Source organism: Streptomyces sp. NPDC020958 (assembly GCF_055562175.1).
This window is the reverse complement of record NZ_JBVHFU010000016.1, coordinates 130,431-188,101: the sequence shown is the minus strand read 5'-3', so window position 1 is coordinate 188,101 and position 57,671 is coordinate 130,431. Positions and strand designations below refer to the sequence as shown.

At 71.3% G+C, this 57,671-nt stretch carries 45 protein-coding genes and 3 pseudogenes (1 of these 48 only partly in view); 36 read left to right on the top strand and 12 right to left on the bottom strand.

The features are described 5' to 3' along the window. The first annotated feature begins 469 nt into the window (after nucleotides 1-469). The 11 genes and pseudogenes from ACZ3KP_RS34350 to ACZ3KP_RS34300 form a co-directional block, all read left to right on the top strand. A complete protein-coding gene (locus tag ACZ3KP_RS34350; protein ID WP_467504340.1) occupies nucleotides 470-7,183 on the top strand; it encodes an RHS repeat-associated core domain-containing protein in 6,714 nt (2,237 codons plus the stop codon). A 620-nt stretch (nucleotides 7,184-7,803) separates the two neighbouring features. After that, nucleotides 7,804-8,292 (top strand): annotated as a pseudogene (locus ACZ3KP_RS34345) (winged helix-turn-helix domain-containing protein); the annotation flags it as partial. A gap of 625 nt (nucleotides 8,293-8,917) precedes the next feature. After that, nucleotides 8,918-10,387, top strand: a complete 1,470-nt coding sequence (gene ltrA / locus ACZ3KP_RS34340; protein WP_467504338.1) for a group II intron reverse transcriptase/maturase — start codon at nucleotides 8,918-8,920, stop codon at nucleotides 10,385-10,387. Further along, entirely contained in the window at nucleotides 10,270-11,052 is a 783-nt protein-coding gene (locus ACZ3KP_RS34335; RefSeq protein WP_467504336.1) for an IS630 family transposase, read from the top strand. Before ltrA ends, ACZ3KP_RS34335 begins: the two co-directional genes overlap by 118 nt. 97 nt (nucleotides 11,053-11,149) lie before the next feature. Further along, a pseudogene (locus tag ACZ3KP_RS34330) lies at nucleotides 11,150-11,245 on the top strand (helix-turn-helix domain-containing protein); the annotation flags it as partial. An 863-nt stretch (nucleotides 11,246-12,108) separates the two neighbouring features. Beyond that, nucleotides 12,109-13,206, top strand: coding sequence for an IS110 family RNA-guided transposase (locus ACZ3KP_RS34325; RefSeq protein ID WP_467504334.1), 1,098 nt, complete (start codon nucleotides 12,109-12,111; stop codon nucleotides 13,204-13,206). Nucleotides 13,207-13,238: 32 nt separating this feature from the next. After that, on the top strand, nucleotides 13,239-14,573 hold the full coding sequence (pcaDC, locus tag ACZ3KP_RS34320) for a bifunctional 3-oxoadipate enol-lactonase/4-carboxymuconolactone decarboxylase PcaDC (RefSeq protein WP_467504332.1): 1,335 nt from the start codon (nucleotides 13,239-13,241) through the stop codon (nucleotides 14,571-14,573). Between the two features lie 35 nt (nucleotides 14,574-14,608). Then, a complete protein-coding gene (locus ACZ3KP_RS34315) occupies nucleotides 14,609-15,244 on the top strand; it encodes an MBL fold metallo-hydrolase (RefSeq protein WP_467504330.1) in 636 nt (211 codons plus the stop codon). A 36-nt stretch (nucleotides 15,245-15,280) separates the two neighbouring features. Further along, the gene (locus ACZ3KP_RS34310; protein ID WP_467504328.1) at nucleotides 15,281-16,060 is read left to right on the top strand and encodes an exodeoxyribonuclease III; all 780 of its coding nucleotides are present in this window, start codon (nucleotides 15,281-15,283) and stop codon (nucleotides 16,058-16,060) included. 16 nt (nucleotides 16,061-16,076) lie between these two features. Further along, nucleotides 16,077-16,484, top strand: a complete 408-nt coding sequence (locus ACZ3KP_RS34305; RefSeq protein ID WP_358980109.1) for a DUF6278 family protein — start codon at nucleotides 16,077-16,079, stop codon at nucleotides 16,482-16,484. Nucleotides 16,485-16,639: 155 nt separating this feature from the next. After that, nucleotides 16,640-16,917 (top strand): annotated as a pseudogene (locus ACZ3KP_RS34300) (hypothetical protein); the annotation flags it as partial. On the opposite strand, the gene ACZ3KP_RS34295 reads toward ACZ3KP_RS34300, so the two are convergent. Then, entirely contained in the window at nucleotides 16,824-18,398 is a 1,575-nt protein-coding gene (locus ACZ3KP_RS34295; protein ID WP_467504326.1) for a CocE/NonD family hydrolase, read from the bottom strand. The pseudogene ACZ3KP_RS34300 and the gene ACZ3KP_RS34295 sit on opposite strands and share 94 nt — an antisense overlap. Nucleotides 18,399-18,514: 116 nt before the next feature. Then, nucleotides 18,515-19,282, bottom strand: a complete 768-nt coding sequence (locus tag ACZ3KP_RS34290) for a hypothetical protein (RefSeq protein ID WP_467504324.1) — start codon at nucleotides 19,280-19,282, stop codon at nucleotides 18,515-18,517. 141 nt (nucleotides 19,283-19,423) lie between these two features. Here ACZ3KP_RS34290 and ggt point away from each other — a divergent pair, with 141 nt between their 5' ends. Continuing rightward, nucleotides 19,424-21,220, top strand: coding sequence for a gamma-glutamyltransferase (gene ggt, locus ACZ3KP_RS34285; protein WP_467504322.1), 1,797 nt, complete (start codon nucleotides 19,424-19,426; stop codon nucleotides 21,218-21,220). Nucleotides 21,221-21,271: 51 nt separating this feature from the next. Here the strand turns inward: ggt and ACZ3KP_RS34280 are convergent, their stop codons facing one another. Together ACZ3KP_RS34280 and map are read right to left on the bottom strand one after the other, a co-directional pair. Beyond that, entirely contained in the window at nucleotides 21,272-23,821 is a 2,550-nt protein-coding gene (locus ACZ3KP_RS34280) for an ATP-dependent Clp protease ATP-binding subunit (RefSeq protein WP_467504321.1), read from the bottom strand. A gap of 357 nt (nucleotides 23,822-24,178) precedes the next feature. Then, entirely contained in the window at nucleotides 24,179-24,958 is a 780-nt protein-coding gene (map, locus tag ACZ3KP_RS34275) for a type I methionyl aminopeptidase (RefSeq protein ID WP_467504320.1), read from the bottom strand. 44 nt (nucleotides 24,959-25,002) lie between these two features. On the opposite strand from map, the gene ACZ3KP_RS34270 reads away from it, so the two are divergent. The 9 genes from ACZ3KP_RS34270 (at nucleotide 25,003) to ACZ3KP_RS34230 (ending at nucleotide 36,081) form a co-directional block, all read left to right on the top strand. After that, on the top strand, nucleotides 25,003-25,254 hold the full coding sequence (locus tag ACZ3KP_RS34270) for a helix-turn-helix domain-containing protein (protein ID WP_132893144.1): 252 nt from the start codon (nucleotides 25,003-25,005) through the stop codon (nucleotides 25,252-25,254). Nucleotides 25,255-25,380: 126 nt separating this feature from the next. Then, entirely contained in the window at nucleotides 25,381-26,877 is a 1,497-nt protein-coding gene (locus ACZ3KP_RS34265; protein WP_467504318.1) for a hypothetical protein, read from the top strand. 143 nt (nucleotides 26,878-27,020) lie between these two features. Then, on the top strand, nucleotides 27,021-27,863 hold the full coding sequence (locus ACZ3KP_RS34260) for a nitrilase-related carbon-nitrogen hydrolase (RefSeq protein WP_467504316.1): 843 nt from the start codon (nucleotides 27,021-27,023) through the stop codon (nucleotides 27,861-27,863). Then, a complete protein-coding gene (locus ACZ3KP_RS34255) occupies nucleotides 27,860-29,143 on the top strand; it encodes an aspartate aminotransferase family protein (protein WP_358980092.1) in 1,284 nt (427 codons plus the stop codon). The genes ACZ3KP_RS34260 and ACZ3KP_RS34255 overlap by 4 nt, the downstream gene beginning before the upstream one ends. A gap of 174 nt (nucleotides 29,144-29,317) precedes the next feature. Next, nucleotides 29,318-30,898 (top strand): PucR family transcriptional regulator, encoded by a 1,581-nt coding sequence (locus ACZ3KP_RS34250; protein WP_467504314.1) that lies wholly within the window; start codon nucleotides 29,318-29,320, stop codon nucleotides 30,896-30,898. Nucleotides 30,899-31,066: 168 nt separating this feature from the next. Further along, complete coding sequence (locus ACZ3KP_RS34245) at nucleotides 31,067-31,909, top strand: nitrilase-related carbon-nitrogen hydrolase (RefSeq protein ID WP_467504312.1); 843 nt, start codon at nucleotides 31,067-31,069, stop codon at nucleotides 31,907-31,909. Between the two features lie 79 nt (nucleotides 31,910-31,988). Next, entirely contained in the window at nucleotides 31,989-33,395 is a 1,407-nt protein-coding gene (hydA, locus tag ACZ3KP_RS34240) for a dihydropyrimidinase (RefSeq protein WP_467504311.1), read from the top strand. Nucleotides 33,396-33,406: 11 nt separating this feature from the next. Next, nucleotides 33,407-34,429, top strand: coding sequence for a TIGR03842 family LLM class F420-dependent oxidoreductase (locus ACZ3KP_RS34235; protein WP_467504309.1), 1,023 nt, complete (start codon nucleotides 33,407-33,409; stop codon nucleotides 34,427-34,429). 131 nt (nucleotides 34,430-34,560) lie between these two features. Further along, complete coding sequence (locus ACZ3KP_RS34230; protein ID WP_467504307.1) at nucleotides 34,561-36,081, top strand: NCS1 family nucleobase:cation symporter-1; 1,521 nt, start codon at nucleotides 34,561-34,563, stop codon at nucleotides 36,079-36,081. A gap of 35 nt (nucleotides 36,082-36,116) precedes the next feature. On the opposite strand, the gene ACZ3KP_RS34225 is transcribed toward ACZ3KP_RS34230, so the two are convergent. Both ACZ3KP_RS34225 and ACZ3KP_RS34220 read right to left on the bottom strand, forming a co-directional pair. After that, nucleotides 36,117-36,800 (bottom strand): hypothetical protein, encoded by a 684-nt coding sequence (locus tag ACZ3KP_RS34225; RefSeq protein ID WP_467504305.1) that lies wholly within the window; start codon nucleotides 36,798-36,800, stop codon nucleotides 36,117-36,119. 233 nt (nucleotides 36,801-37,033) lie between these two features. Then, nucleotides 37,034-37,306 carry a GlsB/YeaQ/YmgE family stress response membrane protein gene (locus tag ACZ3KP_RS34220; RefSeq protein WP_132893162.1) on the bottom strand — a complete coding sequence of 91 codons (273 nt, stop codon included), beginning with the start codon at nucleotides 37,304-37,306 and terminating at the stop codon, nucleotides 37,034-37,036. A gap of 273 nt (nucleotides 37,307-37,579) precedes the next feature. Between ACZ3KP_RS34220 and ACZ3KP_RS34215 the strand changes: the two genes are divergently transcribed. The 6 genes from ACZ3KP_RS34215 to ACZ3KP_RS34190 all read left to right on the top strand — a co-directional run bounded on the left by ACZ3KP_RS34215 (nucleotide 37,580) and on the right by ACZ3KP_RS34190 (nucleotide 44,810). Further along, a complete protein-coding gene (locus ACZ3KP_RS34215) occupies nucleotides 37,580-37,945 on the top strand; it encodes an ArsR/SmtB family transcription factor (protein WP_467504303.1) in 366 nt (121 codons plus the stop codon). 227 nt (nucleotides 37,946-38,172) lie between these two features. Then, nucleotides 38,173-39,885 (top strand): LCP family protein, encoded by a 1,713-nt coding sequence (locus ACZ3KP_RS34210; RefSeq protein WP_358980075.1) that lies wholly within the window; start codon nucleotides 38,173-38,175, stop codon nucleotides 39,883-39,885. 159 nt (nucleotides 39,886-40,044) lie between these two features. Further along, on the top strand, nucleotides 40,045-41,850 hold the full coding sequence (locus tag ACZ3KP_RS34205) for a gamma-glutamyltransferase family protein (RefSeq protein WP_467504301.1): 1,806 nt from the start codon (nucleotides 40,045-40,047) through the stop codon (nucleotides 41,848-41,850). Nucleotides 41,851-41,961: 111 nt separating this feature from the next. Further along, nucleotides 41,962-42,810 (top strand): inositol monophosphatase family protein, encoded by an 849-nt coding sequence (locus ACZ3KP_RS34200; RefSeq protein WP_467504299.1) that lies wholly within the window; start codon nucleotides 41,962-41,964, stop codon nucleotides 42,808-42,810. A gap of 84 nt (nucleotides 42,811-42,894) precedes the next feature. Then, complete coding sequence (locus ACZ3KP_RS34195) at nucleotides 42,895-44,304, top strand: phytoene desaturase family protein (RefSeq protein ID WP_467504298.1); 1,410 nt, start codon at nucleotides 42,895-42,897, stop codon at nucleotides 44,302-44,304. Next, on the top strand, nucleotides 44,301-44,810 hold the full coding sequence (locus ACZ3KP_RS34190; protein ID WP_467504296.1) for an O-acetyl-ADP-ribose deacetylase: 510 nt from the start codon (nucleotides 44,301-44,303) through the stop codon (nucleotides 44,808-44,810). The genes ACZ3KP_RS34195 and ACZ3KP_RS34190 overlap by 4 nt, the downstream gene beginning before the upstream one ends. 13 nt (nucleotides 44,811-44,823) lie before the next feature. Here ACZ3KP_RS34190 and ACZ3KP_RS34185 read toward each other — a convergent pair whose 3' ends face one another. From ACZ3KP_RS34185 to ACZ3KP_RS34175, 3 genes are all read right to left on the bottom strand, one after another. Further along, nucleotides 44,824-45,096, bottom strand: coding sequence for an SHOCT domain-containing protein (locus tag ACZ3KP_RS34185; RefSeq protein ID WP_467504352.1), 273 nt, complete (start codon nucleotides 45,094-45,096; stop codon nucleotides 44,824-44,826). A 15-nt stretch (nucleotides 45,097-45,111) separates the two neighbouring features. Beyond that, nucleotides 45,112-45,540, bottom strand: a complete 429-nt coding sequence (locus ACZ3KP_RS34180) for a DUF6325 family protein (RefSeq protein WP_467504294.1) — start codon at nucleotides 45,538-45,540, stop codon at nucleotides 45,112-45,114. Between the two features lie 141 nt (nucleotides 45,541-45,681). Further along, entirely contained in the window at nucleotides 45,682-46,368 is a 687-nt protein-coding gene (locus ACZ3KP_RS34175; RefSeq protein WP_467504350.1) for a GAP family protein, read from the bottom strand. Between the two features lie 138 nt (nucleotides 46,369-46,506). On the opposite strand from ACZ3KP_RS34175, the gene ACZ3KP_RS34170 reads away from it, so the two are divergent. From ACZ3KP_RS34170 to ACZ3KP_RS34150, 5 genes are all read left to right on the top strand, one after another. Continuing rightward, on the top strand, nucleotides 46,507-47,472 hold the full coding sequence (locus ACZ3KP_RS34170; protein ID WP_467504292.1) for a YihY/virulence factor BrkB family protein: 966 nt from the start codon (nucleotides 46,507-46,509) through the stop codon (nucleotides 47,470-47,472). A 105-nt stretch (nucleotides 47,473-47,577) separates the two neighbouring features. Next, nucleotides 47,578-50,238, top strand: a complete 2,661-nt coding sequence (locus ACZ3KP_RS34165; RefSeq protein WP_467504291.1) for a winged helix-turn-helix domain-containing protein — start codon at nucleotides 47,578-47,580, stop codon at nucleotides 50,236-50,238. 127 nt (nucleotides 50,239-50,365) lie between these two features. After that, a complete protein-coding gene (locus tag ACZ3KP_RS34160; protein WP_046730104.1) occupies nucleotides 50,366-50,563 on the top strand; it encodes a hypothetical protein in 198 nt (65 codons plus the stop codon). A gap of 123 nt (nucleotides 50,564-50,686) precedes the next feature. Further along, a complete protein-coding gene (locus tag ACZ3KP_RS34155) occupies nucleotides 50,687-51,157 on the top strand; it encodes an SHOCT domain-containing protein (protein WP_467504289.1) in 471 nt (156 codons plus the stop codon). A gap of 49 nt (nucleotides 51,158-51,206) precedes the next feature. Next, nucleotides 51,207-51,635, top strand: coding sequence for a DUF7144 family membrane protein (locus ACZ3KP_RS34150; RefSeq protein ID WP_467504287.1), 429 nt, complete (start codon nucleotides 51,207-51,209; stop codon nucleotides 51,633-51,635). On the opposite strand, the gene ACZ3KP_RS34145 is transcribed toward ACZ3KP_RS34150, so the two are convergent. Beyond that, a complete protein-coding gene (locus ACZ3KP_RS34145; RefSeq protein ID WP_467504285.1) occupies nucleotides 51,539-52,579 on the bottom strand; it encodes a LysR family transcriptional regulator in 1,041 nt (346 codons plus the stop codon). The two genes, ACZ3KP_RS34150 and ACZ3KP_RS34145, sit on opposite strands and share 97 nt — an antisense overlap. Nucleotides 52,580-52,735: 156 nt before the next feature. On the opposite strand from ACZ3KP_RS34145, the gene ACZ3KP_RS34140 reads away from it, so the two are divergent. The 3 genes from ACZ3KP_RS34140 (at nucleotide 52,736) to ACZ3KP_RS34130 (ending at nucleotide 55,705) form a co-directional block, all read left to right on the top strand. Further along, the gene (locus tag ACZ3KP_RS34140; protein WP_467504283.1) at nucleotides 52,736-53,623 is read left to right on the top strand and encodes an SDR family oxidoreductase; all 888 of its coding nucleotides are present in this window, start codon (nucleotides 52,736-52,738) and stop codon (nucleotides 53,621-53,623) included. Between the two features lie 122 nt (nucleotides 53,624-53,745). Next, complete coding sequence (locus ACZ3KP_RS34135) at nucleotides 53,746-55,212, top strand: AlkA N-terminal domain-containing protein (RefSeq protein WP_358980222.1); 1,467 nt, start codon at nucleotides 53,746-53,748, stop codon at nucleotides 55,210-55,212. Nucleotides 55,213-55,222: 10 nt separating this feature from the next. Beyond that, the gene (locus ACZ3KP_RS34130) at nucleotides 55,223-55,705 is read left to right on the top strand and encodes a methylated-DNA--[protein]-cysteine S-methyltransferase (RefSeq protein WP_467504281.1); all 483 of its coding nucleotides are present in this window, start codon (nucleotides 55,223-55,225) and stop codon (nucleotides 55,703-55,705) included. A gap of 27 nt (nucleotides 55,706-55,732) precedes the next feature. Here ACZ3KP_RS34130 and ACZ3KP_RS34125 read toward each other — a convergent pair whose 3' ends face one another. Both ACZ3KP_RS34125 and ACZ3KP_RS34120 read right to left on the bottom strand, forming a co-directional pair. Further along, on the bottom strand, nucleotides 55,733-56,461 hold the full coding sequence (locus ACZ3KP_RS34125) for an SIR2 family NAD-dependent protein deacylase (protein ID WP_467504279.1): 729 nt from the start codon (nucleotides 56,459-56,461) through the stop codon (nucleotides 55,733-55,735). Nucleotides 56,462-56,537: 76 nt separating this feature from the next. Beyond that, entirely contained in the window at nucleotides 56,538-57,032 is a 495-nt protein-coding gene (locus ACZ3KP_RS34120) for an NUDIX domain-containing protein (RefSeq protein ID WP_132893188.1), read from the bottom strand. A 160-nt stretch (nucleotides 57,033-57,192) separates the two neighbouring features. Between ACZ3KP_RS34120 and ACZ3KP_RS34115 the strand changes: the two genes are divergently transcribed. After that, nucleotides 57,193-57,671, top strand: the 5' portion of a protein-coding gene (locus tag ACZ3KP_RS34115; protein WP_467504348.1) for a glycerate kinase. The gene runs 640 nt beyond the window's last position; the window shows 479 of its 1,119 coding nt (coding positions 1-479); it begins with the start codon at nucleotides 57,193-57,195; its stop codon lies beyond the right edge, outside the window.

The following is a 57,671-nucleotide window of genomic DNA, read 5'->3' as shown; positions in this document are numbered from 1 at the left end:
AAGGGACTCGCGGACGTGTAGATGAAGTGTGCAACTTTACCGCGTGACAACCCTGTTGAACACGTTGTTGAGTAATCGCCACTATTCGTAGCAAATTTGACTCATTTGACCTGGAAATTTAGTCGAACAGAGGTCGATGCATGGTGATCTCTATACCTTTTGAACATGCGGAGGGTCTGTGAGTGGCGTCGTTAATCTGATCGAATATCTCTTCGGCAGCCGTGCTGGAATGGGGGGGTCCACAGTGCGTCGGAATTCGCGTTGGCGGATGTACGGAAAGACTATGCGGATACGCAGGTTGCCCGCTTTATGGACTGTCGCGATCGGCGTGCTTGCCCTGCTCGTCGGGTTTCTCTCGCCGACGGACGCGCTCGCGTCCGGACAGCACGCGGATTACTTCGTAAAGGCGAAGAAAGAACCCTCGGTACCCGTCTCGCCGGTCAAAGGCAAGGCCGCCAAGGTTCCGCACATGCCGCGCTGGAACGCCGCCGAGGCGCACAGGACCTGGCCTGCCAAGGGGGCGGCCGACGTGGCGGTTCCCCCGCGCGGAGCCGCTGCCAAGCGGGCTGACGGTGTCCCGGTGATCGTCGCATCGGTGAAGGGTGCGCACGCGACGGAAGCGGGCACCCGTGTGCACGTGTCGCTGCCGGGGCAGACAGCCGCGCAGAAGCTCGGCGTCCGCGGCGTGGTTCTCACCGTCCAGCCGGACAGCACTGCGTCGGGCAGCACCGCTCAAGTGGGTCTGGACTACTCGGCGTTCAAGGATGCCTACGGCGGCGACTGGGCCGGCCGGCTGCGCCTGGTGCGCCTGCCTGCCTGTGCGCTGACCACTCCGCAAGCCGCTGCCTGCCGTAAGCAGACTCCGCTGATCTCGACCAACAACGCCAAGACCCAGACGGTATCGGCCGACGTCGCGCTGCCGAAGTCCACCACCGCGCAGCCGCTCGTCCTCGCGGCGGAGGCGACCGCCTCGGGCGGCGGCGGCAGCTATGCGGCCACCTCGCTGGCCCCGTCCGGCCAGTGGTCGGCAGGTGGTTCGGCCGGCGCGTTCAGCTACTCGTACCCCATCTCGGTGCCGGACGTGCCCGGCAGCCTGGTTCCGAGCGTGTCCCTGGGCTACAGCTCACAGGGCGTGGACGGGCGGACCTCCTCGACGAACGCGCAGTCGTCCTGGATCGGTGACGGCTGGGACTACTCGCCCGGCTTCGTCGAGCGCAGCTACGCCTCCTGCTCCGACGACACGGCGGGCGGGTCCCCCAAGACCGCTGACGAGTGCTGGTCCGACGACGTCGACACACTCACCCTGTCTTTGAACGGCTCGTCCAACACACTCGTCCACGACGACAAGTCGGGTACATGGCACCCGCAGGGCGACAGCGGCGAGAAGGTCGAGGTCAAGACCGACACCGTCAACGGCGACAACGACAACGAGTACTTCGTCGTCACCACCGCCGACGGCACGCAGTACTACTTCGGCAGGAACCGGCTGCCCGGCTGGACGACGGGCAACGCGACCACCAACTCGGTGTTCACCACGCCCGTCTACGGCAACGACACCGGCGAGCCGTGCCACGCCGCCACCTTCGCCGACTCCTGGTGCCAGCAGGGCTACCGCTGGAACCTCGACTACACCGTCGATCCGCACGGCAACGCGATCAGCTACTGGTACACGCCGGAGACCGGCTATTACGGCCGGGACAACTCCACCACCCCGACCACGTACGCCCGTAGCGGCTACCTTTCCAAGATCCAGTACGGGCAGTTGGCGGGCAAGGTCTACGACAGCACCGCCCCGGCCGCCGCCCAGGTGTTCTTCGACACCTCCGAGCGCTGTCTGGCCGACTCCAGCTTCGACTGCGCCACGTCGAAGATGACCGCGGCGAACGCGTCGCACTGGCCGGACGTTCCCGTCGACCAGACTTGCGCCTCCACGGGAACCTGCAACAACCACGGCCCGGCGTTCTTCACCACCAAGCGTCTGACGGGTATCCGTACCCAGGTCCTGGTCGGCTCGGCCTACCAGGACGTGGACGCCTGGACTCTTACCCAGACCTTCCCGCCGACTGGCGACACGACCACCCCGTCGCTGTGGCTGAGTCAGATCGTGCGCACCGGCAAGGACGGCGGAAGCCTCGATCTGCCGCCGGTGAAGTTCGACGGACAGGCACTTGCCAACCGTGTGGACGGCCTCGACGGCTATCAACCCATCACTCGTTACCGGATGACCAAGGTCACCACCGAGTCCGGCGAAGTGATCACCGTCAACTACACAGGGCCCCAGTGCCACCGCACGGGCACGGCGGTACTGCCGTCCAGCGAGGACAGCAACACCTACCGCTGCTATCCCCAGTACTGGACCCCGCCGGGGCAGACGTCCCCGCAGCTGGACTGGTTCAACAAGTTCCTCGTCAACTCCGTGACGACACAGGACTCCACCGGCGGCGGCCTCCCCGTCCAGACCTCCTACGCCTATATCGGCGATCCGGCCTGGCATTACAACGACGACCCGCTGACCCAGGCCAAGTACCGCACCTGGAACCAGTGGCGCGGCTACGGCACGGTCGAGACCCGCACCGGCACGTCCCCGGAGAAGATCACACTCTCCCGGGAGACGTACTTCCGGGGCATGGACGGCGACAAGACCTCCACCGGCACCCGCAGCGTCACGCTCAACGACACGGCCAAAGACGACTCGCAGAAGGACTCCGACTGGCTGGCAGGCCAGACCTTCGAGACGCAGTCGTTCAACGGAGACGGCGGCGCACTCCTGTCCGACGGCATCACCGACCCGTGGAGTTCACCGGCGACGGCCACTCAGACCCGTACGAAAGCGGGCCTGGACCCGCTGGTCGCGCGCCGCACGAACATCCAGCGGGCCCGCACCGTCACCACCAAGGCGGACGGCACCACGCGCACCACCGAGATCGACTACACCATCGATGGGGCCAGCGGTCTTCCCAAGGCCGTGGACGACCAGGGCGACACCTCGACGTCTACCGACGACAAGTGCACCCGCACCTGGTACGCGACGGACGCCGCCGGCAACCAGCTGCCCGTACCGCGCCGGGTCCAGGAGGTCGCCGTCTCCTGCACGGCCACGCCGAAGTACCCGCAGGACCTGCTCAGCGACGATCTCACCTTCTTCGACGGCTCCACTGACAACACCGCCACGCCCACCAAGGGCGATGTGACGATGGTCCAGAAGGCCGACTCGGTGGCGTCCGACGGCACCCCGCACTACATCACGGCGCTGAAGAACACCTACGACTCCTACGGCCGCGAACTCACCGAGACCGACGCCGACAACCGCGTCACGACCACCGCCTACACCCCCGCGACCGGTGCCTCCCCGACCTCCATCACGGTCACCCAACCGAAGGTCACCGGGCAGACCGCCGGTTTCGCCACCGCGACCACGCTGGACCCCGCCCGCGGCCTGGACCTGAAGACCACGGACGCAGCCGGCTACTCCACCACAAGCACCTACGACCCGCTGGGCCGCCTGACCGCGGTGTGGAGCCCGGGCTTCCCCACCGACAACAACCCCAACGTCAAGTACAGCTACAACCTCTCGCCGTCGGTGCCGTCCACGGTCACCACCCAGACCCTCGACGATGACAACGCCTACCGCACCTCCATCTCCCTCTACGACGCGATGCTGCGCCCGCGGGAGACGCAGACGGCGACCGTCGACGGCGGACGTACGATCACCGACACCGTCTACGACTCGCACGGCTGGGCGGTCAGCTCCTCCGACGCGTACTACAACAGCGGCGCCCCGTCCGGCACGCTGGTCGACGCGCCCGACAACAAGACCCCGTCCCAGACCGCCACGGTCTACGACGCCGCGGGCCGGGTCACGGCTTCGATCGCCTACCACTTCGCCTCCGAGACCTGGCGCACCACCACCGCCTACCCGGGCTCCGACCGCGTCGACGTCACCCCGTCCGCCGGCGCCACACCCTTCGGAGCCACCCCCACCACCACATACACGGACGCCCGTGGCCAGTTGGCCAAGCTGCTGCGCTACCACGGCACCACAGCCACCGGCGCCGCCGACACCGTCACCTACTCCTACGACGCGGCGGGCCACCAGACAGGCGAGGACGACGGGCAGGGCCACACCTGGTCCAGCGGCTACGACCTTCTGGGCCGCCGCACTTCTCAGACCGACCCCGACACCGGCTCCTCCAGCTCCACGTACGACAACGCCGGCCAGCTGCTGACCTCGACCGACAACCGCGGCAAGACCATCAGCTACACGTACGACGAGATGGGCCGCAAGAAGGCCGAGTACGACACCACGGACGGCGTAGCGCAGTCGACATCTAACGAGCTGGCCGCCTGGACATACGACACGCTGAAGAAGGGCAAGCCCACCGCGTCCATCCGCTACGTCGGCGGCACCGGCGGCTCTGCCTACACCGACAAGGTCCTCGGCTATGACAGCCACGGCTGGGTACAGGCCACCGAGCTCGTGATCCCTGCGGCCGAAGGCGCCCTGGCCGGCAACTACATCCATCAGAACACGTACAACCTCACCGGCACGCTGAGGAATTACACCGACCAGGACCCGACGGCCGTCAAGCTGCCGCAGGAGACCGTCTCCTACAACTACGACGCCTACGGCCGCCCCACGTCCGTCGGCGGCACCACGAACAGCTGGGACTACGTCGACAAGCTCAGCTACACGGAGTTCGACGAGCCGTACCAGTTGACCTACGGCACCACGGGTAACTTTGCGCAGCAGACCCTGAACTACGACGACCAGACCCACCGCCTGACGGACTCCACCACCGTCACCCAGTCAGGCGCCGCGATCGCCGACAAGACCAGCTACACCTACCAGCCCTCCGGCAACATCACGAAGATCACCGACAAGCTGGAGACCGGTTCGACCGACACCCAGTGCTTCGACTACGACTGGGCACAGCGTCTGCAAGACGCGTGGACAGCCACGGACGCCTGCTCGGCCACCCCGGCATCCGGCGCGTCGACGACCGTGGGCGGCCCGTCGCCGTACTGGCAGTCCTGGTCCTACGACGTCACAGGCGCCCGCTCCTCCCAAGTCGATCACGACACGACAGGCGACACGTCCCACGACGCGACGTCCTCCTACAACCCGTTCACGGCAGGCAAGGGCCCGGCCCACGCCGTGCAGACGGTGAAAACGGTCGTCCCGGGCGACCCGACAGCCAACACCACCAACGCCTACACCTACGACGAGGACGGCAACGTCCACACGCGCAGCACCCGCGCGGGCACCGACACCCTCAACTACGACGACGAGGGCCACCTCTCCGAACTGTCCTCGACGGGCTCGGCCGGTGACACGAAGTACCTCTACGACGCCGACGGCAGCCTGCTGATCCGCCACAGCCCCGCCGCCACCACCCTCTACACGGGCGACGAGGAGATCACCCTCAAGACCGGCGCCACCAGCGCCGACGGCGTGCGCTACATCTCGATCGCCGGCCAGACCGTCGCCACCCACTCCTCCGACGGCAAGTTCACCTACCTGATCCCCGACCGCCAGGGCACGGGCACCCTGGAGATCGACTCCCAGACCCAGCAGATCACCCGCCGCCAGTACAAGCCTTTCGGCGAGTCACGCGACCAGACCGGGGCATGGGTCGGGCAACGCGGCTACGTCGGAGGCACCCAGGACGACAACACCGGCCTGACCAACCTCGGCGCCCGCGAATACGACCCCACCATCGGTCGCTTCCTGAGCCCCGACCCCGTCCTGGACCCGGGCTCGCCACAGAGCTGGAACGCCTACGACTACGCCGACGACACCCCGGTCTCCAGCTCGGATCCCTCCGGCGGCTGCGCGGACATCGACTGCCCCACCCGTAACTGCCCCTACTGCATCAACGGCACCCCCACAGACCCGGACTCCATGCACCGGGCCATGAACGACCACCCTGGCTCAGGCAGCACCCCCAACAACACCAAGTCGTACGCCAAGAAGTACAAGGCCGACATCAGCAACAGCACCGCCAACGCCCAAGCGGAACAGCGAGCCCTGGAGCGGCAGAAAGCCACCGCTGACGCAGCGGCCGCCGCGGCCAAGAGACAGGCGTCGGGCTTCAAACACCGATTGCTCAGCCTGGTCGCGGATGTGCTGGGCGTGACCGACGCCTACAACTGCTTCACCAAGGGCGACGTCATGGGCTGCATCAGCACGGCCCTGACCTTCGTGCCCTGGGGCAAGGTCTTCAAAGCCATCAAGGTTGGCGTCGAAGCACTCAAGATCTGGCGCGCGCTGGACCGGGCCTACACCGCTGTGAAGGACACCGAGGAAGCCGCGAAGGTCGCCGAGGACGCGGTGAAGGCGGAACGGTTCGTGGCGGAGGCGGAGGGAGCCGGTGAGGACGTCGCTAGAGGATGCGGCGCGGTGCACAGCTTCGTCCCCAGTACCGAGGTCCGTCTGGCCGACGGCACATCAAGACCGATCAGCAAGCTCAAGGCCGGCGACACAGTCCTGGCCACCGACCCCCAGACGGGCGTCACAGCCCCGGAGGAGGTCCAGCGGGTCATCGTCACGAAGACCGACAAGGACTTCACGACCCTGACCCTGAACACGGCCCCGACCCGAGGCCCTCCGCAGCAGAAGTCCGAGAAGCAGACCCTCACCACCACCTGGCACCACCCCTTCTGGGACGCCACCCACCACCGCTGGACCGACGCCCACGATCTGACCTCGGGTACGAAGCTCCGCACTTCGGGCGGCAGGACCGTAACGGTTGCCGAGGTCCACAATTTCCACCAGCACGAGACGACTTACGACCTCACGGTCGGCACCCTGCACACGTACTATGTGCTGGCGGGCGAGACTCCGGTACTCGTTCACAATGCAACGCCAGGTCAGAAGTGCGATCTGACGCTGGGTGCTGGTCCGAATGCCCGAGAGGGAGTAGGCCTGGAGAACGGTGACATTGAGGCAGATGGCGTTCGAGATCTGATCAATGAATCCGGAAATGCGCACGGTTGCCACACTTGCGATGCCACGACCCCCGGCACCAAGGACGGGGACTGGATTCCAGATCACCAGCCGCCGTCGAGTCTCGTCGCTCCCGGATCTCCTCAGACGGCGTATCCTCACTGTCTGCCCTGCGCTAGGCGGCAGGGTGGGGTCGTCTCACAACTTTCACAAGGAAAGAGCAAGAAGGAATGGTAGCTAATAGCCCTGTGGTTGCATTCCTGGCAAAAATCGAGCACGGATGCCTGATCTTGCGGGATGCGGGAAGTGACGATGACGTCAGCGACTGGGACCCGGCGTCGAGCAGTTGGTATCGAGAGGGCAGTTCACTCATCTTCGGCGTTCAGGCCAGTGTCGACGGTCCTGTCGAATGCGAGGTATGGAAGTCGACTCCGCCTGTGGTGCTTCCTGTGAACCTCTTTGAGGTGTCGCTCCCGTGTCCGTCCGGGTGGCTCGTATTGCACGATCCGAACGAATACGCCCGAATGCAATTTGCGGGATTCCGTGGCTCTGTGATCTGTTCGGTAATGGTGGATGATCCGCAATTCCCGTCAAAGGTTCAGATCTTGCTGAGGGGAGAGGGCAAGTAGCTTCTTGACGCTCGCAGGAACGGGCGAGGCTCTATTCGAGGGTCTCGCCCGTTCCTCGCATGCGGCGTGAGGGCGTCGTTCCGCTGGGGGATGTCGACCTTCCCACGTCATTCCGAACTGCAAAGTTGAAGCCCCGTCAGGCGCGTCCTGACGGGGCTTCTGCATGGGGTGACGCTGAGGTTGAAAGGGTGGGGTGACAGCGGGCGTTGGCGGTGCTAGATCCTCGTCATGAGGTACGCGGATGGCGGCGGCCTGACCGCTGCGGGGCGGGCGAAGCGTGAGGCAGTGCGCTTCGAGGCCGCGGAGATGTTCGAGCGAGGCCTGCGGCCGCCGGAGGTGGCCCGCAGGTTACGGGTGTCGCGGAAGTCGGCGTACGCCTGGCACGCCGCCTGGCGCGAGGGCGGTAGCGGGGCTCTGGCCTCCAAGGGGCCCGGCGGCTTCCCGTGTCAGCTCAGCGATGCCCAGGCGGAACGACTGCAGGCCGAGCTGGAGGCGGGGCCGGCGGCGCACGGCTGGACAGAGGACCAGCGGTGGACCCTGGCGAGGGTCGCGGAGCTGATCCATCGCCTGCTCGGCTACCGGTACACCCCGCGTGGGGTGTCGTATCTGCTGCACCGACTGGGCTGGTCGCCGCAGGTCCCCGCGCACAGGGCCGTCGAGCGCGATGAGCGGGCAGTAGCCAGGTGGCGGACGGAGCAGTGGTCACGGGTAAGAGGATGGCCCAGCTCCTGGGCGCGTGGATCGTCTTCGAGTTGCGCCGTGAGGCGCTGTGTTTCGTGTGGAGGTGAGAGACCTTCGCCGCTGACCTGTCGTAGCAGGGAGGTGGAGCTGAGGGCAGCCTGATCCGGGTGATGCCGGGGAGGGCGGGAGCGGCCCTGACAAAGCCGGGACGTGCCAGTACTGCCAGATGGTACGGGTTCGGCGAGCGGGACGGAGAGGAGTACGCGAGGAACCGGCGTCTTTACGTCTCTTAACGATGCCACCGGCTCGAACCTGGCGGATCTGGGCCGGAAGCGGTGCGCACCCATTGCCGTTGGCGGTGGGGAACTTCCTGGCCGGTCTTTCGAAGCCGTCCAGAAGGCCACGAGGAAGGACTACGGCGTACTCGTGGCGATGCCGCAGGGACACAGTCGGGCTCCTACTTCGACGAGCGAAACACAGTGAACACGGGAACCATCCGGTCTCAACTCCCCGGCAGCGGACTGCCAGTTCGTCTGCGGGGATAGGTGCATCGACCGCTGAACGGGCCGGGTGGGGCGGAGCCGCCGTAGTACTCCGAGCCGGGGAAAGCCCGGAGCATGGGGAAGGGCGGCAGCGGGATCGAGAAGGGAAGGATGCTGCAATGCCGAAAGATGCACCGCTGAATGGCGGCGCTCTGCTGGAGGCGGTCCCGGTGGGGCCGATCCAGCGGGTATCGGAGATGCAGGCCAAGCTTCACCGTTGGGCGGTGGCTGACCCTGGCCGCCGGTTCGATGATCTGTTCAACTTCGTGCACGATCCGGCGACGCTGATGGTGGCGTTCGACTGGGTCGCCGGCAACCGGGGAGCCAACACTCCGGGCATCGACGGCCTGAGTGCTACCGATGTCGAGGAAAGGATTGGCATTCCCGGGTTCCTGGACGACTTGCGGGTCCAGCTCAGGCAGGGCTCGTTCCAGCCCCTGCCGGTGCGGGAGCGCACGATTCCCAAGCCGGGTGGGTCGGGAAAGGTGCGGCGGCTGGGGATTCCCGTGATCGCCGACCGGGTTGTCCAGGCCGCGCTGAAGCTGGTGCTGGAGCCGATCTTCGAGGCCGACTTCAAGCCGGTCTCTTACGGATTCCGGCCCAAGCGACGGGCCCAGGACGCGATTGCCGAGATCCATTTCTATGGCACCCACGGCTATCGCTGGGTGCTGGACGCGGACATCGCGGCGTGTTTCGACGAGATCGACCACGCCGCGCTGATGGACCGGGTCCGGATGAGGATCAAGGACAAGCAGGTCCTGGCGCTGGTGAAGGCGTTCTTGAAGGCCGGTCTCCTGACGGAGCTCGGTGAGTATCAGGACACCTTCACCGGCACGCCGCAAGGGGGCATACTCTCCCCGCTGCTGGCCAACATCGCCCTGTCGGTGCTCGATGAGTACCTGCACCGGGCGTGGGAAGCAGGCGGAGAGATGTCCACCGACTACCGGCGGGGCCGACGCCGGGCCGCCGGTCTGCCGTCGTGGCGGCTGGTCCGCTACGCGGACGACTTTGTCGTCCTGGTCGACGGGACCAGGCAGGACACTGAGGCACTGCACGAAGAGATCGCCCGGGTTCTTGCACCGATGGGGCTGCGGCTGTCACCAGCCAAGACTCAAGTGGTGCACCTGAGCGAGGGGTTCGACTTCCTGGGGTTCCACATCCAGTGGCGTCGCAAGCGCGGAACGAACAAGTGGTACGTCTACACCTTCATCGCCGACCGGCCTGTCCGGTCGGTGAAGGCGAAGATCCGTCACCTCACCCACAGAACGTCGCAGCAGGACCTCGCCGTGGTGCTGATCAATCTCAACCGGGTCACCCACGGCTGGGCCAACTACTTCAGGCATGCCGTCGCCAAGCACGTCTTCAGCAGGCTGGACGACCTCGTCTGGTGGAGGGTCATCCGGCTGCTGAGGACACGGCATCACTGGAGCTGGTCGGACGTCCGCAGACGGCTTACCACCGCGACGGGGCGGTGGCTTCCAGTCAGCGCGGACGGGATCGAATTGCGGAAGATCAGTGCGATCCCGGTCACCCGGTATCGCTACCGCGGCAACCAGATCCCCACCCCCTGGGGCCCTGCAACCACCTGACGGCAGAGACCGTGGAGAGCCCGTTGCCTAGTAATAGGCACGGCGGGTTCGGCGAGAGGTCCGGGGAAACGGACCGGGAGCAATCCCGACACCGCGCCCCGGGCCTACTCAGCGACGAGGCCGGGCAGGACCTGAAGCCCGGCAAGGGCCGCACGTGGTCAAGGCAGGGCAGGACGCCGCTGGTCAAAGTGGTGGGAAAGGGTTCGGGCCGGGTCTTGATGGCCGGGATGATCTGCGTCAGGCCGGGCCACGAGACCCGCCTGATCTACCGGACCCAGACGTACCGGGGCCGTACCGGCGAGAAGAAGGGCTTGCGGGCCCGCGAGTTCGCGGACCTGCTGACCGCTGCCCGTCGGCAGCTCGGCGATGTCCCGCTGACCGTGGTCTGGGACAACGCCAGCACCCACCACGCCAAGCCCTTGCGGGAGTTCTGCGAGCGCAACAGCGACTGGCTGACCATCGTCAAGCTCCCGCCCTACGCGCCAGACCTCCACCCCGTCGAAGGCGTCTGGGCCCACGTGAAGAAGTCCCTGGCCAACCTCGCACCCCGCACGATCGAAGACCTCACCCCGCTCGTGAAGAACCGTTTACGCGGCATCCAACGCCGACCCGAAGTACTCGACGGCTTCATCGCCGGGACCGGACTGGCACTGGAGCCTCCGTAACGCTGTCACCCCGCCCTTTCAACCTCAGCGGCAGTAGTTGACGCTGAGGTTGAAAGGGTGGGGTGACAGCTGGCGTTGGCGGTGCTGCATCCTCGTCATGAGGTACGCGGATGGCGGTGGTTTAACCGCCCTGGGGCGGGCGAAGCGTGAGGCCGCGCGCTTCGAGGCCGCGGAGATGTTCAGGCAAGGGGTGTGACGCCGGAAGTAGCCCATCGAGGCGTACGACCTGACCGAGACGGTCTGGTCGGCGGCCGCCCTCACGGGAAATGACCCGAAGACGGTCAAGCGGTACGTCGAGGCCCATTCCAGCGGGCGGAACCCGTTCGAGCGCGAGCCGCGACTGAAGATGATCGACGCGTTCTAGGAGAAGATCGAGGAGTGGGTCGAGCAGTCGAAAGCGACGATCCGTGCTGGCGTGGTCCACGACAAGCTGGTGAAGATGGGCTTCCGGGGCAGCGCGCGATCGACCTGGCGGGCGGTAACGCCTTGAGCCCGGGCGGTGGCTGCAGCTCGACTGGGGCGAGGGCCCGAAGATCGGCGGGTGGCGGACCTGGCTGTTCTCCGCGTGGCTGTCCTGGTCCCGGTTCCGGGTGGTGATCCCGGTCTGGGACTGCACCTTGGGCACCCTGGTCACCTGTCTGGACACCACGCTACGGCGGATCGGCGGGGCTACGTCCGGTTAGGGCGGGCACACAGGGCTGTCCGTCAATGCCGGTCACGAGTGCCCGAAGAGTCAACTCATTGTCAGCCCGTCCAGACCGGGTTGAGCGCTGGTTCGGACGAAGTCATCCGGCAGTGATCGAGTCACGCCGATGTACCGCGATCGATGGGACAGTTGTGCAGTGCCGTCCCGGACGGGGTCTGACTCGTGAGATCTATGACCAAAGTGTCCAGTCACAGACCTGTCGACTGCCGTTGCGGGATGCTGCCTGCCACCGAGCCACGGGGCGTGTCCCAATAGGGGCCTTGCCGAGTTCCGGCGCCATCACGGTTCAGACCGCCCGAGCAGGCCGGTGCCATTCACCCAGTACGTCACCACGCGGGAGGCGAACCACCATGACGACCCGACAGCGCAGCACCTCCTCGAGTACGGATCCGCCCGTTCGGCGCGAGGTCGTTCTGGGAGTGGACACGCACGGCGAGGTGCATGTTGCCGCCGTGATCTCCCAGCTCGGGAAGATCCTGGGAACCGAGTCGTTTCCGGCCACGGCGGTCGGCTATCGGCAGCTGCTCGTGTGGGCCCGCAAGCGGGGGACGGTGCGCCGGGCCGGTGTGGAGGGCACCGGCACCTTCGGCGCGGGCCTGTCCCGCTACCTGCTGGCCCAGCAGATCCAGGTGTTCGAGGTGAACCGCCCCGACCGCTCAGCCCGCCGGCTACTGGGGAAGTCGGACCCGCTCGACGCGCAGGCCGCCGCGCGGGCCGTGCTCAGTGGCCGCGCCCGGGCCCGGGCCAAGTCCGGCGACGGTCCGGTGCACAGCGCCCGGATCTACAAACTCGCCAAGGACTCCGCGGTCAAGGCCCGTACCCAGGCGATCAACCAGCTCAAAGCCGTCCTGGTAATCGCCGATCCCGCCCTGCGGGAACGGCTGTCCAGTCTGGGCAACCGCGAGCTGTTCCGCACCTGCGCACGCCTCGGCCTACCCGGCGGTGGGGGAGACGAGGACGCGGTGACCCAGGCCACCCACCTGACGTTGCGCATGCTCGCCGAGCGCGTTGAGCAGCTCACCGGGCAGATCGATGAGCTGAACCAGCGCCTGACCCGGCTCGTCGAACGCCACGCCCCACAGCTGCTCTTACCGATGGGCATCGGCCCGGACAGCGCCGTCACTCTCCTGATCACTATGGGAGACAACCCCGAGCGGCTGAACACCGAGGCGTCCTTTGCTGCCCTTTGCGGAGTCAGCCCTATCGAGTACTCCTCCGGCCGGCGGCGCACGCGCCGCCTCAACCACGGCGGCGACCGGCAGGCGAACGCAGCCCTGCACCGCATCGTGTTCACCCGCCTGCGCCACGACCCGCGCACCCAGGCGTACTACGAACGCCGCACCCAGGAGGGCAAGACCCGACGCGAGATCATCCGATGCCTCAAGCGGTATGCCGCCCGCGAGGTCTTCAACCTGGTCAGACCGGTTTCTCGCGCCCCCGCGTTATAGGGGCGTCCGTGAGACGTGAGAGGGTCTGGGGCGTGAGTGAGACACCCCCGAACACCCTGCAATACCGCTTTGACGGGCCAGAAGACGCTCCGGTCCTGATCCTGGGTCCCTCACTGGGTACCACATGGCACATGTGGGACCGGCAGATCCCGGAGCTGACCCAGCAGTGGCGGGTCTTCCGGTACGACCTGCCCGGGCACGGTGGCGCGCCCGCGTACCCGGCCGGTTCCGTCGCCGAGCTGACCGCCCGGCTGCTGCTCACCCTCGACTCCTTCGGCATCCAGCGCTTCGGCTACGCGGGCTGTGCGCTCGGCGGTGCCGTCGGCATGGAGCTGGCCCTGCGGCACCCGGAGCGGATCGCCTCGCTCGCGCTGGTCGCCGCCTCGCCCCGGTTCGGGACGGCGGACGAGTTCCGCCAGCGCGGGGTGATCGTGCGGACCAACGGTCTCGACCCGATCGCCCGGACCTCGCCCGACCGCTGGTTCACCGGCGGTTTCGCCGCCGCCCAGCCCGCCATCACCGAGTGGGCCGTGCAGATGGTGCGCACCACCGACCCCGGCTGCTACATCGCCGCCTGCGAGGCGCTGGCCGGCTTCGACGTACGGACGGAGCTCGGCCGGATCGGCGTGCCGACGCTCGTCCTGGTCGGCTCGGACGACCAGGTCACCGGCCCCGCCGAGGCCCGTACCCTGGTGGCCGGGATCCCCGACGCCCGGCTCGCGGTGGTACCCGGCGCCTCCCACCTGGTCCCGGTCGAGCAGCCCGCCGCCGTCACCGACCTTCTCGTCCGGCACTTCTCCACCGCCTGGCAGCCCGCCTTCGACTCCACCACCGGCCAGATGGCCGTCCCGGCCGCCCCCGCCCAACCCGTGCTCGCCGCCGGACCCCAGGTCGTGCTCCAGCCCGCGCCCCAGGTGGCACCGCAGGTCAAGCCGATCGCCGAGATCGCCCCGGCCGCCGCGGCACCGCAGCCGTACGGCCGGCCCGATCCGTACGACGCGGGGCTGAAGGTCCGCCGGGAGGTGCTCGGGGACGCGCACGTGGACCGGACGCTGGCGCAGGCCGACGACTTCTCCGGGGACTTCCAGGACCTCGTCACCCGCTACGCCTGGGGCGAGATCTGGGACCGGCCCGGACTCGACCGGCGTTCGCGCAGCTGTGTCACGCTCACCGCGCTGGTCGCGGGCGGCCACCTGGAGGAGCTGGGCTTCCACATCCGGGCGGCCCTGCGCAACGGCCTGACCCCGGACGAGATCAAGGAAGTGCTGCTGCAGGCGGCGGTGTACTGCGGGGTGCCGGCGGCGAGCAGCGCCTTCCGGGTCGCTCAGCAGGTCATCCGGGAGGAGACCACTCCTGAGCACTCCTGAGGCCCGAGGGGCGTCGTGGGGGCAGGATGGACACCATGAAGCTCACCAAGAAGTCGCATTCGTGCGTGCGGCTGGAGAAGGACGGGCGCACGCTCGTCCTCGACCCCGGCGGGTTCAGCGAACCGGACGCGGCCGTCGGCGCGGACGCGATCCTGGTCACGCACGAACACATCGACCACTTCGACGAGGGCCGGCTGCGGGCGGCGCTGGAGGCCGACCCGGGCACCGAGGTGTGGACCCTGAAGTCCGTCGCCGACCAGCTCGCGGCCGCCTTCCCGGGCCGGGTGCACACCGTCGGCCACGGTGACGCGTTCACCGCTGTCGGCTTCGACGTCCAGGTGCACGGCGAACTGCACGCGGTGATCCACCCGGACATCCCGCGCATCACGAACGTCGGCTACCTGATCGACGACGGCAGGCTCTTCCACCCCGGCGACGCCCTCACCGTCCCCGACCGGCCCGTGGAGACGCTGATGCTCCCGGTGATGGCCCCCTGGAGCAAGATCTCCGAGGTCATCGACTACGTCCGCGAGGTGAAGCCGCAGCGCGCCTACGACATCCACGACGCCCTGCTCACCGATCTCGCCCGGCCGATCTACGACAGCCAGATCGGCGCCCTCGGCGGCGCGGACCACCGGCGGCTGGCGCCCGGAGCCTCGGCGGAGGTCTGAGGCAGGTTGTCAGAGGGGCCCGGTAGGTTGTCAGGCATGCGCATCGCGACCTGGAACGTGAACTCGATCACCGCCCGCCTGCCGAGGCTCCTGGCCTGGCTGGAGAGCAGCGGCACCGACGTGCTCTGCCTCCAGGAGGCCAAGGTCGCCGAGGAGCAGTTCCCGTTCGGGCCACTGCGCGAGCTGGGCTACGAGGCGGCGGTCCACGCCACCGGCAGGTGGAACGGCGTGGCGGTGCTCTCCAAGGCCGGCCTGGAGGACGTCGTCAAGGGCCTGCCGGGCGACACGGGCTACGACGGCGGCGTGGAACCCCGCGCGATCTCGGCGACCTGCGGCCCGGTCCGCGTCTGGTCGGTGTACGTGCCCAACGGCCGCGAGGTGGACCACCCGCACTACGCGTACAAGCTCCAGTGGTTCGAGGCGCTCAGGGCCGCGGTGGCCGGTGACGCGGGCGGCAGCCGCCCCTTCGCGGTCCTCGGCGACTACAACGTGGCGCCGACGGACGACGACGTCTTCGACACCGCCGCCTTCGAGGGCCTCACCCACGTCACCCCGGCCGAGCGCGCCGCCCTGGCCGCCCTGCGCGAGACCGGCCTGTCCGACGTGGTCCCGCGGCCCCTGAAGTACGACCACCCGTACACCTACTGGGACTACCGCCAGCTCGCCTTCCCCAAGAACCGAGGCATGCGCATCGACCTGGTGTACGGCAACGAGCCGTTCGCCAAGGCCGTCAAGGACGCCTACGTCGACCGTGAGGAGCGCAAGGGGAAGGGCGCGTCCGACCACGCGCCGGTAGTGGTGGACCTGGAGGTGTGAGTGTCAACCTGGGACCATGAACATCCCCTTCCTGGGCAACAGGCACGACCGGACCGGTGACCTCCCCCACACCGCGGACCCCGAGCTGCTCGCCGAGTGCGAGTTCCTGCGCGCCCAGGCGGCCGAGGAGGGTGTCGCGCTCGACGACACCCCGGCCTCGCTGGAGGCACTCGACCAGCTGCTCCCGCGCTGGCGGGACGACGAGGAGACCCTGACCTGGCTCGGCACCGACGCCGGCCTGTACCTGGGCACCGTCCTGGTCCGGACCGTGTCCGGTGCGCGGTGGGAGATCCGTGCGGACGGCGAGGCGGTCGTACGCCTGTCGTCCGGGCGGGAGTTCGAGGTGGTCGAGGCCGGCCACGCATGGGCGGAGAGCGGTGCCCCCGAGCTCTCGCAGCTGTACGCGGAGGTCGCCGAGGCCTGATCGACGGCCGAGTCCCGAGTCTCGCGCCCGGCCGCGGGCCCCACATAAGTACGGCGTAAATACGGCTTATGCGGGAGAGGCGCGTGTCGCACCGAAGGACCGCTCGCGGCCGGATAGTTTGCGCCGTCGAACCCACCGTCCACGCCCCCGCCCTCCACGAGGAGTTCGTCCATGCCGGGAAACCGACCGCGCCGAACCTCGACTACGATGTGCCGTTCATCCCTGTGGTGATGGTGATCTCGCCGATCGCACCGGGATGTACCTGTTGCTCTCGTGGTTCGCCGGCCGGGTGAACGGGAGCGGCAGCCAGGGCCAGGCCCGGCCGGCGGCAGCCGGAGATCACTGCTCGCGCAGCGGAACGGACACGTACGACGGGTCGTTCACCGGCGAGGAGAAGGTCAGCTGCGCGCCGGACGGGTTGTGCTCGATGTAGAGCGGGTCCACCGTGTCGATCACCAGCGCGAGCCGGTGGCCGGCCGGGACGTCGTAGGCCGTGGCGAACAGGTCCAGGTCCACGTCGAACGCCTTGCCGGGCGTCCGGTCGTACCACGTGTACGGCGCGTTGCTGACCAGCTTGCCGAGGCCGAGCGGGCCCACGTCGTAGAGGTAGGCGACGAGGGTGCCGCTCTCCTTGGTCGGGGTCAGGGTGGTGTGCAACCGGGCGATGCCGCGGACCTGTTGGGCACTGCCGTACCGCTCGGACTGCCAGACGGCCGCCCAACGGCGGGGCAGCAGCGGGATCGAGGCGACCGGCGGCACCTTGGCGACCTGGTCGAGGAGTCCGGAGAGCAGCACCACTCCGCCGTCCGCGCCCGAGTCGACGTTCGCGTGGATGGTGGTGGAGCCGGCGAGGTCGAGCTTGCGGCGCGTGGCGCCCACCGACTTCCAGTCCGGGTATCCCTCGTAGCCGCCGTCGGTACGGGCCTTGAGCTGGACCGGCTGCTCGCGGTCGATGCCGTTGTCCGCGCCCCTGAGGTAGTGGTCGAACCAGCGCTCGGTGTCGGTCCACACGTCGTTGGGCAGCCCGAGCAGGCCGGTCAGTTCGGCGGTGGCATGGTCACCGGGGCGCAGCTCCAGGCGCTTGGGTACCGTCAGTTTCCCGTAGAAGTCGGCGTACTGATTGGCCGAGAAGATGCTGTCGCTCCAGGCGTTGGCCATGAAGACGGCCGCGCCGTTCTTGTTCAGCTGGTCCACGTAGGTCGCGACGGAACGTTTCGCTCCCCAGTCGATCATGGCCTGTTCCCGGTCCAGGTTCGAGGCGTAGAAGTCCTTGAAGACCTGCCGGACTTCGGGGCTCTCGCGCCCGGTGAGGGTTGCCGTGCCGTCCAGGAGGGCCGCCGCCTCCACGTGCTGGGTGCGGCCCGAGTAGATCGAGTCGATCAGGTCGGTCCAGCCGCTGAGCGCACCGACGGCCTTGATCCGCTTGTCGTGCGCGGCGGCCAGCAGGCTGATCCCGGCGCCGTACGAGACCCCCGCGATGCCGATGTGGCGTGGATCGGCGTCGGTGTGGGCGAGGGCCCAGTCGATGACCTTGGAGGCGTCCGCCGCGTCCGGCGGGCCGGCCACTTCTATCCGGCCGCCCGACTGCCAGAACCCGCGCACGTTGTAACTGAGCACGATGTACCCGGCGTCCGCGAGCTTCTGGGCCTGGGCCAGGTACTCGACCTGGGGCAGGGACCAGCTCGTGGGCAGCACGATGAGCGGATAGCGGTGCCCGGCGCCGGTGTCGGCGTCCGTGGGCGTGACGACGTTGGCCTTCAGGACCGTGCCGCCGTCGCCGGTGATGTCGACGAAGCGGACCGGGCCGGCGGCCCGGGCGGCCGGAGCCAGGCCGACGACGGTACCGGCGATCAGGGCCGCGGCGGCCGCGGCGCCGGAGGTGCGCAGGGCGGTGGTACGACGACCGTGTCCCATCGGTCACTCCTCACTCGTGTCAGTGCAAAGTGACCAGACGGTAACCGCGCCGCCTTACCGGAAGTAACCCGCCGGTAAGTTACGTGCCGGTAAAGATTGTTGAAGTGTGCAGGCACTCAGGAGGCGCGGTGCGTGGACCGTGCGGTCTCGGTCGTCGCCGCCGGCGGCAGCGGCGCCTGTGCGGCCCGGGTGACGTCCGCGACGAGTTCGACCACGTCCGGGCCGTACGCCTGCGAGTTGACGACCTTGAGCAGGAGGACGAAGGAACCGTTGCCGTGCTTGCGGGCGAGCCGCTCGTGGTTGCGGGCCAGGTAGCGGGTGGCGGCCTGGTTGGTGATCGCCCGCTGCCCGCAGAAGAGGAACACCGGGCGGGCGTCGGGGCGCTGTCCGGCCGTGAGACGGGCGAGCAGGACGTACTCCGTGACCCCGGGATCCAGCCGGTAGCGCTCGCTTCCGATCTGGAAGGCGCCGCGGTCCGGGCCCGGCTCGGGATCGATGTTGACGCGTATGCCGGGCAGCATGGCCCCCATGTGGGCGAGCATCCGGCGATTCGAACCCGGACCGCCGACGCAGAACTCCGTACGCTCGCCGAACCCCTGCTGGACGTTGTCCTGCGTCACCATCTGGAGGTTCGCCCCGCAGTCCTTGATCAGCGCGGCCAGTTCGAGGAGCGCGAACACGTCGAAGCGGTGGACCGCCGGCTCGGAGGTGGCCGGATCGCGGTTGACGACCAGCAGCGACTCGGAGTTCTCCGGAAGTCCGAAGAAGGCCTGCTTGCGGCGGAGCTTGCGCCGCCAGAGGTAGGTGCGGGCCAGCCAGCCGAGCGCGGCGCTGATGCCGGCGGCCACCACACCGAGGACAATGTTGCGCAGGTCGTCATTCATGGGCGCGCATGCTAGCGGGCACCGGTGGCCGGAACGTATCCGTGTTCGAAGTGTGCCAGTCGTATGAAGTGCCCTGAATCCGGCTGTCGAGGGCACGGCCTCGCGGATACGCTGCGCGGACGTCCCGAACTGGAGGTGCGGATGCGTCGCCCTGTCGCGCGGAAACTCACCGTTCTGGCGGTCTCGGCCGCCGTGGTGTCGGTAGGAGCGGCCGGGCCCCCGGCCCCCTCCGGCGCCAAGGCCGCCCAGAAGACCCCGGTCGCCGTCGGGTACGGCGGCGCGGTCTCCAGCGTCGACGCGGACGCCACCGCCGCCGGGATCGAGGTACTGCGCAAGGGCGGCAACGCGGTCGACGCGGCCGTGGCGACCGCCGCGGCACTCGGCGTCACCGAACCCTACTCGTCCGGCATCGGCGGAGGCGGCTACTTCGTCTACTACGACGCCAGGTCCCGGACCGTCCACACCATCGACGGCCGCGAGACCGCGCCGCTGACGGCCGACTCGAACCTGTTCGTGGAGAACGGCAAGCCGCTGGCCTTCGCCGACGCCGTGAGCAGCGGCCTGAGCGTCGGCACGCCGGGCACCCCGGCCACCTGGCAGTCGGCGCTGAGCCAGTGGGGCACGGAACGGCTCGGCACGGTGCTCAAGCCGGCCGAGCGGATCGCCCGCAAGGGGTTCGTCGTCGACGACACGTTCCGCTCGCAGACCGCCGCGAACGAGACCCGGTTCCGGTACTTCCCCGACACGGCCAGGCTGTTCCTGCCGGGCGGGCAGCTCCCGGTGGTCGGGTCCACCTTCAAGAACCCCGAGCTGGCCCGTACGTACCAGGAGCTGGGGAAGAAGGGGGTCGGCGCGGTCTACCGGGGCGACCTCGGCCGGGACGTCGTCGCGACCGTCGACAACCCGCCGGTGGACCCGGGTTCCGGGTGGAAGGCGCGAGCGGGCAAGCTGTCCCTCAAGGACCTCGCCGCCTACCGCGCGAAGTCGCAGGCGCCGACCGAGACGTCGTACCGCGGGCTGAAGGTGTACTCCATCGCGCCGTCCTCGTCCGGCGGGACCACGGTCGGTGAGGCCCTCAACATCCTGGAGAACACCGACCTGTCGAAGGCCAGTGAGGTGCAGTACCTGCACCACTTCATCGAGTCCAGCCGGATCTCCTTCGCCGACCGGGGGCGCTGGGTCGGCGACCCCGCGTTCGAAAACGTGCCGACGGCCGGACTGCTGTCCCAGCGGTACGCCGACGAGCGGGCCAAGCTGATCAGCGACGACGCCGTGCTGACCAGCCCGGTCGCGCCCGGCGACCCCAACGACCCGGGCTCGACGGGGACGGCGGCGCCGACCACGTACGAAGGGGAGAACACGACGCACCTCACCGTCGCCGACAAGTGGGGGAACGTCGTCTCCTACACGCTGACCATCGAGCAGACCGGCGGCAGCGCGATCACCGTTCCCGGCCGGGGGTTCCTGCTCAACAACGAGCTGACCGACTTCTCGTTCACCCCGGCGAACCCCGCGGTGCACGACCCGAACCTGCCCGGGCCGGGCAAGCGGCCGCGGTCCTCCATCTCGCCGACGATCGTGCTCGACAAGGCGAACCGGCCGGTGGTCGCGGTCGGGTCGCCCGGTGGGGCGACCATCATCACCACCGTGCTCCAGGTGCTGACCGAGTTCCTCGACCGGCATCTGCCGCTGGTGGACGCGATCGCGGCGCCGCGGGCCTCGCAGCGGAACGCCGCCAAGACCGAGTTGGAACCGGCGCTGTACAACGACCCCGTGGTGAGGGGGAAGTTGGAGGCGATCGGGCACTCCTTCTCGTTGAACCCGGAGATCGGGGCGGCTACCGGGGTGCAGCGGTTGCCGGGTGGGAAGTGGCTGGCGGCGGCGGAGACCGTGCGGCGGGGTGGCGGGTCGGCCGCCGTGGTGGAGCCTGCGCCGTAGCCGCCGGGTGCGGGGCCTGGGTGCGGGGCCGGGGGACTTTCGCCATAGGGCCTAGTGGGGAGGTGCGTTCCGCGGGCGGAATTCCAGGCGGCCGTCCGCGGCGTCCACGGTCACTTCGCTGCCCTCCCTGATCGTGCCGTCCAGGAGCAGGCGTGACAGCTGGTTGTCGACCTCCCGTTGGATCGTGCGGCGCAGCGGTCGGGCGCCGTACTCCGGCTGATAGCCGTGTTCCGCCAGCCAGTTGACCGCCTTGTCCGTGAAGTGCGCGGTGATGCCCTGGGCGTGCAGCATGCGGCGGGTGTTCTCCAGCAGGAGTTCGGTGATCTGGCGCAGCTGATCGCCGGTGAGCTGGCGGAAGACCACGATCTCGTCGATGCGGTTGAGGAACTCCGGGCGGAAGTGCTCCCGGAGCGGGCGCAGCACCTGCTCGCGGCGGGCCTCCTCGGTCGCCGCCGCGTCCCCGGAGCCGAAGCCGACGCCCGCGCCCCGCCTGTTGATCACGTCCGAACCCAGGTTGCTCGTCATCACGACGACCGTGTTGGTGAAGTCCACCGTGCGGCCCTGGGAGTCGGTCAGCCGGCCGTCGTCCAGGACCTGGAGCAGGATGTTGAAGACGTCCGGGTGGGCCTTCTCCACCTCGTCGAGGAGGAGCAGCGAGTAGGGGTGGCGGCGGACCACCTCGGTGAGCTGGCCGGCCTCCTCGTGGCCGACGTAGCCGGGCGGGGCGCCGACCAGGCGGGAGACTGCGTGGCGTTCCTGGTACTCGCTCATGTCCAACCGGACCATCCGGTCCTCGCTGCCGAACAGGACCTCGGCGAGCGCGCGGGCCAGTTCGGTCTTGCCGACGCCCGTCGGGCCGAGGAAGAGGAAGCTGCCGATCGGGCGGTTCGGGCTGGCGAGGCCGGCACGGGAGCGCAGCACGGCCTCGGCGACGGCCGCGACCGCCTCGTCCTGGCCTATCACCCGCTGGTGCAGATGCGATTCCAGGCCGAGCAGCCGCTCCTTCTCCTCCTGGGTGAGGCTGCTGACCGGGATGCCGGTCCGGCGGGACACCACCTCGGCGATCGCCTCCGCCGTCACCTCCAGGTCCAGTCCCTCGTCCGCCCGGTCCTCACCGGAGACTTCGTGGATGCGGGTCTTCAACTCGCCAATCCGATCGCGCAGTTGCGTGGCGCGTTCGTACTGCTCGTCGGCGACGGCCTGGTCCTTGTCCCGGACCAGCTGCTCGATCTCGCGTTCCATCGTCCGTACGTCGCTGCCCTTGGTGCGCGAGCCGAGGCGGACCCGGGCGCCCGCCTGGTCGATCAGGTCGATCGCCTTGTCCGGCAGCCTGCGGTCGGTGAGATAGCGGTCGGAGAGTTCGACGGCGGCCACCAGCGCCTCGTCGGTGTAGCGGACCTGGTGGTGGGCCTCGTAGCGGTCACGCAGGCCGCGCAGGATCTCGATGGTGTCCGCGACCGTCGGCTCGGGCACCAGGATCGGCTGAAAGCGGCGGGCCAGCGCCGCGTCCTTCTCGATCTTGCGGAACTCCTCCAGGGTGGTCGCGCCCACGATGTGCAGCTCGCCCCGGGCGAGGGCCGGTTTGAGGATGTTGGCGGCGTCCATCGCACCGCCCTCGCCGCCGCCTCCGGCGCCGACCACGGTGTGCAGCTCGTCGATGAAGACGATCAGCTGGTCGGAGTGGGCGCGGATCTCGCCCACGATGGTGTTGAGCCGCTCCTCGAAGTCGCCCCGGTAACGGGTGCCCGCGACCACGCCGGGCAGGTCGAGGGCGAGCACCCGGCGCCCGGAGAGGATGTCGGGCACGTCGCCGTCGGCGATCCGCTGGGCGAGGCCCTCGACGATCGCGGTCTTGCCGACCCCGGCGTCGCCGATCAGCACGGGGTTGTTCTTGCCGCGCCGGGACAGCACCTCGATGGTCTGCTCGATCTCGTCGTCGCGCCCGATCACCGGGTCGATCCGGCCCTGGGCGGCCTGCTCGGTCAGGTCGCGGCCGAACTTGTCGAGGGTGGGCGTGCCGGTACGGCGCCGGGTGTCGGCGCCGGGGTGCGCGCGGTCGGTCTCGGGGGCGTCCGGCGGCAGGCCGGCGGCGGCGAACCGGGCCGCGTTCAGGATGTGCCCGGCGGCCGAGTCGGGGTTGGCGGCGAGGGCGCCCAGGACGTGCTCCGGGCCGATGTACCCGGCGCCGCCGGCCCGGGCCAGGTCGTGCGCGTCCAGCAGGGCCCGTTTGACGGCGGGGGTGAGGGACAGCGAGGTCGGCGGGGGCGTCTCGCCGGGCGGGTGCTGGACCGGACCGGCCCGGTCGTCGATCTGGTGGGCCAGCGAGTCGGGATCCGCGCCGGACCTGCTGAGCAGGGAGCGGGTGGGCTCCGCCGCGAGGGCGGCGCGCAGCAGGTGCTCGGTGTCCAGGTCACGGCTGCCGTGTTCGGCGGCGTACTGGGCGGCGCCCCTGACCAGTTCCCTCGCGGGCTGACTGAGCAGCCTCCCGATGTCGATCTGGCGGGGTCCCTGGCGAGGTCCGCCGCCGCCGAAGAAGCGGGCGAGGAAATCGCCGAAGGGGTCCTGTCCGTAGTCGCCCGGTCCGGGGTAGCCGCTGGTCATGAGCGTTCGTTCCGTTCCGGCGTCCCGGCGCCTGGCGGGACGCGCTCGCTGGTCGACGTGCCGGTCCACGCGGGTGCCCCTGCAGGGCCCGGTCACACCACCTTCGCACGCCCGCTGATGGGGGGCATGTCCAGTGATGGGGGGCATGCCCGGTGCGGGGGTTGCGGCGGCGGGTGGGGGATACGGCGGCGGGTGGGCTGCGGTGGCAGGTAGCGGGCGGAGGGTGGCTGTCGTCGTCCGGGCCGCCCCGTGATGCTGCCGGGTGACGGGTGCCGCTCCTGGGAGCCGGGGCGGGGCCTCGGGCGCTGCCGGGTGGGCCGGGGGGAGCGGCACCGGTAGGCACGGGGACGGACCGGGTCAGTTCTCCGGGGTGCGGGCCGTGAGGACCCGCGGCCCGGCCTCGGTGATCGCCACCGTGTGCTCCGCGTGGGCCGCGCGCGAGCCGTCGTCCGTGCGCAGGGTCCAGCCGTCGGGAGCCGGGTGGTAGTCGTCCCGTCCGCCGCCGATCAGCATGGGCTCGATCGCGATGACCAGGCCCTGGCGCAGCGGCAGGCCACGGCCGGGGCGGCCCTCGTTCGGTACCCCGGGGTCCTCGTGCATGCGGCGGCCGATGCCGTGGCCGCCGAAGTCCTGCGGGATGCCGTAGCCGGCCTCCCGGCACACCCGGCCGATCGCGTGCGCGATGTCGCCGATGCGGTTGCCGACGACGGCCGCCTCGATCCCCGCCGCCAGCGCCCGCTCCGCGGTCTCCACGAGCCGCGTGTCCGCCGGGCGCGCTCTGCCGACCGTGAAGCTGATCGCCGAGTCGCCCACCCAGCCGTCGAGTTCGGCGCCGCAGTCGATCGAGACCAGGTCACCGTCGCGCAGCCGGTACCCGGTCGGGATGCCGTGCACGATCGCGTCGTTCACGGAGGCGCAGACGACGGCGGGGAAGGGGGTGGGCGCGAACGAGGGCCGGTAGCCGAGGAAGGGGGAGGACGCGCCGGCCTCGCGGAGCACGTCCCGGGCCACCTCGTCCAGCTCCAGCAGGGAGACGCCGACGTCGGCGGCCTCCCGTACGGCCGTCAGGGCCCGCCCCACGACCTGCCCGGCCGCGTACATGGCGTCGATCGATGTGTCTGTCTTCAGTTCCACCATGCCAATTAATATACCGGCTTATTCGACCGGAGTAGAATGACGGCATGGTGCGCACCCCTCTCACCCCGGAAGAGCGTGAACGCGGCGAGCGGCTCGGGCGGCTGCTGCGCGAGGCGCGCGGCGCCCGGAGCATGACGGAGGTGGCCGCGGAGGCGGGCATCTCGGCCGAGACGCTCCGCAAGATCGAGACGGGGCGGGCCCCGACCCCCGCCTTCTTCACCGTGGCCGCGCTGGCCCGCGCGCTCGGCCTGTCGATGGACGACCTGGTGGCGCGCTGCGCGCTGGTCCCGGCCTGACGCCCAGCGGCCGGAGCCGGGCGGCGAGGGCTCTGGGCGCGCGCTGAAAACTCCCCGTAGCACCCGTGTAACACGTCTGGTGTTGCCTACGGAACCGGAGTGTTCCGGGCCGGCGGGAGTGGGACGATGACGGTGGATCAACTCCCGGGCCGGGTGCGGGAGTTCGCGAACTACTTGGACGGGTTGCTGGCGCGTCTGGACCAGGGCGGCGGCTGGTGTGCCGTCTTCTGGCGGCGCGACCCGGACGGCATGCTGGCCTGCCTCGGCGGGCGGGAGGTGCCGCCCTGGGACGTCGTGGCGGCGCTCCTCCAGGACCTCGCCACCATCCACGGCTCCGAGGCCGCCGCGCGCGAGACGGAGCGGGCCCGATCGCTGCACACGGATGCCGTCGCCGCGTACGACGCCAGGCCGGGCGCCCGGCAGGACCTCGACGAACGCCTCGACGCCATGGTGCGCGAACAGCGCCACGCCGCCGAACGACTGGCCCAGCTCGGCCGGGCGCTCGGCGCCGCGCACTCCCGGCAGGAGGCCGAGGCCCTGAACCTCGACCTCGCCTGGGCCCACGACGACCACGAACGGGCATCGGCCCGGTGCGCCGAACTCCGGGCACGCCTGGCCCGCCTGGACACCGCACGAGCAGCTGCGGGGGCGCCGCACGGCGAGGACGCGGGCCCGCCGTACGACGCCGACGCACCTGCCGGTGCGCGGTACGGCGGCGACGGCCGGGCGCCGCGCGCCGCCGCCGCGTATGGCGACGGCGCGGGAGCGCCGGGCGTCGACGACTCCGCTTCGCCGCGTGGCGCCGGCGCCGGCGCGTCGTACGTCGATGGCAGGAGTGGTGAGGGCCCTGTCGGCGCCCCCACCCCCGCGTCCACCCCTGACCCCACCCCCGCCCCCGCCAAGCAGCGCAAGCGGCGGCGTGGCAGTGCCCGGTTCGCCGGGATGGCGGTGGAGGAGGCCGCGCCCTCCGTCGTACCGCGGGCGCCGGAGCCGCCCGCGGTGGCCGGTGGTCGGGGCGGGCCGCGCGGAGCCCGGTTCGCCGGGGCCGCCGAGACGCCGGAACGGCCGGTGCCGGAGCCCGTACGGCCCGACGAGGACGCCCGGACGGCCGTGACCGCGGCCGTGGCACGGCTGGTCCCGCTGCGGGCGGCGGGCCGCACCGGCGAGGCGCACGCGCTGCTCGCCGAGGTCGCGCAGTGGCCCGCGGCCCGGTTCCCGTTGCTCGCGGACGCCCTCCAGGGCGCCGGGCTGGGCGCCGACTGGGCCACGTTGCTGTGGGAGGCGGCCTCGCTGCCGCCCGCCCGCCTCGTGCCGGTCGCGGACGCCCTCACCGCCGCCGGCCGGACCGAGGAGGCCCGGCAGGTCCTGCGCCAGGGAGTGGTCCGTCCCGCCCTCGAGATCGGCGAGGCGGTCCTCGCCCTGGACACGACCGGCCGCCACCGCGAGGCCACCACCCTGCTCGACGCGTACGTCCAGGTCCGCACCCCGGAAGAGGCGGCGGGCAGCGCGGAACCGGATCCGCAGCGGCTGGCCCCGCTGCTCCTGCGCTCGGCGCGGCGGATCTCGGAGCAGCACCACCGGGACCTGCTGCACGCCCTGCGGGTGGCGGGCCTCTCCTCCTGACCGGCGGGAGTCCGGACATTCGCCCCCGCATCCGCCAGCCAGGTACGAAACACGATCGACTCCGCGGCTTCACGACGATGGTCTTGGCAAGGGCCCCGAGGACGCTTACTTTCGACCCTCTACGGGCGTAGAAGGAGCAGCTCATGGCGAACGTCGTACGCGCCGCTCTGGTCCAGGCCACCTGGACCGGCGACACCGAGTCCATGGTGGCGAAACACGAGGCGCACGCCCGCGAGGCGGCCCGCCGGGGCGCGAAGATCATCGGGTTCCAGGAAGTCTTCAACGCCCCCTACTTCTGCCAGGTCCAGGAACCCGAGCACTACCGCTGGGCCGAACCGGTCCCCGACGGCCCGACCACCCGCCGTATGCAGGAGCTCGCCCGCGAGACCGGCATGGTGATCGTGGTCCCGGTGTTCGAGATCGAGCAGTCCGGCTTCTACTACAACACCGCCGCCGTGATCGACGCCGACGGCACCTGCCTGGGCAAGTACCGCAAGCACCACATCCCGCAGGTGAAGGGCTTCTGGGAGAAGTACTACTTCAAACCGGGCAACCTGGGCTGGCCGGTCTTCGACACCGCCGTCGGCAAGGTCGGCGTCTACATCTGCTACGACCGTCACTTCCCCGAGGGCTGGCGGGAACTCGGACTCGGCGGCGCCCAGTTGGTGTACAACCCGTCGGCCACCCACCGGGGGCTCTCGGCGCACCTGTGGCAGCTGGAGCAGCCGGCCGCCGCCGTCGCCAACGAGTACTTCGTGGCCGCCATCAACCGGGTGGGCCGGGAGGAGTACGGGGACAACGATTTCTACGGGACGAGCTATTTCGTCGATCCCCGTGGGCAGTTCGTGGGGGAGGTCGCGAGCGACGTGAGCGAGGAACTCGTCGTCCGGGACCTCGACCTCGACCTGATCGAGGAAGTGCGGCAGCAGTGGGCCTTCTACCGCGACCGCCGTCCCGACGCCTATGAAGGGCTGGTAAAGCCGTGAACGACCTCTTCGCCCGCCACCGCCAGGTCCTGCCCGACTGGCTGGCGCTCTACTACGACGAGCCGCTGGAGATCACACACGGCGAGGGCCGGCACGTCTGGGACGCCGACGGCAACCGCTACCTCGACTTCTTCGGCGGCATCCTCACCACGATGACCGCGCACGCGCTGCCCGAGGTCACGAAGGCGGTGAGCGAGCAGGCCGGCCGGATCATCCACTCCTCCACCCTCTACCTCAACCGCCCGATGGTGGAACTGGCCGAACGCATCGCCCAGTTGAGCGGCATCCCGGACGCCCGGGTCTTTTTCACCACCTCCGGCACCGAGGCCAACGACACGGCCCTGCTGCTGGCCACGACGTACCGCAGGACGAACACGATCCTGGCGATGCGCAACAGCTACCACGGCCGCTCCTTCAGCTCGGTCGGCATCACCGGCAACAAGGGCTGGTCGCCGACCTCGCTGTCCCCGCTCCAGACGCTCTACGTGCACGGAGGCGTCCGCACCCGGGGGCCGTTCGCCGAGCTGAACGACCGTGACTTCATCCAGGCCTGCGTCGCGGACCTGCGCGACCTCCTCGGTCACACCCGCCCGCCGGCCGCGCTGATCGCCGAGCCGATCCAGGGCGTCGGCGGCTTCACCTCCCCGCCCGACGGGCTGTACGCGGCCTTCCGCAAGGTCCTCCAGGAGCAGGGCATCCTCTGGATCGCCGACGAGGTGCAGACCGGCTGGGGCCGCACCGGCGAGCACTTCTGGGGCTGGCAGGCGCACGGCCAGAGCGGCCCGCCGGACATCCTGACCTTCGCCAAGGGCATCGGCAACGGCATGTCGATCGGCGGTGTGGTGGCCCGCTCCGAGATCATGAACTGCCTGGACTCCAACAGCATCTCGACGTTCGGCGGCACCCAGATCACCATGGCGGCCGGCCTCGCCAACCTGTCGTACCTCCTGGAACACGACCTCCAGGGCAACGCCCGCCGGGTCGGCGGCCTCCTCATCGAACGCCTGCGGGCCGTCGCCGCCCAGCTGCCGGGCGTACGGGAGGTCAGGGGCCGCGGACTGATGATCGGCGTCGAACTGATCAAGCCCGGCACGGACGAGGCCGACCCCAAGTCGGCCGCCGCCGTCCTGGAGGCGGCCAGGGAGGGCGGCCTCCTGATCGGCAAGGGCGGCGGCCACAACACCAGCGCCCTGCGCATCGCCCCACCCCTGTCCCTGACGGTGGCGGAGGCGGAAGAGGGCGCGGCCATCCTCGAGCGGGCCTTGCGGAGTGCCTACTAGCCGACCCGCCGTGTGTCGACCGCGGCGCCGTCGTGGCCGGTCGCGCGGTTCCCCGCGCTCCTCAATGCGGGGGGCTGCATGGGCGCCCCTTCAGGGGCGCGGGGAACTGCGCGACCAGCCCCCGTGCACCCGCAGTCTCCGAACGCACCGAACCCGACCAAGGGATCACGCAAGATGACCGCCACCTGGGATCCTCCGAACGCCACAGACCCCACACTGTCGGTCCGTCAGATCCTCACCCTGGAACGCGTCCTCGCCGGCGACCCCGAGGTGGTCGCCGGCACCGCCCACCTCGACCGCCCCGTCCGCTGGGTGCACGTCGCCGAGGCCCCCGACGTCGGCGTCATGCTCACCGGCGGAGAGATGGTCCTCACCACCGGCGTCCTGCTCGCCGGCGACGAGCAGGGACAGGCCGAGTACATCCAGTCCCTGCACCGGGCCGAGGCCGCCGCGGTCGTCCTCGGCCTCGGCCGCGCCTTCCCGGCACCCCCCGACGCCATGCGCCGCGCGGCGGACCGCTGCGGCCTGCCCATGGTGGTCCTGCACCGCCCCTTCCCGTTCGCCGAACTGACGGAGGAGGTCCAGTCCCGCCTGGTGCGCCGGAAGTTCGCCGCCGTCAGCCTCTCGGAGTCCGTCCGCACCGCCCTCACCGGTCTCATCACGGCCGGCGCCCCCCTCCAGCGGCTCCTCGACGAGGTCGCCGTGCACAGCGCCTGCCCGGTCGTCGTCACCAACCTCGCACACCGGGTGCTGGCCACCGCGGGGGAGCGCTCGGCGGTCGACGACGTGCTGCGCGACTGGGAGCGCATCGCACGGCAGGCCGGCGGCGCCGAGGGCGACGGCTGGATCCGCGCCGAACTGGGCGGCCGTGGCGAACGCTGGGGCCGGATCATGCTCTGCGGCTACCGGGGCGACACCGCCACCGGACGCCTCCTCGCCGACCGCGGCGCCGAGGCCCTCGTCCTGCACCGGATGCTCGGCGGCGGCTCGGCCCACACCTGGGAGGAGCAGTCCGCGCAGAGCCTGCTGACCGACCTGGTCTCCGGAGTCGTACCGGCACGGCAACTGCTGCCCAGGGCACGAGCGGCGGGCCTGCCGGTCAACCGGCGCACCTTCGTGCCGCTCGTCGTACGCGACTGCGACCCCGCCCGGCTGGAGAGAACCCTGCGCCTGCTGGGGCTGTCCGGACTCGTCGCCGAACTCACCGAACATCGCACCGCCGTCCTGCTCAGCCTCGCCCGCGACCAGGACGCCGACGCCCTCGCCGCGCACTTCGCCGCCCGGCTGCACGGCGAGGCCCCCGCGCACGGAGCGGTGATCGCCGCCGCGGGCCCCTGCACCGCCTGGGACGACGTGCCCGCCGGGCTGCGCGAGGCACAGCACGTGGCCGACGCGGTCGCCGACACGGCCGCCGCCCTCGACCTCCCGGCGGTCGTCCGGCTCCGGGACGTCCACCTGCGCGGCCTGATCAGGCTGTTGCGGGACGACCCGGACGTCCAGTCCTTCGCCGAGCGCGAGCTGGACGGACTGCTCTGCGGCAACAGCACCGAGCAGGACCTCCTGAACGTCCTGCGGACCTATCTCGCCACCGGCCGCAACAAGTCCCGCACCGCCCAGCTGCACCACGTCTCCCGGCCCGCCCTGTACCGCAGGCTGGAGGCGATACAGACCCGGCTCGGTGTCGACCTCGACGACTTCGAGCAGGCGGCCTCGGTGCACATCGCGCTCCTCGCGCACGACGCGCAACAGCAGTGAAACATGCGACGACCTGGGAAAACGGTGGTGAAACATGGGCCATGGAGAGCGTGACACGGTGGCACGCCGACCGCCCCCGGACGTGACACGGTGGCAGTCGAAGCCCGCCCGCGGACTTCCTAGGCTCCTCGCACCGAGCGACGCACCCCCGAGCGACCGGAGGTCCCGATGAGCCGAGTGATTCGTGCCGCCCTCTTCCAGACCGCCTGGACCGGCGACAAGGAATCGATGATCCAGGTCCACGAGCAGGCGGCCCGCGACGCGGCCGCGCAGGGCGCCCAGGTCCTCTGCTTCCAGGAACTGTTCTACGGCCCCTACTTTTGCCAGGTGCAGGACAAGGCCTTCTACGAGTACGCCGAGCAGGTCCCCCACGGCCCGGTCGTCCAGCGCTTCCAGGCTCTCGCCCGGGAGCTGGGTCTCGTCCTGATCCTGCCGGTGTACGAGGAGGAGCAGCCCGGCGTCCTCTACAACACCGCCGCCGTGATCGACGCCGACGGCTCCTACCTCGGCAAGTACCGCAAGCACCACATCCCCCAGGTCCCGGGGTTCTGGGAGAAGTTCTACTTCCGCCCGGGCAACGCCGGCTGGCCGGTCTTCGAGACGGCCGTCGGGAGGATCGGCGTCTACATCTGCTACGACCGTCACTTCCCCGAGGGCTGGCGGGCGTTGGGCCTCGCCGGTGCCGAGATCGTCTTCAACCCGTCGGCCACCTCGCGTGGACTCTCCCGCTACCTCTGGCAGTTGGAGCAACCGGCGGCGGCCGTCGCCAACGAGTACTTCGTCGGCGCGATCAACCGGGTCGGCGTGGAGGACCTGGGCGACAACGACTTCTACGGCACGTCCTACTTCGTGGACCCGGAGGGCCAGTTCGCCGGCGAGGTGGCCTCCGACAAGGAGACCGAACTCGTCGTCCGCGACCTGGACCTGGCCAAGCTCCGCGAGGTCCGCGACCGCTGGCAGTTCTTCCGCGACCGCCGCCCGGACGCCTACGGCCCCCTGACGGCACCGTGAAGGCGCCCCGTCAGGGGCGCGAGGAACCGCGCGACCGGCCACGTCGGACCCGCACCCGACCACGAAGGAGAGGACCCCAATGAGCACCGGCCGCACCCTCGTCCGCGGCGGACTCGTCATCACCGCGTCCGACGAGATCCACGCCGACGTCCTGATCGAGGACGGCCGCATCGCCGCCCTCGCCGCCTCCGCCACGCCCGCCGCCGAGGCGTTCACCGCCGAGCGCACCATCGACGCCACCGGCAAGTACGTCATCCCGGGCGGCGTCGACGCCCACACCCACATGGAGCTGCCGTTCGGCGGCACCTTCGCCTCCGACACCTTCGAGACGGGCACCCGGGCCGCCGCCTGGGGCGGCACCACCACCATCGTCGACTTCGCCGTGCAGAGCGTCGGGCACAGCCTGCGCGAGGGCCTGGACGCCTGGCACGCCAAGGCCGAGGGCAACTGCGCCATCGACTACGGGTTCCACATGATCGTCTCCGACGTGAACCAGGAGACGCTGAAGGAGATGGACCTGCTCGTCGAGGAGGGCGTCACCTCCTTCAAGCAGTTCATGGCCTACCCGGGCGTCTTCTACTCCGACGACGGCCAGATCCTGCGCGCCATGCAGCGCTCCGCCGAGAACGGCGGCCTGATCATGATGCACGCCGAGAACGGCATCGCCATCGACGTGCTCGTGGAACAGGCGCTGGCGCGCGGCGAGACCGACCCCCGCTACCACGGCGAGGTCCGCAAGGCCCTCCTGGAAGCCGAGGCCACCCACCGCGCCATCAAGCTGGCCCAGGTCGCCGGCGCCCCCCTCTATGTCGTGCACGTCTCCGCGATGGAGGCGGTCGCCGAACTCGCCCGGGCCCGCGACGAAGGGCTCCCGGTCTTCGGCGAGACCTGCCCGCAGTACCTCTTCCTCTCCACCGACAACCTTGCCGAGCCGGACTTCGAGGGCTCGAAGTACGTGTGCTCGACGCCCCTGCGCCCCAAGGAGCACCAGGCCAAGCTCTGGCAGGGCCTGCGCACCGACGACCTCCAGGTGGTCTCCACCGACCACTGCCCCTTCTGCTTCGTCGGCCAGAAGGAGCTGGGCCGCGGCGACTTCTCGAAGATCCCCAACGGACTGCCCGGTGTCGAGAACCGGATGGACCTGCTGCACCAGGCCGTCGTGGACGGGCACATCACGCGCCGCCGCTGGATCGAGATCGCGTGCGCCAACCCGGCCCGGATGTTCGGGATGTACCCGAAGAAGGGCACCATCACCCCGGGGGCGGACGCCGACGTCGTCATCTACGACCCGCACGCCGAGCAGGTCGTCTCCGCCGAGACCCACCACATGAACGTCGACTACTCGGCGTACGAGGGCAGGCGCCTCACCGGCCGGGTCGAGACGGTCCTCTCGCGCGGCGTACCCGTCATCACCGAGCGGGAGTACACCGGTCACGCCGGACACGGCGTCTACACCCCGCGCTCCACCTGTCAGTACCTCAACTAGGAGTGGCGCCCATGGACTTCGGACTCGTCCTGCAGACCGACCCACCGGCCTCGCGCGTCATCAGCCTGATGAAGCGCGCCGAACGCAACGGCTTCTCGTACGGCTGGACCTTCGACTCCGCCGTGCTCTGGCAGGAGCCGTTCGTGATCTACAGCCAGATCCTGGCCAACACGACGAAGCTGAAGGTCGGCCCGATGGTCACCAACCCGGGCACCCGCACCTGGGAGGTCACCGCCTCCACCTTCGCCACCCTCAACGACATGTTCGGCAACCGGACCGTCTGCGGCATCGGCCGCGGCGACTCCGCGATGCGGGTGGCCGGCCGCAAGCCCAACACCCTCGCCCGGATCAGCGAGGCCATGAAGGTCATCCGTGCCCTCGGCAGCGGCGGCGAGGCCGACTTCGGCGACGGCACCGTGATCAGGTTCCCCTGGATCAAGCCGGGTGCCGAACTCCCCGTCTGGATGGCCGCGTACGGCCCCAAGGCCCTGAAGATGACCGGTGAGGAGGCCGACGGGTTCATCCTTCAGCTGTCCGACCTGTACCTCACCGAGTACATGGTCAAGGCGGTGAAGGACGCGGCGGTGGCCGCCGGACGCGACCCGTCCGAGGTCACCATCTGCGTCGCCGCACCCGCGTACGTCACCGAGGACGACTCGCCCGAGGCCCTCGCCCACGCCCGCGACCAGTGCCGCTGGTTCGGCGGCATGGTCGGCAACCACGTCGCCGACCTGGTCGACAAGTACGGCGCGCACTCCGCCGCCGTCCCCGACGAACTCACCGACTACATCAAGGCCCGCCAGGGGTACGACTACGCGCACCACGGGCGCAGCGGCAACCCCGACACCGCGTTCGTGCCCGACGAGATCGTGGACCGCTTCTGCGTCATCGGGCCCGTGGAGAAGCACATCGAGAAGCTGACCGCGCTGCGCGAACTGGGCGTCGACCAGTTCGCCGTCTACGACATGCACGACGCGCAGGAGGCCACCATCGACGCGTACGGGACAAAGGTGATCCCCGCCGTCAACCGCTAGCCGTCTCCTCACAGTTGGTCTCCCCCTTCCCGCCGTCCCGGGAAGGGGGTCAGGGCGCACCCCACACGCGCACCCCCCCGCCCCGCCCGCACGGCCTCTCTCCCGTCCCATCCCACCCGATTGGCCTGCCCATGACCGACACCGCTCCCTCGGCCATACCCCTCTCCGGTCAAGTCACCCTCCCCGACGGACGCGTCGAACTCACCCCGGACTCCCCGCCGCCGAACGGCCCGTACGCCAACGAGGACCTGCTGCCGGTCCCCGTCGTCAAGCGCACCTGGACCACGTACAACTTCTCCGCGCTGTGGGTCGGCATGGCCCACAACACGGCGTCCTGGACCCTGGCCTCCGGGCTGATCGCGGTCGGCATGGACTGGAAACAGGCCGTGTTCACCATCGCCCTGGCCAACCTCGTCGTCCTCGTGCCGATGCTGCTCACCGGGCATGCCGGACCCAAGTACGGCATCCCCTTCCCGGTCTTCGCCCGCGCCTCCTTCGGGGTGCGCGGCGCCAACCTCCCCGCTGTCGTACGGGCGTTGGTGGCCTGCGGCTGGTTCGGCATCCAGACCTGGATCGGCGGCGAGGCGATCTACTTCCTCGCCGGCAAGCTGATCGGCGACAGCTGGGCGAACGCCTCGCACATCGGCGGCTACGCCTGGACCATGTGGCTGTCGTTCGCGATCTTCTGGGTGCTGCAGGTCGCGATCATCTACCGGGGCATGGACACCATCCGCCGCTTCGAGAACTGGGCCGCGCCCTTCGTCCTCGTCGGCGCCTTCGTGATGCTGATCTGGATGAGCCACAAGGCCGGCGGCCTCGGCCCGCTCTTCGACCAGCCCTCCAGACTGGGCTGGGGCGGCGGCTTCTGGAAGATCTTCTGGCCCTCGTTGATGGGCATGATCGGCTTCTGGTCCACGCTGTCCCTGAACATCCCCGACTTCACCCGTTACGGCAGGAGCCAGAAGGCGCAGACCCGGGGGCAGGCCCTCGGCCTGCCCACCACGATGACCCTGTTCGCCTTCCTCTCCGTGCTGGTGACCTCGGGCTCGCAGGCCGTCTACGGGCAGCCGGTCTGGGACCCGGTCCAACTGGCCGCCAAGACCGACAACGTGGTGGGCCTGCTCTACGCCCTGGTCACCGTCCTGGTCGCGACGCTGTCCGTGAACATCGCCGCCAACCTGGTCTCGCCCGCCTTCGACTTCTCCAACATCGCGCCCAGGAAGATCAGTTTCCGCACCGGCGCACTGGTCACCTCGGTCCTCGCGGTGCTGATCTTCCCCTGGAAGCTGTACTCCGACCCGCAGGGCTACATCTTCACCTGGCTCGGTCTGGTCGGCGGTCTGCTCGGCACCGTCGCCGGCATCCTCATCGCCGACTACTGGCTGCTGCGCCGCACCCGCCTGGACCTCACCGACCTGTACCGCACGGGCGGCCGGTACTGGTACGACGGCGGCTGGAACTGGCGGGCGGTCGTCGCCTTCCTGGTCGGCGGCGTCCTCGCGATCGGCGGCGCCAGCTTCAAACCGCTGATCGACGGCCGGCCAGTCCCGGCGCTCTCCCCGCTCGCCGACTACGGCTGGGCGGTCGGTCTCGGCACGTCCCTGGTGCTGTACCTGGCGCTGACACGGCTGGTGCCGCCCAGGGAGTCCTGAGCGGGTGCCGCGTGAGGGGCAGCCGGGCCCGTCGGCTACCGGCTGCCCTGCAGCGCGGCCACCGCGCTCTTCGCGGCCTTGATGGCGCCCTTGTTGATCTCGTCGGTGCCCGGTGCCTTCTTGTTCTCGAAGTCGCTGCCGTTGTAGGTGACGATCACCAGCGCGTTGGAGACCTGGGCCATCACCACACCCTCGCGGGTCTGCTGCTTGTCCTGGGTGGTCAGGTTCACCACGGAGTAACCGTTGTCCCCGAGCCCCGGCACCGCCCCGCCGCCGCTCTTCTCGGTGACCCGGTCCCGGTACTCCTTCGCGGCCGCCGCCTCGGTGTCCATGATCTCGAAGGAGACGTCGAGCCAGCGGTAGTCGTACCCCTTGAGCGCGTTCCAGGAGCAGGTGCGGCGCAGCTTGGTGTCCGTGGAGGGGATCTCCTTGCCGGCCGTCTTCGCGCCGGGCACCAACGACGTGACGGTCGCCGCGGGGATGGACCCGCAGGGGGCCGGGGAGGTGGTGTACGTCTTCGTCGCGGCCGCCCCGGTCGCCGAGGACGACGACGGGGTGTCGCCCGCCGACTGGCCGGCCGACTGCTTGGTCGTGTCACCTGAGCTACCGGCTGTCGCCGTCGTGTCGGGACCCGACGCCATCGCCCAGCCCGCACAGGCGAGCACGGCGACCGGCGTCAGGCGCGCGGTGAGGGCGAGCGGCAGTGGAAGAGATCGCAAGTCGCACTTCTCGCTGGGGACGGGGTGCGGAGGGTCCACCCTGTGGACGGGACGCCAGTCTCACACGACTCCCTGTGGGGTGGAAGCGGAATCGGTGCCTTGCCTGTGAGGCTGGTGTGACGGCCCGTCGACGGCCCGGCACGACCGTCCCGTACATCCGGAATGTCGCGCGGGCGGGGTCCCTGTACTTCCGGAATGTCGTGACTGCGGCGGCCCGTCGAGGGTGACCGGAGTCACCGTCGGTCGCGCGAGTTGCCGAAGAGCAGCCGGTAGCCGATGAGGAGGACGAGGGAGCCGGCGATCGCGGCGCCCCACGTGTAGAGGTCGAAGAAGTGCTTCTCCACCGGGCGGTCGAGGAAGCGGGCGGAGAGCCAGCCGCCGACGAAGGCACCCGCGATGCCGATCAGGGTGGTGCCGATCAGTCCGCCCGGGTCGCGGCCGGGCAGCAGGATCTTGGCGATGGCTCCGGCGAGGAGGCCGAGGATGATCCAGCCGATGATGCCCACGTTGGTTGTCCTCCCGGTACGGGCTGTCGGTCGTGTCGACGTGCCTTGCTGACGTGTGCCGACGTGCCTTGCTGACTTGCCTTGTTGCGCAACCTTATGAAGCGTCGCGGGCGTCCGGGGCGCCTGACGCCGAGCCGTCGACGAGCTGTCACCCGCTCATGACAATGCGGATGACACAGGGGCGGACACCGCGGGGGCCGGCACCGGACCGGTGACCGCGCGCCTACACTGAGTGGGCGTCTGTGCCGGAGCTGTGACGGGAGGGAGTGGGCTGTGGGGGAGAACGCCGGTGGCTTCGTCGAACCCTCCGAGGGGGTGCTCACCGAGGCGGCCGCGGTGTTCGGGCTGCTCGCCTCGCCGGCCCGACTGCACCTCATGTGGGCGCTCTCGCAGGGCGAGAGCGATGTGACGTGCCTCGCCGACCGGGTCGGCGGCGCGCTGCCCGCGGTCAGCCAGCATCTGGCCAAGCTCAAGCTGGCCGGCCTCGTGCGCTCCCGCCGTGAGGGGCGGCGGCAGATCTACTACGTGGGCGACCCGGATATCGTGACCGTCGTACGGGTGGCCGTCGGTCAGCTGACGGCCCGCTCGGGGCAGATTCCGGCGCCGCCCGTGCGACGGCTGCGCGAGGCGGGTGTCTGAGCGCGCCGGACCACACGTGCGTATGAGGGGTGACGGAACGGGCGTGGCGGAGGTTCCATGACATCCCTCACCTGTGAATTCGGCTGGGCTTTGTGCTCTCGGGGCCGCGGGTTTGTTAGATTGCGCAATCACGCAACCCAAAAGGGCCCGGCTCGGGGCTGCCCGTACCCAGCCGTGGCCGCCCGACCGTACCCGCCGACGGACCCGACCGTTCATGGGAGTGGAAGATGACCGACCCGTGGGACGGCCCGGGAGGCCAGGCCACACGCCGCCGCACCGACCAGGTGCCCGGCCAGCGTGGTGCCCTGCCCGACGGGACACGGACGACCGGAGGCCGGGCCGCGGCCCGGCAGGCGGCCAAGTCCCGCGGCGGAAGCGGCGGAAACAGGGGCTCGCGGCGCGCCAGGCCGGCCGGGCGCGGCAAGCGGGTACTGAGGATCGTCGGCCTCTGCACGGCCGTCCTGGTGCTGGTCACTGCGGGCGCGGGCTGGTGGTTCTACCAGCACCTCAACGGCAACATCAACAGCGTCTCCCTCGACGGCAAGGGCGGCACGGAGAAGGCCGACGCGTTCGGCCGGACCCCGATCAACATCCTGGTGATCGGCTCCGACGGCCGTACCAGCAAGGCCGACTGCAAGCTGGGCGGCGGCTGTTCGAAGACCGGCGTCCAGACCGGCCACGGCAACGCGGACGTGGAGATGGTGGTGCACATAGCCGCCGACCGCTCCAACGCCACCGTCATGAGCATCCCCCGGGACACCATGGTCAACGTCCCGGCCTGCAAGGACGCCGCCAGCGGCCAGTCCACCTCCGGCTACTACGGCCAGGTCAACAGCGCCCTGGAGTACGGCCCCGCCTGCCAGGTCGACACCATCCACCAGCTCACCGGCATCCCCATCGACCACTTCGTCAAGCTGGACTTCTCCGGCGTGGTCAAGATGTCCGACGCGGTCGGCGGCGTCTCCGTGTGCGTCAACGACAACGTGTACGACACCTACTCGCACCTGAAGCTGTCCAAGGGCTCCCACACCCTCAAGGGTGAGGCGGCACTGGAGTTCGTCCGCTCCCGGCACGGCTTCGGCGACGGCAGCGACCTCGGCCGTACCGTCTCCCAGCACATCTTCCTCAGCGCCATGATCCGCAAGTTCAAGAGCGCGGGCACGCTCACCGACCCCACCGCCGTCTACGACCTCGCCGACGCGGCCACCAAGGCGCTCACCGTGGACGACGGCCTCGGCAGCGTCAAGAAGCTGATCTCGCTCGCGGCCGACGTGAACAAGGTCCCCACCAAGCGGATGACCTTCACCACCATGCAGACCGCGCCCGACCCGACCAACAGCAACCGGGTGGTGGTGGGCCCGGGCGCCAAGGACCTGTTCGCCACCATGGCCAACGACCAGGCGCTGACCACCAGTTCGGGCAAGAAGTCGTCGGCGGCCGAGGCGACCGCGAAGCCGTCGGCCACCGCCGCGTCCGTGCCCGCCGCCCAGATCGCCGTGACCGTCGAGAACGGCACCACCATCACCGGCCGGGCCTCCGCGATCGCCACCTACCTGATCTCGCAGGGCTTCAGCACCAGCACCACCACCGCCAACGCACCGAGTTCGGCGACCACCACCACCGTGACCTACGGCTCCGGCGACAAGGGCGAGGCGGCGACCGTCGCCAAGGCCCTGGGCGTGCCCGGCTCGCACGTGAAGCAGGGCTCCGGAACCGGCGTCGTGCTGGTCATCGGCAGCGACTGGACGAGCGGCACCAGCTTCCCGGCCGCCTCGGGCGACACCAAGGCGGCCGTCTCCCACGCCAACGCCTCGACCGCCGACGACTCCAAGACCTGCGCCAAGGTCAGCCAGTACAGGACGGTCAGCCTCAACGGCGTCCCGATGACCCCGGCGCAGGCGTACGCGGCGGCGCGGAGCAAGCCCGACTCGGACCAGTGAGGCGCATTCCCGTCACGGCGGGAACAGAAGACCGGAAAAGATCGTGCGGCGGAGGATTGCGCGCGCGGCGACCGTGAAAGCATCCAGCCGGCAGGCGGTTCGGGCGGTGTCCGCTCGGGCGGCGCACAGCGGTCGGTCGCGCGAGCAACGAGGTGACAGATGCGGTTCACCACCCGCCCCACGCTCCAGGGCATCTTCGGCATGGTGTCGTCCACGCACTGGCTGGCCTCCCAGTCGGCGATGGCGGTCCTGGAGACCGGCGGCAACGCCTATGACGCCGCCGTCGCCGGAGCGTTCGTCCTGCACGTGGTGGAGCCGCACCTCAACGGGCCGGCCGGCGAGGTGCCGATCCTGCTGGCCCCGGCCGGCGGCGAGGTGCGGGTGCTGTGCGGGCAGGGCGTGGCCCCGGCCGGCGCCACCGTCGCCCACTACCGCGGCCTCGGACTGGACCTCGTCCCCGGCACCGGCCCGCTGGCCGCGGCCGTCCCCGGCGCCTTCGACGCCTGGCTGCTCCTGCTCCGCGACCACGGCACCAAGCCCCTCGACGAGATCCTGACGTACGCCATCGGCTACGCCGAGCACGGGCACGCGCCGGTGGAGAACGTCGGCGCGACCGTGCGGAGCGTGCGCGAACTGTTCGAGACCGAGTGGACGTCGTCGGCGGCGCTCTACCTGCCCGGCGGCCGGGCGCCCCGGCCCGGCGAGCTGCTGCGCAACCCGGCCCTCGCCGCCACCTGGAAGCGGCTGCTCGCCGAGACCGCGGGGGCCGGCGACCGGGAGGCGCGCATCGACGCCGCCCGCGAGGTGTGGCGCTCCGGCTTCATCGCCGAGGCCCTGCTCCGGCAGGCCGCCCGCCCCACCATGGACACCAGCGGCGAGCGGCACACCGGCACCCTCACCGCCGCCGACCTCGGCGGCTGGTCCGCGAGCTACGAGAGCCCGGTGTCGTACGACTGGAACGGCTGGACCGTGTGCAAGGCCGGCCCCTGGAGCCAGGGTCCCGCCTTCCTCCAGCAGCTCGCCCTGCTGCCGCCCGAGCCGTCCGCGCTGCCGGCGTACGGCTCCGCCGACTACGTCCACCTGCTCGTCGAGGGCTGCAAGCTCGCCATGGCCGACCGGGAGGCCTGGTACGGGGACGCGGCCGAGGTGCCGCTGGCCGACCTGCTCTCCGAGCCGTACAACGCCGGCCGGCGGGAGCTGATCGGGGCCAGGGCCTCCGGTGAACTGCGGCCCGGAAGCCCCGGCGGACGCGCGCCCCGGCTGCCCCGGTACCCCCGGGTGGAGACCCGGCCGGGCACCGCCTTCGATCCCCTGGGCGTCGGTGAGCCGACCGTCGCGCAGGTCGCCGCCGACGGCGCCACCCACGGCGACACCTGCCACCTGGACGTCGTCGACCGCTGGGGCAACATGGTCGCGGCCACCCCCAGTGGCGGCTGGCTCCAGTCCAACCCCGTCGTCCCCGAACTCGGCTTCCCGCTCGGCACCCGGCTCCAGATGGCCTGGCTCGAGGAGGGGCTGCCGAACTCGCTCACTCCGGGGCGGCGTCCCCGCACCACGCTGACCCCGTCGATCGCGCTGCGCGACGGGACCCCGGTACTGGCCTTCGGCACGCCGGGCGGCGACCAGCAGGACCAGTGGCAGCTGCACTTCTTCCTCGCCGCGGCCCTGCGCGAGCCGGTCCGCGGCGGACTCGACCTGCAGGGCGCGATCGACGCCCCGAACTGGCACAACGACAGCTTCCCCAGCTCCTTCTTCCCGCGCGGGCGGCGCCCCGGCAGCCTGACCGTCGAGTCCCGGACGGACCCCGGGGTGGTGGCCGAGCTGCGCCGGCGCGGCCACGACGTGACGGTCGGTCCCGGCTGGTCGGAGGGGCGGCTGTGCGCGGTGGCCCGGGACCCGCGGACCGGGGTGCTCTCGGCGGCGGCCAACCCCCGCGGGATGCAGGGGTACGCCGTGGGGCGCTGACGCCCGTGCCCTCCGAGGCACTTGATCGCCGGCCCCGTCTGTTCCGCCGGATTCCATCGCCCGTACACCGGGGCGGCGGGGATTGTCAGTGGCACGTGCTCTCATGGAGGCATGATCGAAGCAATGGAGACCATCGACGAGTTTCTCCTCCGGCACGCCGTCGACGTCGAGGACGCGATCCGCAAGGCGGCCCGCACCGAGATCCTGCCCCGCTGGCGCAGGCTCGCCGACCACGAGGTCGACCAGAAGGCCGGACCGCACGACCTGGTGACGGACGCCGACCGGCTCGCGGAGCGGTACCTCACCGAAGCCCTCGGCGCCCTGCTGCCGGGTTCCGTGGTGGTCGGCGAGGAGGCCGTGCACGCCGACCCGGAGACGTACGAGGCGCTCCAGGGCGCCGCGCCGGTGTGGATCGTCGACCCGGTCGACGGCACCCGCCAGTTCGTGCGCGGCGAGGACGGCTTCTGCACGCTCGTCGCGCTCGCCCACCGGGGCGTCCTGCTCGCCTCCTGGACCTACGCCCCGGCCCGCGAGCAACTCGCTACGGCGGTGCGCGGCAAGGGTGCCCACCTCGACGGCGTCCGGCTGGTCTCCGGGTCCCCGGAGCAGGGCCGGGACCTGCGGATAGCCACCTCGCACCCGGACTACACGACCGACGCGCAGAAGCGCGAGCTGTTCGCCCTGTGGGTCGACGGCGTCGCCCCGCGCCCCTGCGGCTCGGCGGGCCTGGAGTATCTCGCCGTCGCCCGGGGCGAGTCGGACGCGACCGCGTTCTCCTGGGAGGCCGCCTGGGACCACGCGGCCGGGCTCCTGCTGGTCGAGGAGGCGGGCGGCGCCCACCTCACCCGGGACGGCGTGCCGTTCCGCGTCACCGGCGGCAACGCGCTGCCGTTCACCGCGGCCCGCGACGCGGCCACCGCCCAGCGGGTCGTGGACCTGCTGCAGAACCCGCACTGGTAGCCCGCGCGGGGAGCGTGTCAGTCCTCCGGCATATCCTGAGGCCGAGTGGCCATCGGCTGACGAAGGGGTCCGAAGGTGCCGTCGATGCTCGATGCGGTCGTGGTGGGGGCGGGGCCGAACGGCCTGACGGCCGCCGTGGAACTGGCACGGCGCGGTTTCTCCGTCGCCCTCTTCGAGGCGCGGGACACCGTCGGCGGCGGCGCCCGCACCGAGGAGCTAACCCTCCCCGGCTTCCGGCACGACCCGTGCTCCGCCGCGCACCCGCTCGGCATCAACTCGCCCGCCTTCCGGGCCCTGCCCCTGGAGCGCTACGGCCTTCGGTGGCTGCACGCCGACCTGCCCATGGCCCACCCCTTCCCCGACGGCAGCGCCGCCGTGCTGGCCCGCTCCGTCGCCGAGACCGCGGCCTCCTTCGGGCCACGCGACGCCGGCACGTACCGCAGGCTGGTCGAGCCGTTCCTGCCCCGGTGGGACACGCTCGCCCGGGACTTCATGTCGCTGCCGGCGACCGCCCTGCCCCGTGACCCGGTCACCCTCGCCCGCTTCGGCCTGACCGGGCTGCCACCGGCCACGCTGCTGCTGCGCCGGTTCCGTGAGGAGCGGGCCAGGACGCTGTTCGCCGGGCTCGTCGCCCATGTCATGGCCCCGCTCAGCGGCTTCGCGACCGGCGCCGTCGGCCTGGTCTTCGCGCTCGCCGCACACGCCCGCGGCTGGCCGGTCGCCCAGGGCGGCTCCCAGGCCGTCTCCGACGCCCTCGCCGCCTATCTGCAGGACCTCGGCGGCGCGATCCACACCGACTACGAGGTCAAGCGACTGGACGACCTGCCGCCCGCGCGCTCGTACGTCTTCGACACCTCGCCCACCGCCCTCGCCCGCATCGCCGGCTTCGGCACCTACTACCAGGGCTACCGCTACGGCCCCGGCGTCTTCAAGGTCGACTACGCGCTGGACGGGCCGGTCCCCTGGACCGCCCCGGAGGCCCGCCGCGCCGGGACCGTGCAGATCGGCGCCGACAGCGCCGAGATCGGCGCCGCCCTGCGCGCCGTCTCCCGCGAGGGCCGCGCCCCCGGCCGGCCGTTCATGATCACCGTGCAGCCCGGCGTGGCGGACCCGAGCCGGGCCCCCGAGGGCAAGCAGGTGTTCTGGGCGTACGCCCACGTGCCGAACGGCTGGACCGGCGACCTCACGGAAGTGATGGAGCGTCAACTGGAGAGGTTCGCCCCGGGGTTCCGCGACCGCGTGCTGGCCCGCGCCACCGCGGGCCCCGCCGAACTCGCCGCCCGCAACGCCAACTACGTCGGCGGCGACATCGGCACCGGCGCGGTCACCGGCCTGCAGGCCCTGCTGCGCCCCAGACTGTCCCTGTTCCCGTACGCCACCCCGCACCCGGCCGTCTTCATCTGCTCGTCGGCGACCCCGCCCGGCCCGGGCGTGCACGGCATGTCGGGGCACAACGCGGCGAAGGCCGTATGGAGGAGGCTGAGACAGCCATGACCCGCATCACCCTCGTCCGGGGCGACATCACCCGGCAGCGCGTCGACGCCGTCGTGAACGCGGCCAACTCCTCGCTGCTCGGCGGCGGAGGCGTCGACGGTGCCATCCACCGGCGCGGCGGCCCCGCGATCCTGGCGGAGTGCCGCAAGCTGCGCGCCGGCCACCTGGGCAAGGGGCTGGCCACCGGCCAGGCGGTCGCCACCACCGCGGGCGAACTCGACGCCCGCTGGGTCATCCACACCGTCGGACCGGTCCACGCCACGACCGAGGACCGCTCCGCGCTGCTGGCGTCCTGCTACCGCGAGTCCCTGCGGCGTGCCGACGAACTCGGCGCCCGCACGGTCGCGTTCCCGGCCATCTCCACCGGCGTCTACGGCTGGCCGATGGACGACGGCGCCCGGATCGCCGTGACGACCGTCCGGGAGACGGACACCGCCGTCGAGGAGGTGCGGTTCGTCCTCTTCGACGAGCGCGCCTACGACGCGTTCGCCGCCCAGCTGGCCTGAGGACGCCCGCGGGTCAGCCCAGGATGCGGCGCTTCTGCTCCGCGAACTCCTCCTCGGTGAGGATCCCCTGCGCCTTCAGCTCGCCGAGCTGCTTGAGCTGGTCCATCCGAGCGGACATGTCATCGGCGGCGGGCGGTGCCGCGGGCGGCTGGGCGGCGGGCGGCTGCTGTTCGTAGTCCTGCTGGGCCCAGCGGCCCGCCTGGCGCCGGGAGACGCGGTTCGACACCGCGGTGGCGGTACCGGCGACGACGGCGGTGCGCGCGACCCCGCGCAGCAGTCCGGGCATGTCGGTCATCTCCGTTCAGTCGACGGCGCCGAGCGACGCCAACAGGGCCTGCACCGGGATCCGGCCGTTCGCGACCAGCTGGGCGCCGCTGCGCCGCAGCGCCGCGGCCAGCGGCGCGGCCCACAGGTTCTCGTACACGAGGACCGCGGCGGAGTTGCCGGGCTCCAGCGCGTTCCCGGCCTCGGCTAGGTCGCCCTCGTCCAGCAGGCCGGAGGAGGCCCCCTCGAAGACGGTCAGGTCGACCGTGTCGTCGCCGAGGTCCCGTAGTTCGAGTGCGGTCACCGAACCGTCGGCGTCCTTGCGCAGGAAGGCCAGGTCGAGGATCCGCACGATGCGGCGGTCGGCGAGATCCACCAGCAGGGGAAAGGCCTCGCCGGTCATCTTGTTGCCCGGGAACTCGATCACCAGGTAGTCGACGGGGCCCATCTCTTCGACGCTGTCCATGGGTCACTCCTCCTGGACGGGACGGCACGGGACGGGAGCGCGGGGGCGGTCGCCGGCCGGTGCCTCCATTCCAGCACCCACGCCGGGGCACCGCATGTGCGGGAACCGGCCGGGGCGGTCCCGCACCCGTGGCCCCCCGGGTCAACTCGTCAGCTGGTAGAGGCTCCTGCCGACCAGCCAGCAGCCCAGCAGCAGGCACAGCGACACCAGCGCCTGCTCCTGGTGCCGGGTCAGCCAGGCGCGCAGCCGCAGCAGCCGGCCGCGGGCCGTCGTCGGGGCGAAGACCACGTACAGCTCCAGGGCCAGCAGGCTCGAGGTGGCCAGCAGGCAGAAGCCGGACAGGGCGAGCCAGGTCGCGACGTGCGAGGTGTCCGCCTCCACGACCGTCGTGGCCCCGGCCGCGACCAGCCCCCACGGCTGCAGCAGGACGGCGAGACCGGCCGCGCTCCACACCGAACTGCGGTCCATCTCCGAGGTCAGGGACCCGGACGGCGCCGGTTCCGGCGCGGGCCGCCCCGCCCGGCCGTTACGGACCCGGTGGCCGCCCGGGCGCCGGCGCCGATGGGCGCCGTACCCGATGAGGGACACGCCGACGAACAGCTTGGCCGCGAGGACGGCGGTGGACGGCGGGGACTTCGGCGGTGGCGGCTGTCCGCCCGTCAGCACCAGGACGATCGCGATCACGAGGACCAGGCACGCCAGCCAGCTCAGGATGAAGACCAGGCCTTTCCACACGCCCCTGGCGGACGCCACCACCAGGACGAAGGCCGTCGGCGGCAGCGGTTCGAGCGTGATGGCCAGCCCGATGAGCAGCAGGTCGAGGACCACGACGACCCCCAGGGTGTCGGACACCACGAGCGTAGGCGCGGGTCACCGGGACGACACCCGGACCGGGTCCGGCGGGGTGCCTCCGGGGTGCCGCCCGGGCGCCCGCCGCGCACCCTGGACGCAGGAAGGAGCGATGCCATGCGGACCAGGGGGCGGGTGCCGCGCAACGGCTCTCGGCCCGGGCCGTCGCGGTGGCGTGAGCGGACCGCGCGGCTGGCGGCGCGGGCGAAGGCGCTGCACCGGTGGGCGGAGATCCGGTTCCCCGTCGTGATCCATCTCGCGGACCGGATGGTGTCCGTGAACATCTTCGACACCGCCACGCGGGTCGCCGCCCAGTGCTTCCTGACCGCCGTCCCGCTGCTCTTCGTGTTCGTCGCCTACGCCCCGCCCGCGGTCGAGCAGGAGCTGATCCGTTCGGTGCGCTCGGTGTTCGGTCTGACCGGACCGGCGGACCCCCAGCTCCAGCACCTGGTGCAGCCCAAGAGCGAAGGCCTGCGGCAGACCACCGGCGCCGTCGGCGTGCTGATGGTGCTGATCTCCGCCACCTCGCTCAGCCGGGCCGTGCAACGGCTGTGCCAGCGTGCCTGGGGCATCCCCCGCGGCAGCATCCGGATCGCACCGTGGCGCTGGCTCGCCTGGCTCGCCCTGTGGATCGTCGCGCTGGTCCTGCAGGGCGTGCTGCGGGACGGTTTCGGCGTGGGGGCCTGGCTGGGCGTCCCGGTCACCTTCGCCGCCCAGGTGTGCCTGTGGTGGTGGACGCAGCACCTGCTGCTCGGTGGTCACGTCAGCTGGAAGCCGCTGGTCCCGGGGGCCGCGATCACAGCGCTCTCCTTCACCGTCCTGTCGGTGACCGCGCGGTTCTACATGCCGCGCGCCCTCGACCGCGCCCTCGGCGAGTACGGCTCGCTGGGAGCGGTCTTCGTGGCCCTGTCCTGGCTGATCGTGGTCTGCCTGGCCGCCACCCTCAGCGTCACCGTCGGCGCGGTCCTGGCCCAGGAGCCGTTCCTGGCCGGCCGGCTCGGCAGCCCGCCGCCCCGCCGTCCCCCGGACGCCCGGACGCCCGCGGACCGGACACCCCGTCCACCCGGCACCCGCTCCGGATAGCCGTGCCCTCCGGGCGGCCAGCCCCGCGTGTCCTGCGCCGGGGCGCAAACCCTGTGATCCTGAGGGAGTAGAGCGCCGGCCACGGCCGGCCGGACACAGGTGGTGATGTCTGTGGCCGCGCACGACGACAGCGCACTGGTGCGGGCCGCCGGGTACACCGGCCCGCCGGGGGAGCCGCTGCTGCGGACCCGGTTCGCCGCACCGGCCAGGCCCCCCACCTTCGTCCGCAGGCCCAGGCTGACCGCGCACCTCGACCAGGCCCTCCGGACACCGCTGACCATGGTCAACGGCGCGGCCGGCGCGGGGAAGACCCTCCTCGTCGCCGACTGGGCCGCCGGGCTCGGACAACCGGTCGCCTGGCTCACCCACGAGGCGGGCGACCAGCGGCCCGGCACGTTCTGGACCCATGTCCTGCACGCCCTGCGCTCCGCGGGCACCGCGCTCCCCGCCGGCATCGGCGGCCCGGGGACCATCGGCATGGTCGGCCACCGGCTGCTCGGCCGGCTCGCCGACGAGCTGAACGGGAGCGGCCGGCCGGCGATCCTGGTCCTCGACGAGTTCGACCGGCTGTCCGCCCCGGAGCCCGCCGAGCAACTGGAGTTCGTCCTGCACCACGCCGGACAGGGCCTGCGGCTGATCCTGGTCACCCGGACCGAACCCCTGCTGCCCCTGCACCGCTACCGGGCCGCCGCGGCCGTCACCGAGATCAGGAACGACGAACTGGCCTTCACCCCCGAGGAGGCCGCCGACCTGCTGGCCCGGCACGACCTGCCGCTGCCCGCCCAGGCCGCCCGCGCCCTGGTGGAGCGCACCCGCGGCTGGGCGGCCGGGGTGCAGCTGAGCGCCCTCGCCGCCCGGCAGAGCGCGGACCCGGAGACGTACCTCAAGGAGTTCGAGGCCGGTCACAGCGTCATCGCCGACTTCCTGCTGGCCGAGGTGCTCAACCGGCAGTCGCCCCAGACGCAGGACCTGCTGCTGTGCGTCAGCGTCCTGGACCGGTTCTGCCCCGAACTGGCCGAGGCCCTCACGGGCCGCCCCGGAGCCGGGCCGCGGCTGGCCGCGCTGTGCCGCCAGAACGCCTTCGTCGAGTACCTCGGGCACTCCTGGTTCCGGCTGCACCCGCTGTTCGCGGAGATCCTCCGGGTCCACCTGCGGGCCCGCCGACCGGAGCGGGAACCCGAACTGCACCGGCGCGCCGCGTGCTGGCTGCGGGCCCACGGCGCGGTACCCGAGGCACTGGCCCACGGCGCGGCGGCGGCCGACTGGGAGTTCACCGCCGGCGCCGTCGTCGACGACCTGGCGATCGGCCGGCTGCTCACCGGGCCGCGCGCCGACGACCTCACCGAACTGTTCTCCCGGATGGACACCGAGGCCACCGGCGCGGCGGTGGACCTGGTGCGGGCGGCCCGCGAACTGTCCGGATGCGACCTCGACCGCGGCCTCGTCCACCTCGGCCACGCGGCGCAGGATGCGGCTGCGCGGGAGCCCGCCGCGGCGAGCCGGCTGAGCCGGGTGCTCCTGGAGTCCCTGGCGGCCCGGCTGACCGGTGCCCCCGGCCAGGCCGAGCAGGCGATGGCGACGGCCGAGCGGCTCCGCCACGAGGTGCCCGCCGAGCAGCTGGCGCGCCACCCCGAGCTCGGCGCGCTGCTGCTCACCCACCTGGGTTCGGCCCGGGTGTGGGCCGGGCACTTCGACGAGGCCCGCGCCGCCCTCACCGAGGTGGCCGCCCTCGCCGACGCCGCGACGGAGCTGCCGCGCGAGGACTGCCTCGGGCACCTGGCGCTCCTCGACTACTTCGACGGCCGGCTCGACCGGGCGGAGAGCCGGGCCCTGGCCGCCACGGCCGTGACCCGGCACTGCGGCGGCCACCCGTTCCCGGGCGCCGGGCTCGGGCAGCTGGTGCTGGCCACCGTGGCCGTCGACCGCGACGAACTGGACCAGGCCCGGACCCTGCTGGCCGAGGCCGCCGCGTCCGGCCCCGGCCCCGCGGCGCCCGACCCGGTGACCGAGGGGTGCCGGGCCCTGGCGACCGCACGGCTGCTGGCGGCGCTCGGCGACCCGGAGGCCGCCGCGGACGCGGCCACCCCGGCCGTACGCGCCACCGTCACCTCGCCCTGGGTCCGGGCCGGCGCGGCCCTGGCCTCGTCGGCGGCCCACCTCGCCGAGGGCCGCCCGGAGGCGGCCGCCGGGGTGCTCGACGGGGTCCGGGGCCCCGACGGGTCCGTGTGCGCGGCGGAGCTGGCCTGGGCGCGCCTGGTCACCGGCCACCGCGAGGAAGCGGTCGAGGCGGCGGGCCCGCTGTGCGCGGACGAGGGGGGAGGTCCCGGGGTCACGGTGCGGGCCACCCTGGTCCACGCCCTGGCCGCGGTCGAGACGGGGGACGCCGACACCGCCCGCAGACTGCTCGCCAAGGCGCTCCTGGAGGCCCGCGGGAACCGGCTGCGCCGCCCGTTCCTGGACGCGGGACCGCGCATCCGGCGCCTGCTGGACACCCCGCAGCTGCACGGTCTGGCCGCGGGCTGGCTGTACGGCGACGGCGCCGGTGCCGCCCCCGAGGCCTCGCCGCTGCTCGTGGAGGAGCTGAGCGGGCGTGAGCGCGAGGTGCTGAGCAGGCTGGCGCAGCTGATGTCCACCCAGGAGATCGCCGCCGACCTGTACGTCTCCGTGAACACCGTGAAGACGCACCTCAAGAGCGTCTACCGGAAGCTCGGGGTGGGCCGGCGCGGCGACGCGGTGCGCCGGGCCCGCGAGCGCGGACTGCTGTGACACCTGCCCGCCCGCGGCGGTATCCGGAGGCCGGGCCCGGATCACCTCCGCCGGGTGAGGCCGACGGCGCCCGGCGCGGCGCAGGATCGGTGCACAGACCGCAGCACACCGCGGCGGGAGACGGCTCATGCACTACGAGATCCGCGTCGAAGGGGCCATGTCCGAGACGCTGACGCAGGCCTTCCCGGAAATGGAACACGTGACGATGTCCGGCCAGACGGTCCTGTTCGGTCCCGTCATCGACGAGGCACAGCTGTACGGCCTGCTGAACCGCTGTCTGTCACTCGGACTGCGGGTCGTGGAGATGCGGCGCCGCCCGGAGTGACCAGGCGTGCCGCACAGCAGCGCACGATCACCCGCACCGGGTGAGGACCCGGGGAGGCCGCCGTGCGCACCCTGAAACCGCAGAGCGCGGCCGACCGGCCGGCGCCGTGGACGGAGGACACAAATGAGCGCGCAGACCTACCTCGCGTACGACTATCCGCTGCTGAGCGCCTTCTGGACCATGCTGTGGCTGTTCCTGTGGATCATGTGGCTTGTCCTGCTGTTCCGCGTCATCGTGGACATCTTCCGCGACGACTCGATGGGCGGCTGGGCCAAGGCCGGCTGGCTGGCCCTCTGCATCGTGGTCCCCTTCCTGGGCGTGCTCATCTACGTGATCGCCCGCGGCAAGGGCATGGGGCAGCGCGAGATCTCGCAGGCCCGGGACCAGCAGAAGGCCTTCGAGTCCTACATCCGGCAGACCGCCCAGAGCACCGGCCAGACCAGCAGCGTCGACGAACTGGCCAGGCTCTCCGAGATGAAGTCCCGCGGCGACATCTCGGACGAGGAGTTCCTCCGGGCCAAGGCACTGGTCCTGGGCGACGCCGGACCGGCCGCCCCGCGCACCGGCGCCGTGCCCACCACCCACGGGCGCTGACCGCACCACCAGTACCACGAGATCTGCGAGAACGAATCGAGGCAGGCGCATGACAGCGACACATCCCGCGCACCACCCGCACACCGCCAAGATGCAGTGGGCCGGCGGACTGACGACCTTCTCCGCCGTCATGCTGATGATCGCCGGTCTGCTCGCGGTGTTCCGCGGCATCATGGCGATCGCCCAGGACGACGTGTTCGTCACGACGCCCAACTACGTCTTCAAGTTCGACCTCACGAGCTGGGGCTGGATCCACCTGGTCCTCGGCGTGATCGCCGTGGTCGTCGGCGTCGGCCTCCTGAAGCCCGCCGCGTGGGCCCGCGGCGCCGGCGTGGCCATCGCCGCGCTGGTGATCATCGCCAACTTCCTGTCCCTGCCGTACTACCCGGTCTGGTCCGTGGTGATGATCGCGCTCTCCGGGTTCATCATCTGGGCGCTGTGCGTGGTCCGCGGCGACGAATCCGCGGACACGACCTGACGCGTCCGGGCCCACCCGGAACTCCTCCCGACGGCGGCGCCGCCCCGTACCGAGTCCTCGGTCCGGGCGGCGCCGTCCGGGACCAGGTGGGCCTCGGCCGCGCGGCGGAACGCCGGGAACAGCGGGTGACGGTCCCCGGCCCGGACGGCGAGGACCACCTGGAGGGGCGTGGCGTCCGCCACCGGGACGACGGCGATGTCCGGCCGCAGGTTCCCGCCGAACCCGGCCGGTGCCAGCGTCACCACCTCACCGCTCGCGACCAGTTCGAGCTTGTCCTCCAGCGAGTCCACCGAGGGGCCCAGCCGGGTGTGGCCGGGAGGGTTCGCCCCGATCCGGTCGGCGCCGGTGAAACGGGGGAGCGGCTCGTCGGAGAAGTCGGCGAGGGTGACCGACTCCTTGCCCGCCAGCCGGTGATCGAGCGGTACCAGCAGGACCCGCGGCTCCTCGTAGAGGACCGTGACGTCCAGGTCGTCGGCGGTGAACAGGAACCGGGTCACCACCACGTCGACGCGACGGTCCAGCAGCGCTTCGCGCGGGTCGTTCCAGTCCAGGTGCAGGGCGCGGACATCCGCCTCGGGATGACGCCTGCGCAGCTCCCGGACGGCCGGGGTGACGATCATATGGGTGGTGAACCCGACGGTGAACGGGGCGTGGGCGGCCGCCGACCGCGCGCTCGCGGCGGCCCGGCCGGCCGTCCGCAGCAGCTCCCTGGCCTGCGGCAGGAAGACCTCCCCGGCCTCGGTGAGCCGGGTGCCGCGCGGGCTGCGGTCCAGCAGCCGGGCACCCACCTGCTGCTCGAGCCGCCGGATCTGCCGGCTCAGCGAGGGCTGCGCCAGACGCAGCGTGTCGGCCGCGCGACCGAAGTGCAGCTCTTCGGCGACGACGGTGAAGTAACGCACCAGGCGCAGCTCCAGGTCCACCGCCGGTACGGGGGAATCGGGCACCCCGTGACTCTACCCGCGCGCCGGTGAAACCTCGGTGAACTGCGGTGATAACCGGACAGGCATCACAGGGTGCGGAACAGGTCTTGGACCCGGCCCGGTCGCCGGGCGCACGCTGGGGTCATCCCACCAGATGCACTCCCCGTGAGGTGATTTGTCATGCGTGTGTTCGTCACCGGCGCCACCGGTTTCGTCGGCAGCGCGGTCGTCCGCGAACTGCTCGACGCCGGGCACCAGGTGCTCGGCCTGGCCCGTTCGGACGCGGCCGAGGCGGCCCTGAAGGAGGCGGGAGCACAGGCGCACCGGGGCGACCTGAACGACGTCGACGGGCTGCGGGCCGCGGCCGCCGAGGCCGACGGAGTGGTCCACACCGGCTTCCACCACGACTTCTCCGACCTGCACGGCGCCCTGCGCATCGAACTCGCGGCCCTGGCCGCTTTCGGCGACGCCCTCGCCGACTCCGGTCGCCCCCTGGTCGTCACGTCCGTGACCGGCCTGCTCACCCCCGGCCGCGTCGGCACCGAGACCGACGGTCCCGACCCCGCCGCGCCGGGCGCGCACCGGGCGGAGCCGGAACGGGCCGCACTGGCCCTGGCCGACCGCGGGGTGGGGGTCAGCGCGATCCGGCTGCCCTCGGTACACGGTGCGGGCGACCACGCGTTCGTGCCGGCCCTCATCGGCATCGCCCGGGACAAGGGCGTCGCCGCCTACCCGGACGAGGGGACCAACCGCTGGTCCGCCGTGCACCGCCTGGACGCCGCCACCCTCTACCGCCGGGCCCTGGAGGCGGCCCCGGCGGGCGCCGTACTGCACGCCGTCGCCGAAGGGGACGTACGGTTGCGCGACATCGCCGAGGTGATCGGCCGCCGCCTCGACGTGCCGACGGTCTCCCTGCCCCGGGCCCGGGCGATCGACCACTTCGGATGGCTCGGCCCCTTCTGCGTCAACGACAACCCGACGTCGAGCGCCTCGACCCGGCAGCGCTACGACTGGCGGCCCGAGCAGCCCGGCCTCCTCGCCGACCTGGACCAGGACCACTACTTCTGACCTTCCCGCGAGGACCTTCCCGCGGAGACCTTTCCGCGACCCGAGGTCAGCCCACCTTCGTGTCGGATTCCCGCCAGCATCGGCCACCGTCCGTGGCCGATGCTGGACCCATGCAGAAAGGGATGCACCTCGACCGAGAGCACTGCGTACGGGCCGTGCAGTCGAAGGACGCGCGGTTCGACGGCTGGTTCTACACCGCCGTCCTCACCACGCGCATCTACTGCCGGCCCAGCTGCCCGGTGGTACCGCCCAAGCCCGCGAACATGACGTTCTACCCGAGCGCCGCCGCCTGCCAGCAGGCCGGCTTCCGCGCCTGCAAGCGCTGCCGTCCCGACACCAGCCCCGGCTCCCCGGAGTGGAACCAGCGCGCCGACCTGGTCGCCCGCGCCATGCGGCTGATCGCCGACGGGGTCGTGGACCGCGAGGGCGTGCCCGGTCTCGCCGCCCGCCTCGGCTACAGCCCTCGGCAGGTGGAACGCCAGCTGCTCGCCGAACTCGGCGCCGGTCCGCTGGCCCTCGCCCGGGCCCAGCGCGCCCAGACCGCCCGCCTGCTGATCGAGACGACCGCCCTGCCGATGGCGGAGATCGCCTTCGCGTCCGGATTCTCCTCGATCCGCACCTTCAACGACACCGTCCGGGAGGTCTTCGCGCTCTCGCCGACCGAACTGCGCGACCGCCGCCCGAGGACCGCGCGGCACGCTCCGGGCGCGCTCTCGCTGCGGCTCCCCTTCCGTGCCCCGCTCAACCCCGACAACCTGTTCGGACACCTCGCGGCCACCGCCGTACCCGGCGTGGAGGAGTGGCGGGACGGCGCCTACCGGCGGACCCTGCGGCTGCCGTACGGGCACGGCATCGCCGCCCTCGCGCCGAAGCCCGACCACATCGCCTGCCGGCTCGCCCTCAGCGACCTGCGGGACCTGCCCGTCGCCATCAGCCGCTGTCGCCGGCTCCTGGACCTGGACGCCGACCCGGTCGCCGTGGACGACCAGCTCCGTTCGGATCCCGTTCTGGCGCCGCTGGTGGACAAGGCGCCGGGGCGCCGGGTGCCGCGCACGGTGGACGAAGCGGAGTTCGCGGTCCGGGCCGTGCTCGGCCAGCAGGTCTCCACGGCCGCCGCCCGTACCCACGCGGCCCGCCTGGTGACGGCCCACGGCACCCCGGTCGACGACCCCGAGGGCGGCCTGACCCACCTCTTCCCGTCCCCCGAGGCGCTCGCGGACGTACCCCCCGAGTCCCTGGCGATGCCCCGTAGCCGCCGCACCACCTTCACCACCCTGGTGAGCCGACTGGCCGACGGAACCCTCCACCTGGGGGTGGAGTGCGACTGGGCGGAAGCCCGCGCCAGGCTCCTCGCCCTCCCCGGCTTCGGCCCCTGGACCGTCGACGTCATCGCCATGCGCGCCCTCGGCGACCCCGACGCCTTCCTCCCCACCGACCTCGGAATCCGCCGCGCCGCCCAGGAGTTGGGCCTGCCCGGCACCCCGGCCGCCCTCACCGCACGCGCGGCCGCCTGGCGTCCCTGGCGCGCCTACGCCGTCCAGTACCTGTGGGCGACCGACAGCCACCCGATCAACTTCCTGCCCGTGTGAGGACCTTGCCGTGAAGAACCACACCGTCACCGACAGCCCCTACGGCCCGCTCACCCTGGTCGCCGAGGACGGCATCCTGTGCGGTCTGTACATGGAGGAACAGCGCCACCGGCCGCCCGAGGAGACCTTCGGCGACCGCGACGACGACCTGTTCGACGAGGCCGAGGAACAGCTCGCCGCCTATTTCGCGGGCGAGTTGAAGGAGTTCACCGTCGAACTGCGGCTGAACGGCACGCCGTTCCAGCGCAGCGTCTGGGACCAGCTGACCCGGATCCCGTACGGGGAGACCCGCAGCTACGGCGAACTCGCCGACGCCCTCGGCAACCCCCAGGCCTCCCGCGCGGTCGGCCTCGCCAACGGCCGCAACCCCGTCGGCATCATCGTCCCCTGCCACCGGGTGATCGGTGCCAACGGGAACCTCACCGGCTACGGCGGCGGCCTGCCCCGCAAGCAGCGCCTGCTGGACTTCGAACGGGGCGCGGGCCTGTTCTGACGCGGGCCTGTCCTGACCCGGCCTCTTCTAGCCGGCCCGCAGCTCCGCGAGCAGCTTCGGCAGCGCGGTGCCGATCGGTTCGCGGATGACGTCGTCGGCGCGGTCGTCGTACGGCGTGGGCTCGGCGTTGACGATGACCAGCCGGGCGCCGTGGTCGGCGGCGACGCCCGCCAGTCCGGCGGCCGGCTGGACCTGAAGGCTGCTGCCCACCGCGATGAACACCGTGCAGGCCTTGCTGATGGCGAGAGCGTCACCGAGGACGGCCGGGTCGAGACGCTCGCCGAACATCACGGTCGCCGGTTTGAGGACGCCCCCGCACTCCAGGCACGGCGGATCCGCCTCACCTGCCTCGACCCTGGCGAGCGCGTCCGCCATCGTTCTCCGCGCACCGCAGGCCGTGCACACCACCTGCCGTGCGGTGCCGTGCAGTTCGAGCACCTTGCGGGCGGGCATCCCGGCGAGCTGGTGCAGGCCGTCCACGTTCTGCGTGATCACCCGCACCGAGGTCCCCGACCGCTCCAGCTCGGCGACGGCCCGGTGGGCCGCGTTCGGCTCCGCCTGGAGTGTGCGGTTCTCGCGCCGCATCTGCCACGAGCGGCGCCGGATCTCCGGGTCGCCCATGTAGTACTCGCACGTCACGAGCTTCTCGGCCTCGGGATCCGCGCGCCACAGGCCGTTGGGACCGCGGTAGTCGGGGATCCCGGAATCGGTCGAGACACCGGCGCCACTCAGGATGGCGACGAGGGGCTTGGTCATGGGGTCGAGGGTAGGGCGGGGCGGGTTGCGGCAGCGAGTGGATATGGGCGGGCGGGGCCGGGGCCGGGGCCGTGGTTCAGCCGACCCGGTGACCGTTCTCCAGCTCCGCCGTCCCCGAGCCGTCCGTGAGGGTGTCCAGGGCGACCAGTACGCGCCGTCCGAGCGCGCCGGACAGGTGGTCGGTGATCCGCTCGCGGGGGACCAGCCGCCAGGACAGCAGTTCCTCCTCCTGGAGGACGATCGCCCGGAGGTCGTCGTCGGTGAGGACGCCGCCGTCGTACACGTACGCCACGACCGGCGGCCGGCCGGTGCCGTGCACCCAGTCCACCGCCAGCAGCCGGCCCATGGGCCGGTCCAGCCCGATCTCCTCCAGGGTCTCCCGGCGGGCGCCCTGGCGGGGGGTCTCGCCGTCGTCGGACTCGACGGTCCCGCCCGGCAGCGCCCAGCCCTCCCGGTAGTTGGGTTCGACGAGCAGGACCCGCCCCTCGGCGTCCAGGAAGAGCGCGGCGGCCCCGGCGAGGACACGGGGGAGGCTCGCGATGTACGCGGCGTAGGTGTCGGTGGTGGTCACTCCGGCAGGGTAACCAGGCCGGGGCCCCGCCCGGGCCGCCGTGGCGCCGCCCGGGCCGGGGAATGACGGGGAGGGTGTCCTGCGGTTAAGGTCGCAGCGGCGCGACTGGCCTTGACGTGCGCGAGGCCCGGAATGCAAGGGGATACAGGTGACACAGCGCGTGCTCATCGCCGCGGACAAGTTCAAGGGCTCGCTGACCGCCGTGCAGGTCGCCGAGCGGGTCACGGCGGGGCTGCGGCGGGTCGTGCCCGGCCTGGACGTGGCGGCGCTGCCCGTCGCCGACGGCGGGGACGGCACGGTGGCCGCCGCGGTCGCGGCCGGTTTCGAACGGCACGAGCGGCGGGTCGCCGGGCCCCTGGGGCACGAGGTCACCGCCGCGTTCGCGCTCCGTGGTGACACCGCCGTGGTGGAGATGGCCGAGGCGAGCGGGCTGCAGCGGCTGCCCCGCGGTGTGTTCGCGCCGCTCACGGCCTCCACGTACGGCTCCGGAGAGCTGCTGCGGGCCGCGCTGGACGCGGGAGCCCGCACGATCGTCTTCGGCGTCGGAGGCAGTGCCACGACGGACGGCGGGGCCGGGATGCTGTCGGCGCTCGGCGCGCGTTTCCTCGACGCGGACGGCGAACCGGTGCCGCCGGGCGG

Bases quoted from the DNA above. Each gene is read 5' to 3' on its own strand.
- ACZ3KP_RS34350 (WP_467504340.1), top strand. From the start codon at position 470: ATGCCGCGCTGGAACGCCGCCGAGGCGCACAGGACCTGGCCTGCCAAG.
- ltrA (WP_467504338.1), top strand. From the start codon at position 8,918: ATGCCGAAAGATGCACCGCTGAATGGCGGCGCTCTGCTGGAGGCGGTC.
- ACZ3KP_RS34325 (WP_467504334.1), top strand. From the start codon at position 12,109: ATGACGACCCGACAGCGCAGCACCTCCTCGAGTACGGATCCGCCCGTT.
- ACZ3KP_RS34315 (WP_467504330.1), top strand. From the start codon at position 14,609: ATGAAGCTCACCAAGAAGTCGCATTCGTGCGTGCGGCTGGAGAAGGAC.
- ACZ3KP_RS34310 (WP_467504328.1), top strand. From the start codon at position 15,281: ATGCGCATCGCGACCTGGAACGTGAACTCGATCACCGCCCGCCTGCCG.
- ACZ3KP_RS34305 (WP_358980109.1), top strand. From the start codon at position 16,077: ATGAACATCCCCTTCCTGGGCAACAGGCACGACCGGACCGGTGACCTC.
- ACZ3KP_RS34295 (WP_467504326.1), bottom strand. From the start codon at position 18,398: ATGGGACACGGTCGTCGTACCACCGCCCTGCGCACCTCCGGCGCCGCG.
- ACZ3KP_RS34290 (WP_467504324.1), bottom strand. From the start codon at position 19,282: ATGAATGACGACCTGCGCAACATTGTCCTCGGTGTGGTGGCCGCCGGC.
- ggt (WP_467504322.1), top strand. From the start codon at position 19,424: ATGCGTCGCCCTGTCGCGCGGAAACTCACCGTTCTGGCGGTCTCGGCC.
- ACZ3KP_RS34280 (WP_467504321.1), bottom strand. From the start codon at position 23,821: ATGACCAGCGGCTACCCCGGACCGGGCGACTACGGACAGGACCCCTTC.
- map (WP_467504320.1), bottom strand. From the start codon at position 24,958: ATGGTGGAACTGAAGACAGACACATCGATCGACGCCATGTACGCGGCC.
- ACZ3KP_RS34270 (WP_132893144.1), top strand. From the start codon at position 25,003: ATGGTGCGCACCCCTCTCACCCCGGAAGAGCGTGAACGCGGCGAGCGG.
- ACZ3KP_RS34265 (WP_467504318.1), top strand. From the start codon at position 25,381: ATGACGGTGGATCAACTCCCGGGCCGGGTGCGGGAGTTCGCGAACTAC.
- ACZ3KP_RS34260 (WP_467504316.1), top strand. From the start codon at position 27,021: ATGGCGAACGTCGTACGCGCCGCTCTGGTCCAGGCCACCTGGACCGGC.
- ACZ3KP_RS34250 (WP_467504314.1), top strand. From the start codon at position 29,318: ATGACCGCCACCTGGGATCCTCCGAACGCCACAGACCCCACACTGTCG.
- ACZ3KP_RS34245 (WP_467504312.1), top strand. From the start codon at position 31,067: ATGAGCCGAGTGATTCGTGCCGCCCTCTTCCAGACCGCCTGGACCGGC.
- hydA (WP_467504311.1), top strand. From the start codon at position 31,989: ATGAGCACCGGCCGCACCCTCGTCCGCGGCGGACTCGTCATCACCGCG.
- ACZ3KP_RS34235 (WP_467504309.1), top strand. From the start codon at position 33,407: ATGGACTTCGGACTCGTCCTGCAGACCGACCCACCGGCCTCGCGCGTC.
- ACZ3KP_RS34230 (WP_467504307.1), top strand. From the start codon at position 34,561: ATGACCGACACCGCTCCCTCGGCCATACCCCTCTCCGGTCAAGTCACC.
- ACZ3KP_RS34210 (WP_358980075.1), top strand. From the start codon at position 38,173: ATGACCGACCCGTGGGACGGCCCGGGAGGCCAGGCCACACGCCGCCGC.
- ACZ3KP_RS34205 (WP_467504301.1), top strand. From the start codon at position 40,045: ATGCGGTTCACCACCCGCCCCACGCTCCAGGGCATCTTCGGCATGGTG.
- ACZ3KP_RS34200 (WP_467504299.1), top strand. From the start codon at position 41,962: ATGATCGAAGCAATGGAGACCATCGACGAGTTTCTCCTCCGGCACGCC.
- ACZ3KP_RS34195 (WP_467504298.1), top strand. From the start codon at position 42,895: ATGCTCGATGCGGTCGTGGTGGGGGCGGGGCCGAACGGCCTGACGGCC.
- ACZ3KP_RS34190 (WP_467504296.1), top strand. From the start codon at position 44,301: ATGACCCGCATCACCCTCGTCCGGGGCGACATCACCCGGCAGCGCGTC.
- ACZ3KP_RS34185 (WP_467504352.1), bottom strand. From the start codon at position 45,096: ATGCCCGGACTGCTGCGCGGGGTCGCGCGCACCGCCGTCGTCGCCGGT.
- ACZ3KP_RS34180 (WP_467504294.1), bottom strand. From the start codon at position 45,540: ATGGACAGCGTCGAAGAGATGGGCCCCGTCGACTACCTGGTGATCGAG.
- ACZ3KP_RS34170 (WP_467504292.1), top strand. From the start codon at position 46,507: ATGCGGACCAGGGGGCGGGTGCCGCGCAACGGCTCTCGGCCCGGGCCG.
- ACZ3KP_RS34165 (WP_467504291.1), top strand. From the start codon at position 47,578: ATGTCTGTGGCCGCGCACGACGACAGCGCACTGGTGCGGGCCGCCGGG.
- ACZ3KP_RS34160 (WP_046730104.1), top strand. From the start codon at position 50,366: ATGCACTACGAGATCCGCGTCGAAGGGGCCATGTCCGAGACGCTGACG.
- ACZ3KP_RS34155 (WP_467504289.1), top strand. From the start codon at position 50,687: ATGAGCGCGCAGACCTACCTCGCGTACGACTATCCGCTGCTGAGCGCC.
- ACZ3KP_RS34150 (WP_467504287.1), top strand. From the start codon at position 51,207: ATGACAGCGACACATCCCGCGCACCACCCGCACACCGCCAAGATGCAG.
- ACZ3KP_RS34140 (WP_467504283.1), top strand. From the start codon at position 52,736: ATGCGTGTGTTCGTCACCGGCGCCACCGGTTTCGTCGGCAGCGCGGTC.
- ACZ3KP_RS34135 (WP_358980222.1), top strand. From the start codon at position 53,746: ATGCACCTCGACCGAGAGCACTGCGTACGGGCCGTGCAGTCGAAGGAC.
- ACZ3KP_RS34125 (WP_467504279.1), bottom strand. From the start codon at position 56,461: ATGACCAAGCCCCTCGTCGCCATCCTGAGTGGCGCCGGTGTCTCGACC.